The organism is Proteus sp. PR00208, assembly GCF_016238545.1.
In the GTDB taxonomy this organism is placed as follows: domain Bacteria; phylum Pseudomonadota; class Gammaproteobacteria; order Enterobacterales; family Enterobacteriaceae; genus Proteus.
Genome location: NZ_JAEHQE010000014.1, coordinates 57,672 through 109,009, shown reverse-complemented (window position 1 = coordinate 109,009; position 51,338 = coordinate 57,672). Strand labels below are relative to the sequence as shown.

Here is a 51,338-nt window from a genome sequence, read left to right as displayed (position 1 = left end):
TATCTATTACTGCTTCGCGATTATCTTATTGTCATCTAAATCTAAGATAATCTCTTTGCCCGGTAATAATTTGCCAGACAAAATATCTTGAGCTAATGGATTTTCAACCTCTTGCTGGATAGCCCGTTTTAATGGACGAGCACCATAAATTGGATCGAATCCAACTTCACTCAATTTCTCTAATGCAGCCCCAGTGATAGTAACGTGATAACCACGCTCTTCTAAACGCTGGTATAAACGACGCAATTGAATTTGTGCAATCGCTGCAATGTTTTCTTTACCTAATGGGTGGAATACCACAACTTCATCAATACGGTTGATAAACTCTGGTCTGAAATGATGGCCAACAACATCCATCACAATGTTTTTCATTTCAGGATAATCAATTGTCCCGAAGCGTTCTTGAATTAAATCAGACCCCAAGTTCGATGTCATAATCACAACTGTATTACGAAAATCTACTGTTCTGCCTTGTCCATCCGTTAAACGACCATCATCCAATACTTGTAATAAAATATTGAATACGTCTGGATGCGCTTTTTCAACTTCATCTAATAAAATGACTGAATAAGGGCGACGGCGAACGGCTTCTGTTAAATATCCACCTTCTTCGTAACCAACATATCCTGGAGGTGCACCCACTAAACGAGAAACGGAGTGTTTTTCCATAAATTCAGACATATCGATACGAACCATTGCATCATCACTATCAAACAAGAAGTTCGCTAATGCTTTACACAACTCAGTCTTACCTACCCCAGTAGGTCCTAAGAATAAGAATGAACCAATTGGACGATTAGGATCAGATAATCCAGCACGGCTACGACGAATAGCATTAGATACTGCACTCACAGCCTCAGCTTGACCAATAACACGTCTATGTAGCTCTTGTTCCATTCTTAGCAGTTTTTCACGTTCCCCTTCTAGCATTCTAGATACAGGAATACCTGTCCAACGAGCCAAGATTTCAGCAATTTCAGCATCAGTGACTTTATTACGTAACAGCTTCATATGTTTATCTTCAGCTTTATTAGCTTCAGCAAGCTGTTTTTCTAACGTCGGGATTTGTCCATATTGGATCTCTGACATTTTCGCCAAATCACCGCTACGGCGAGCTTGTTCTAATGCAATACGAGCCTGCTCTAATTCAGATTTAATATGTTGAGTGCCAGTAAGTTCTGCTTTTTCTGCTTTCCACTCTTCTTCTAAAGCAGAATACTCTTTCTCTTTTTCAGCAAGTTCTTCATTTAGCATCTCTAAACGTTTTTTACTTGCATCATCAGACTCTTTTTGCAGTGCTTGTTGTTCAAGTTTCAGCTGAATAATACGTCTATCAAGTCTATCTAATGCTTCTGGTTTTGAATCCATCTGCATACGTAGGCTTGCGCCCGCTTCATCAATTAAGTCAATCGCTTTATCTGGTAACATACGGTCAGAGATATAACGATGAGATAAAGTCGCAGCCGCAACAATCGCAGGATCTGTAATTTGAACATGATGATGAAGTTCATAACGTTCTTTCAGACCACGTAAAATAGCAATAGTATCTTCTACAGTTGGCTCAGCCACATACACTTTTTGGAAACGACGCTCTAATGCCGCATCTTTTTCAATATATTGACGATATTCATCAAGTGTTGTTGCACCCACACAGTGTAATTCACCACGAGCTAATGCCGGCTTTAACATATTTCCCGCATCCATAGCACCGTCAGCTTTACCTGCGCCAACCATCGTATGTAATTCATCAATAAACAGAATGACACTGCCTTCCTGTTTAGATAAATCATTTAAAACCGCTTTTAAACGTTCTTCAAATTCACCACGGTATTTAGCACCTGCTAATAACGAGCCCATATCTAAAGAAAGTACACGCTTATTCTTTAAACCTTCAGGGACTTCACCATTAACAATACGTTGAGCCAAACCTTCAACAATGGCCGTTTTACCAACCCCTGGTTCACCAATAAGCACAGGGTTGTTTTTAGTACGGCGTTGTAGAACTTGAATAGTTCTTCTTATTTCTTCATCACGACCAATAACAGGATCGAGTTTGCCTTGTTCTGCTCTTTCCGTTAAATCCACAGTATATTTTTTCAATGCCTGACGTTGGTCTTCTGCATTTTGATCGTTCACTGTTTCTCCACCACGTATTTTTTCAATCGCTATCTCAAGACTTGCTTTATTCGCTCCGGCAGCTTTTAGCATATCAGCAACTTGCCCACCGGTTTCCATAGCAGCTAAAAGAAAGAGCTCTGACGAAATAAATTCGTCACCTTTTTTCTGTGCCAATTTATCGCACAAGTTAAGGTGCTTAATTAAATCATTTGAGGGATGAACCTCTCCACCAGCACCTTCGACTTTAGGTAATCGAGACAAAGCATCATTAATTCGCTCATTAAATTGCGATGCATTAACACCTACGGATGTTAATAGAGGGCGAATTGAGCCACCTTGTTGATTAAATAACGCACTCAGTAAATGTATGGGTTCTATAAATTGATTATCGTTCCCAAGTGCCAATGACTGGGCGTCTGCGAGAGCTTGCTGGAATTTGTTGGTTAATTTATCCAGACGCATAACACCTCCAAGTAAAATTTAAAGTAAAATTCGTAACTGGAGAATAGATGAGGTCATTTTGACAATATTCAAGCTCAAAATAAAAATTTTGAGCAAAAATATTCATCAATATTTGAGATAAGTGAGAAAAAACGTTGAGAGGAAGTTTATTTAATCCAGATTAATGATGCCATTCGCCCAGTTACATGCTCTCGTCTATAAGAAAAGAAGCGCGATGGATCAGTTACAGTACAAAAATCGCCACCATAAATCTGAGTTATTCCACTTTCCTGTAAGATTATTCTCGCTAACATATAAATATTAGCTAAATATTTACCATTATGGGGAATAAATGCAGATTCAAAGGCAATATTTTTCTCTATAAACGCCAAACGGACTTCTGCACCAACCTCAAAAGCAGTTGGTCCAATTGCTGGCCCTAACCATGCCATAATTTGATCTTTAGGTGCTTTAAACTGCGCAAGTGTATTCTGTAATACACCATGGCAAAGCCCTCGCCATCCACCATGAGCGGCGCCAACTTCTGTTCCATCAACAGTTGTAAAAAGGACTGGCAAACAATCTGCCGTCATAATTGCGCAAACTTTTTTCACGGTAGAGGTGTAAAGGGCATCACCTTGTATTTCATCATTTTTCTCAGTATTTAGCGTAACAACATGAGTACCATGAACTTGTTCAAGCCATAGTGGCATTTCAGGCAATTGAGCTTGCTGGCAAAGTCTGCGTCTATTTTCTTCAACATCAGACAATTTATCACCAACATGAGTACCTAAATTGAGGCTGTTATAAGGCGGTAGACTAATCCCACCTTCTCTCAAGGTACTGCAAGACCCAATATTTTCAGGTTGTGGCCAATCTGGAAAAATCAATGAAGTCATTTACCAATCCATTTCATCTTTAAACTGTTCAACGTCAGCTTTTAGCACATCGATAAGCTTAACCATATCATCAGGCAATGGTGCATGCCATTCCATTTCAATACCTGTTATTGGATGATAAAGACGTAGCATCGTTGCATGTAGCGCTTGTCTATCAAATAAGCGTAACGTTTCACGTAATTCATCTGAAGCCCCTTTTAAAGGACGAGGTCTTCCTGCATAAAGCTGATCACCGATTAAAGCATGGTGAATATGAGCCATATGAACACGAATTTGGTGAGTACGACCGGTTTCTAAACGTAAACGCAAACGTGTATGAGCACGGAAATGCTCCATAACACGATAATGTGTTACTGCTGGTTTACCCATTGGGTGCACAGCCATATGTGTCCGTTTAGTTGGATGTCGAGAAATAGGTTCATTCACTAATCCTCCCGCAGTCATTCTTCCTGTTGCAACCGCTTCATACTCACGCGTGATTTCACGACGTTGTAAAGCTTCAACTAAATGCGTTTGAGCAGGAACTGTTTTTGCAACAACCATTAAACCTGTTGTATCTTTATCCAATCGATGGACAATACCCGCACGAGGTACATTAGCAATCTCTGGATAGCGATAAAGTAATGCATTTAATACGGTGCCATCAGGATTACCCGCACCAGGATGAACAACGAGATCTCTTGGCTTATTGATAACTAAAATATCGTCATCTTCATAAACGATATTTAACGGAATATTCTGAGGCTCCCAGCGAACTTCCTCTTCAATTAAGGCATCGACTTCAATTTTTTCACCGCCAAGCATTTTTTCTTTTGGCTTATTGATGATTTTATCGTTAACCTGCACTCTATTGTCTAAGATCCACTCTTTTATACGAGATCTTGAATAATCAGGGAACATTTCGGCCAAAGCCTGATCTAAGCGTTGACCCAGCTGTGAATCTGCGACTGTAGCATTAAGTCGTATTTGTTGAGACATAAATAATTTTCTATTAATTAAGTTAGTGTTTTGACGGCACAGCCGTTTCATTTAAAATGAGTTATAGTGTAACCGATTTCAGGGGAGCTTCACGGAGAGACTCCCCAAACCTATTCAGAGGATAATCAATACGTGATGAGACGCATTAAATACCTGGTGGCAGCGGCCACTGTAAGCCTGTTACTTGCTGGCTGTTCGAGTTCAGACAAAGACGTTACTGCCGATATGTCGCCTTCTGAGCTTTACTCAACCAGTCAGGAAAAATTGCTAGATGGCAATTATGGAGCGGCTATCAAACAATTAGAGTCTCTCGATAATCGCTATCCTTTTGGCCCTTACTCGCAACAAGTTCAACTCGATCTGATTTATGCTTATTATAAATCAGCGGAACTACCAATGGCGATTTCTGCAATCGACCGTTTTATGCGATTAAACCCAACCCATCCTAATATCGACTATGTTCTTTATATGCGAGGCTTAACAGCTCAAGCATTAGATGATAGTGCATTACAAGGATTCTTTGGTATTGATCGTTCAGACCGTGATCCTCAACATGCCATCGTGGCATTTAAAGATTTTAGTCAATTAGTTCGTTACTATCCAGACAGCCTTTATGTCGCCGATGCAACCAAACGCCTAGTCTTTCTTAAAAACCGTTTAGCGAAGTATGAGCTTTCTGTTGCAAAATTCTATACTAAACGAGGGGCTTATGTCGCGGTTATTAATAGAGTAGAGCAAATGATGCGCGATTATCCTGACACACAAGCTACTCGTGACGCGCTTGTCTATATGGAAAACGCTTATAAAGAATTAGGTCTGACGCAAGAAGCAGAAAAAGTAGCTTCACTAATTGCAGCCAATCCAGCCTAACAAAAACATCACCATCAAAAACAGCAGCTTATCGCTGCTGTTTTTTTATTCTTTTCTAGCTAAATTGTCTTTGCTTTTCATCAGCCCAACCTTCCTAATATGACTGAATAAATGCAACTTAACAAGCGGTCTTTTTCAGCTATTTATCATTTGTCACGTTTCTATTACTAGTTACACATACATCTAACAAAAAGTGATTTTGATCATGTTTTAAATTGTGTATCACGATATTCTGAAGTTATCGAAGACGGAGTAATAAAGAGGTAACTATATGATTATAAATATTACTAGCAAACAAATGGAAATTACCCCAGCACTACGTGAACACATTGAAAGCCGTCTAACTAAACTCAATAAATGGCAGGTGAATTTAATCAATCCTCATATTATTCTTACGAAAGATCCTAAAGGTTTTAGTGTTGATGCCAGCATTCATACACCAAATGGGCAATTGGTCGCTAATGCACAACACACTGATATGTATGTTGCAATTAATGAATTACTCGCAAAACTTGAACGTCAATTAAACAAAGTTCAGCATAAAAACGAATCTCGTCGGGCTGATAACAGCCTGAAAGAAGAGAATTTACTTGTCGATGAAATGTAAATAGTAAAGCAAGATTAAAAATTAGAATAAATCACTGACTCAAAACGCCTCTGCGCATCCTCGTGATGCGCTTTTTATTGTATTTTTCTTGACTCTATTCACATCATCATGTTTGATAGCGATATGTTAAATAATTTACCAATCAATATAATGAAAAAACATTCACATTTGCCTTTCTTCTTTTTCTTTCTACTCTTTCATTAAGAGGCTTTGTCATTTCAGAAAGAAAAGTAAGAACGACAATAGCCTCCAAAATTGGAGGCTTTTTTATTTATGATGGCATGACATAACGGTATAGGGCTTAAACATGGAAAAACTCGATTTATCAGCAATCAGAGATAAAATCACAATGTTAGATTCAGAATTACTAACATTGTTAGCAAACAGACGTCAATTATCTGCTGATGTTGCTCAATTTAAATTGAATACACATCGCCCTATTAGAGATAAAAATCGTGAGCGTGAATTACTTGATTTATTGATTGAGAAAGGAAAAAACGTTGGGCTAGATGGTTTTTATATTAGTCGTATTTTTCAAATGATCATTGAAGACTCTGTCTTAACGCAACAAGCCATTCTACAACAACATCTTAATGCAACACCGAATGAATCAGCCAGAATTGCTTATTTAGGGCCTAAAGGCTCTTATTCACATATTGCTGCTCGTCAATATGCAGCCCGCCATTTTGATAGCTTCGTTGATTGCACTTGCCAGAAATTTGATGACATTTTTACACTTGTCGATACAGGCCAAGCTGATTACGGTTTACTACCTATTGAAAATACCAGTTCAGGGGCAATTAATGATGTTTACGATTTACTGCAAACAACATCAATCTCTATTGTTGGAGAAATTCGCATCCCTATTAATCATGCGCTTTTAACAAGTGTTGATAGCAGTACAGAAGAGTTGCAAACTATTTATAGTCATCCTCAACCCTTCCAACAATGCAGTCATTATTTAAATCAGTATCCAAACTGGAAAATTGAATATTGCGAAAGTACAGCTGCTGCAATGGAAAAAGTAGCTCTTGCACAATCACCACTTGTTGCGGCTATTGGTAGTGAAGCCGGTGGCTCTCTTTATGGTTTAAAACCTTTAGCTAATAATTTAGCAAACCAGCAAATAAACGTAACACGCTTTATTGTTATTGCACGAAAAGCCATTGATGTTTCAGAGCAAGTACCCGCTAAAACAACCTTCTTAATGGCTACTGGGCAACAAGCGGGTGCATTAGTCGATGCATTAATGATTTTAAAAAAATACGACATTATTATGACGAAACTCGAGTCTCGTCCTATTAATGGCACACCTTGGGAAGAGATGTTTTATATTGATGTTCAAGCAAATTTACGTGATATTAATATGCAAAAAGCCTTACACGATTTATCACAAACAACACGTTCATTAAAAGTATTAGGTTGTTATCCTTCCGAGAATGTCGTTCCTGTTGAAGTAAAATAATAAAACGATCCACTAATAAATAAGCCAGATAGTACATCACCTATCTGGCTTTTTTTATCTCATATTCTTACTTTGTCACTCATTATAAGAAGCCATACATCGCTGCAAATATCCAACCAAAGACACAGGAAACAGTTACACCAATTAATCCTGGTAGAATAAAGCTATGGTTAATAACAAATCGCCCTATTCGAGTTGTACCAGAACGGTCAAATTGAATAGCGGCTAAGTCACTAGGATAAGTAGGAAGAATATAGTAACCATAACAAGCAGGTGCAGATGCAATGATATAAGCAGGATCAACACCAATACCCAATGCTAAAGGAACAATGGCTGCTAAAGCCGCTGCTTGTGAATTAACAAACTTAGATACCAATAATAAGACAACTGCATAAGCCCAAGGATATTCTCGTACTAATTGTCCTAATGCAGCTTCTATTTCTTTCATATGTGCAGAGAACATTGTCTCTGCCATCCAAGCAATACCATACACGGCAACAATTGCTATCATCCCTGAACGAAATACTTCATTTTTAGAAATAAGAGAAGGGTTGGTTTTACAGATAATAATAATTGACGCGCCAGCTAATAACATAAACATCTGAATAACGAGCACCATAGATAATGGCTTGCCATTAAATACAGGACGTATTTCAGAGAAAGCACCTAATATTGCCACAACAGCAATTGCACCTAAGAAAATCCACATTGCTACCCAGTTTTTCATAGGGAGCTTTTTATCTAGAAGTGTTGCTGTATCACCATAAACATAATCATGGTTTTCAGGAACCGAAACAAATTCTTGGAAGCGTTGGTCTTTATCTAAATCTTTTCCTCTAAACCAGCTAAAGATACCAATGGCTAAAATACCAATAAAAGTAGAAGGAATAGTAATTGCTAATAAATCTAAAAATTCAAGGTGTTTACCATTAAAAGTCACATCACCGAGCATTGCGACTAATGTAACAACGGCAACGGAAACTGGACTGGCAATAATCCCCATTTGAGAGCCGATTGTACTTGCCGCCATTGGTCTTTCCGGACGAATATTATTTTTAATCGACACATCATAGATTATTGGCAATATGGTATAAACAACGTGCCCAGTACCACATAATATTGTAAGAGTACAAGTTACGAGTGGTGCAACAATAGAAATATATTTTGGATTTTTACGTAATAATTTTTCTGCTATTTGCAACATAACATCTAATCCACCAGATGCTTGTAATGTTGCTGATGCAGAAACAACGGCAATAATAACTAACATTACATCAACAGGTGGTTTTCCTGGAGGGAGGTTAAAAACAAAAACTAAAATAACCAAACCTACACCACCTAATAGACCTAGTGCAATTCCTCCCTTTCTAGCCCCATAAAATAGACACACTAATATAATGGCGAGTTGTATTAAAAAATCCATAAATTACCCCTTGAAAAACACGTCGGAATATAAACAAAAAATAATACAATGAAATTTTTAGCACTTATTGCAAAAAAAAAGAGCTTATAAAATATAATTTACGATAATTGTTATAGGCATTTTTTTGATCATTGTTATAATTTTAATAATACCTTTTAATTTCATTCATTTTTAAGATCTCATCAACAAATAACTTTTAATAAAAAGACAATCTTGAACATTAATTATTATTAAATTAAACTCTGAGATAACAATTAAATAACAATAAACACAAGATGTATTAATCTATTAATAAATATAGATATTTATCTTATTGTTTTTAAATGTATATTTATATTTCTCTACTTTTATTTTCTAAGTAAAAATATGTGATTCTTATCTATTATTAAATGGCGGGAAAGAATATGAACACTTTTATCATACTGATTTTAAGTCTATTTTTTACCAATAACGTAGATGAAATTAAATTAAAAGAGGGTTATCACACTTACTCACTAACGTCTCAAACGGATTTGAAACGTTGCACAGTAAGCCCATGTCCAGATCCTAAAGACTATTAACTTTTAAGCATTTTGTTTTAAAAGGAGTTATTATGAATAAATCATATATTTTAATATGCTCATTTTTATTCGCTAGTTATACGAGTGCTTATTTTGATGATAAGGCAGAAAAAAATATAACATCGAAAATTGAATATTCTCAAAATAATAGCAATATCTCTGCTTCTAGTCGTTGTGTTTGGCCACCTTGTGATGATGACTGGTGATAAGCTAAACATGAAATAATTAATAAAATAAAAAGGCCGAACAATTTATTTTATTGCTCGACCTTTTATATAACAAATAATTTAACTAGATTCGGCTATCGTTAGCCTTTTGTAATAATACACCACTCTCTTTCATAAATTGAGTAGCATAATCGCCAAACCAATCACTCACGTTATTAAATGAACGAACAAACTCACTCTTTGCATTTATATCTAATAAATCGATAGCTTGCCCCAAAGAATGATGATATCTACGAATTAGTTCAATATTCTCTTGTGATGATAAAATAATATCAGCATAGAGTTGAGGATCTTGAGCAAACAGTCGTCCTATCATTGCCAATTCTAAGCGATAAATAGGAGATGAGAGTCGCAGTAAACTGGCTAAGTCCACTTTTTCTTTTGCTAAATGCTGACCGTAAGCAAAGGTAGTAAAATGTCGAAGTGCTTGAATAAAACTCATGTTTTTATCATGCTCTTCTGGCGTAATCTCCTCAATTTTTGCTCCCCATACCATTAATTGCTCTAGCAACCATTCAAATTCTTGATGGTTTCGGCCTTCACAATAAGCCACAACCTGTTTTGCCAAACTGGGCACATCAGGGCCAAACATTGGATGAAGACCTAAAACGGGCCCACTATGTGCCTTTAACATCGCCTCTAAAGGGGCTTTTTTGATAGAAGCTAAATCGACTAATAAGCAATCTTTAGGCAATGGCGGTAATTGTTCAATAACCTCAACGGTTAAATGGATAGGTACACTAATTATTACCATTCCTGCATTATCAAAAATAGCAGGCGACTTAGTTTGCCATTCATCAGCTTCTAAACTTTCAACTTGATAGCCAGAGAGTGTAAACAAACGAGAAAATAGTTTACCCATTTTCCCATTTCCTCCCACAATAACGATTTTACCAAGTTGAGGCTTAAGAGTTTTAAATCCCTTGTCATTCTCTTTAGTATAGGATTCTCGCATTACTCGGCGTAACACATCTTCAATCAAATCTGGGGAAATTCCCATCATTTGTGCGTCATTACGACGAGAAGCAAGCATAGCGGCTTCTCTATCAGGCGCATAAATCGGTAAGCCATGACGGTTTTTAACTTCTCCCACTTCAGCTACCAACTGCATTCTTTTTGCGAGTAAAGAAAGCAGTGATTTATCTACCTGATCAATTTGCTCACGCAAACCTTGTAATTCTTCAGCCATCTATGCTTGCCTCTTTTTTCTTTATGATTAACTAACTTTTTTTAACTGAGCTTCACGCTGAACCAAAATCGGGGAAAGTTGAGCATGTAAATTTCTTAATACTGACTCCGTTGTTTCCCAACTAATACACGCATCTGTTACTGAGACACCGTATTTCATTTCACTACGAGATTGCTCTGACGATTGATTGCCTTCATTAATATGGCTTTCTAACATAATGCCAGTGATTGATTCATTACCTTTAGTAATTTGCTCAATCACAGAATCAACCACCGCTGTTTGACGACGGAAATCTTTATTAGAATTACCATGGCTGCAATCAATCATTAATGATGGTTTTAATCCTGCTTTTACCATTTGAGCTTCACACTGAGCAACATCTTCTTCATGGTAGTTTGGTGTTTTTCCACCACGTAAAATAACATGACCATCAGGGTTACCTTGTGTTTGTAATAAACAAACCTGCCCTGATTGATTAATTCCCATAAACCGGTGTGGCATAGAAGCCGCTTTCATCGCGTTAATCGCAGTATCTAAATTACCATCTGTTCCGTTTTTAAATCCAACTGGCATTGAAAGCCCTGATGCCATTTCACGGTGAGTCTGAGATTCTGTTGTTCTGGCTCCAATTGCAGACCAACTAAATAAATCACCTAAGTATTGTGGATTGTTAGGATCTAACGCTTCAGTCGCTAGAGGCAAACCTAATTGTACAAGCTCAGTCAATAGCTTACGGGCAATATGTAACCCTTTTTCCATCTCAAAGCTACCATCCATAAATGGATCGCTGATTAAACCTTTCCACCCAACAGTTGTACGAGGTTTTTCAAAGTAGACACGCATCACAATATACAGACTATCACTTAATTCAGACGCTAAGACTTTCAGGCGTTTTGCGTAATCTAACGCAACATCGACATCATGAATGGAACAAGGCCCACATACCACGAGTAAGCGAGGATCACGACGTTGGACAATTTCAGAAATTGTTTGACGTGACTGAGCAATGGCATGCAGATCATTGCGACTCAATGGGTATTTTTGTTTTAACTCTTCTGGAGTAATTAAAACCAGCTCTTCGCTGATATTCACATTATTGAGTGCGTCTTTTTGCATGATCATAATCTTTACCTTTTTTATATCTGTCATTGTGATTTTTGTGTGTCTGAAAGATAAGATAACACGCAATGTAAAGAAATCAATCCATATTTTTAATAATTTTGACAGCAATGTAATCATATCTTTACGATTAATGTTTTTGATACAAATAAACAATAAATAACAATTAGTTACAATAAAAAGAGAGAGCATAAATAATGTGATGAAGATTGAATTAAAATACCATTTTGTAAAAATATATTTACAGCTTATCTTTTAATGAATCTCGACATATGAAGAATAGATAAGATAGGGATATAGAGGTAAAAGAGGTAAAAACTAACAAGCAGTATTTTCAACATGGGGTGATATAAAAAAGGTCAGCAAATGCTGACCTTTTAACAATAACTTTCGGATGTGCGAAAGCGTATTATTTAGCGTTAAGACGCTCTTTAATACGAGCAGCCTTACCTGAACGCTCACGCAGGTAGTACAGTTTAGCTTGACGAACCGCACCACGACGTTTCACAGTGATGCTATCTACGACTGGAGAGTGAGTTTGGAATACACGCTCAACACCTTCGCCATTAGAAATTTTACGAACAGTGAATGCAGAGTGCAGACCGCGGTTACGAATAGCGATAACCACGCCCTCGAATGCCTGCAGACGTTTTTTAGAACCTTCAACAACCCATACTTTAACTTCTAAAGTGTCACCAGGACGGAATGAAGGAACATCTTGCTTCATCTGTTCTTGTTCGATTTGTTTAATAATATTGCTCATAATAACTCTCTTACCCTAGGTAAACTGATATTAATGACATCTTGTGTCAGACTTACTCTGCTGTTCCTGACAGATATTCCTGTTGGAACTCTGTTAACAGCACTCTTTGCTCGTCAGTCAGAGCTAGGCTTTCCAGAAGCTCAGGTCTTCTTAGCCAGGTTCGACCCAGTGATTGCTTCATGCGCCAGCGATTAATATGAGCATGGTTGCCTGACAGTAAAACTGCCGGAACTTCCATACCATCTAAAACCTCTGGGCGAGTATAGTGAGGATGATCCAGTAAACCTTCAGCAAAAGAATCTTCTTTCGCAGAGGCTGCATGTCCGAGAACACCCGGTACAAAGCGCGCTACTGCATCTATCATTATCATGGCAGGTAATTCCCCACCACTTAATACGTAATCACCTACAGACCACTCTTCATCGATTTCAGTCTGAATGACACGCTCATCTATACCTTCATACCGACCACAAACCAGAATTAACTTCTCATTTGTTGCCAGTTCACAAACTCCTTGTTGATCGAGTTTGCGTCCCTGAGGTGATAAATAAATCACCTTTGCTCCATCACCTGCCGCAGCTTTCGCTTGATGAATGGCTTCCCTTAAAGGTTGTACCATCATCAACATACCAGGACCACCGCCATAAGGACGATCATCAACGGTATTGTGTCTGTCGTATGTAAAATCTCGGGGATTCCAACATTCTACATTGAGCAGACCATGCTTCACTGCCCGACCAGTCACCCCGTACTCGGTTATAGAGCGGAACATTTCTGGAAATAGGCTAATTACCCCAATCCACATTTTTGTGTCCCACTATTGAGAACCGTTAACCGGAATAATCTAAAAACCAGGATCCCAATCAACGATAATTTTTTTCGCTGAGAGATCGACTTTCTTGATAACCTGCCCATCAAGAAACGGGATTAGCCGTTCCCCGGCACCGAACGCATCTTTCAGATTAGCTTTAATGACCATGACATCATTTGAGCCCGTTTCCATCATGTCAGTAACGACACCCAGATCGTAGCCTTTGTCAGTTTCTACATGGCAACCCATCAGATCTTTCCAGTAATATTCACCTTCAAGCTCTGGAAGTTGCGAAGCATTCACAACAATTTCAAAATTAGTCAGGATATTAGCCGCATCTCTGTCATCAATACCTTTTAGCTTGACGATAATATCTTGGTTGTGATGTTTCCAACTTTCAATTTCAATAGTTTCCCACTGTCCATGACGTTGAATAAACCACGGTTGATATTCAAAAATGTTTTCGGCGTGTTCGGTGGAGGAAAAAACTCTGAGCCAACCACGGATCCCGTAAGGTGAACCCAATTTACCCATTACAATAGGTTCTATAGGTTCTTTTAAGGTTTTTTGTTCGCTCATTGTTACCACCGCGACAGATTAAGCGCTTTTCTTCGCTGATTTGATCAGGCCAGCAACACGTTCTGAAACTGTTGCGCCTTGAGCAACCCAGTGTTCAACACGGTCTACGTCTAAACGTAATTCTTCTGCATTACCGGTTGCCAGTGGGTTATAAAAGCCTACACGCTCAATGAAACGACCATCACGTGCATTGCGGCTATCGGTTACTACTACTTGGTAAAACGGACGCTTTTTTGCGCCGCCACGAGCTAAACGAATTGTTACCATAACATCCTCATTAGTTAATAAAACAACCAGACGCCATCGAGGAACGGAGTCCGGTTGTCATATAAAAAGCCCGAAAAGTTTACTCACTTTGGCGAAAAAAGCAATCCAAAGCACGTTTTTTTTCAGGCTTTTTGATTTTATCGGCCTGGGAATCCAGGTGGCATCATACCTTTCATGCTACGCATCATCTTAGCCATGCCACCTTTTTTCATTTTTTTCATCATACGTTGCATATCATCGAACTGTTTTAATAAACGGTTGACGTCTTGCACTTGTGTTCCTGAACCCGCTGCAATACGGCGTTTTCTAGAACCTTTGATGATTTCTGGTTTTTGGCGTTCTTTTTTAGTCATGGAATTAATAATCGCTTCCATTTTCACTAAAATTGAATCATCCATTTGTGATTTTACTGCATCTGGCACCTGAGACATACCCGGCATTTTGCTTAACATACTCGCCATGCCGCCCATGTTTTTCATCTGCTTTAATTGATCTAAAAAATCATTTAGATCAAAGCCATCACCTTTTTTAAGCTTTGTCGCTAGCTTTTCAGCTTGTGCTCTATCAACTTTGCTTTCAATGTCTTCAATTAAAGACAGAACATCACCCATGCCTAAAATACGAGAGGCAATACGATCTGGGTGGAAAGGTTCTAAGGCTTCTGTTTTTTCCCCAACACCGAGGAATTTAATTGGCTTACCCGTGATATGGCGAATGGATAATGCTGCACCACCACGCGCATCACCATCAACTTTGGTTAATACAACCCCTGTTAATGGCAATGCTTCATTGAATGCTTTTGCTGTATTTGCCGCATCTTGACCCGTCATGGCGTCAACAACAAACAGGGTTTCAACTGGATTAATGGCTTTATGGAGAAGTTGGATCTCTTCCATCATGCCTTCATCTACGTGTAAACGACCTGCCGTATCCACCAGCAATACATCATAGAATTGAAGTTGTGCATGTTTTAATGCATTACTTGCAATTGTGACTGGATTTTCTTGAACAGTTGAAGGGAAGAAATCAATGCCAACCGTTTCGGCTAACGTTTCAAGCTGTTTAATCGCTGCTGGGCGATAAACGTCAGCAGAAACAACAAGAACTTTTTTCTTCTTTTTCTCTTTTAAGAATTTACCTAGTTTTGCGACACTGGTTGTTTTACCGGCACCTTGCAAACCTGCCATTAACACAACAGCTGGCGGTTGCGCTGATAGATCAAGGTCAGTATTCACTTCCCCCATCGCATTGACGAGTTCATTTTGAACAATCTTCACAAACTCCTGACCCGGTGTCAGGCTTTTGTTAACTTCATGCCCTACTGCGCTCTCTTTGACGCGCGCAATAAAATCACGAACCACAGGTAAGGCAACGTCAGCTTCTAATAAAGCCATACGTACTTCACGCAGTGTCTCTTTGATGTTTTCTTCGGTCAGTCTTCCTCGACCGCTTATATTGCGCAATGTGCGCGATAGTCTGTCACTTAAATTCTCAAACATTATCTTAGCTCAGTGTTAAAGTTGGGCTTATCGGTCATGTATGCCACCGATTATATCACGATGACTCGCGGATCTCTGCATAGAGATTTAAGCTTAATGACTTCAATAGTTGGAGCCGTATGCTCCTAGCGCTATACTAGGAAGTTATTCAAACAATATATGTAAGCGAAACTATGCCCGTTATATCAATCTCTATCGTCGCTGTCTGCGCTTATTTACTCAGTCTGGTGCTGTTTTTGCCCGGTCTGTTACGAAAAGAGCAGAATGGATACCGCGGATTAGCTCTACTATTTGCGGTAATTGCACTTATTGCACATGCCATTTCATTAAAATTTTTAATTTTCCGCCCCCACAGCGGACAAAATCTTTCACTCACCAATCTAGGTGCAATTGTGAGCCTGATGGTCTGCGTTATCATGACGATTGTGGCTTCTCGTGGCCGTGCATGGTTCTTGCTGCCTATTGTTTATTGTTTCGCAATAGTCAATCTTGTTATTGCAGCGCTGATGCCGGGTGAATTTGTTACACATCTTGAAAGTAGCACATCACTCTTTATTCATATTGGGCTGGCTTTATTAAGCTATGCCACACTGTTAATTGCCGCTCTATATGCTTTACAACTTAGTTGGCTCGACTATCAACTAAAAAATAAGAAACTAAAATTCTCACCTCAAATGCCACCATTAATGTCAATTGAGCGTAAAATGTTTCATATCACACAAGTAGGTGTCGTATTGCTGACACTGACCTTATGTACAGGTTTGGTGTATATGGATAATATTTTTGGTAAAGAAAATATCCATAAATCTATTTTCTCTATCATTGCTTGGTTTGTTTACATCATTTTATTATGGGGACATTTCCGAGAAGGATGGAGAGGAAAGAAAGTCATTATCTTTAATTTGATTGGCGCTATTATTTTGACATTAGCTTTTTTCGGTAATCGTTTATTACAAGAGTTAGTGCTTAATTAATTTTCTATTTTAGGGTAGCAAAAGGATCTCAATTTTGGAGCATGTGTCGACAACTACGCTCATTATCATACTTGTATGTATGATTATTGCCTCAGCTTATTTTTCTGGGACTGAAACCAGTATGATGACGATTAATCGCTATCGTCTTCGTCATGCTGCAAAACAAGGAAATCGCTCTGCAAAACGTGTGGAAAAATTATTACAACGTCCTGACAGATTGATTAGTTTAGTATTGATTGGCAATAATCTGATTAATATTGTTGCGTCTGCACTAGCTACCATTGTTGGTATGCGTTTATATGGTGATGCAGGTGTAGCAATAGCCACGGGTGTGCTGACCTTTATTATCCTTATTTTTGCTGAAGTGCTTCCAAAATCAATCGCGGCACTTTATCCAGAGCGCGTTGCTTATCCAAGTAGTGTTATTCTTTCTCCTTTGCAAAAAATGATGCTGCCTATTGTTTGGTTTTTTAATAAAATCACATTAATACTCATGCGTATTTTTGGTATCAAATCCCCAATAATACAGGGAAATGCAGTCTCAAAAGAAGAATTGAGAACTATCGTTAATGAATCTAAATCAAAGCTTTCGCAAAGAAATCAGAACATGTTGCTGTCGATTTTAGATTTAGAAAAAGTGACGATTGGCGATATTATGGTACCAAGAAATGAGATTTTTGGTATCGACGTCAATGACGAATGGAAATCTATCGTAAGACAATTAACTCATTCTCCACACGGTCGAATTGTGCTTTATCGTGACACTCTCGACGATGCAATTGGTATGTTACGAGTACGAGAAGCTTATCGCTTAATGACAGAGAAAAAAGAATTTACTAAGCAAATTCTGATGAAAGCGGCCGATAAAATCTACTTTATTCCAGAAAGCACACCATTAAACCTACAACTCGTCAACTTCCAGCGTAATAATGAAAAAGCGGGTGTTGTGGTTGATGAATATGGTGAGATTCAAGGTTTAGTCACTGTTGAAGATATTCTTGAAGAGATTGTTGGTGACTTTACTACCTCGATGTCCCCATCTTTAGCTGAAGAAGTTATTCCTCAAAAAGACGGTTCATTATTAGTCGATGGTACAACAAACATTCGAGATATCAATAAAGCTTTTGGTTGGCATTTACCTGAAGATGAAGCTCGAACGATCAACGGCGTCATTATTGAAGAGTTGGGAGACTTACCTGTTGTAGGTAATAAAATAAAAGTGAGTGACTACGAATTTGAAATACTTGAAGTTCAAGATAACGTCATTAAAAAGGCATTAATTCGCCACCTTTCAATCCCACATCATTAATGCATACAAAATAAGCGCCTTCTAAGGCGCTTATTTCCTACTGTTTATCCTAGCTCAAATCGTAATTTGCTATTACGAAAATCAAACTCTCTGGCGGGTTTCATATAGAAAGGTTCTATCGCTTGCTCTTGTATTAATTTTGCAGGTTTTAATTGTTGATAATCAGAATAGAAACCATGATTTTTGACCCACATAACTAAGTTTAATGCAGGCTGATAAGAATAATCAGCACCATACTCTTCACGCCGACAAATAAAACACGCAGTTTCTCCTTTATTCAAAGTAAGAGAAAGGGACTTGCGTGGAAAATTAGTAATAAGCGCCTCCTCACCGTTTATCGCTTCAATATTAAAATGATGAGGTGCTAAGCTACAAATATTTTCATATTTTAACTGTGAATTATCGCCACTATAACTGTTTGTTTTAATTTTATCTTGTTGAAAATACCAATGATATTGCTCTTCTTCTTTTTCTTTATAAAGATAATCACCACTTATTTTTATTATGGTATTTGTTTGTGGTTTAATGATTTTGGCAAATAATTCAGTATTGAGTTCAGACGATAGCAATAATAAATCAGGCTTGATAATAAGCTCTGGTTCACACTGAGAGCGTTTAACATACTTTTTGTGGACTCGTTCAAAGTAACGATATTCAAGTGCTTTAGAACGTCCTTGATAGAAAAAGGCATCTTTAGGAAATTGGGTACGCAATGTGCCTTTACCTACAAAATAAAATTCTCGAACAAAAAACTCTAACACTAATTTAGGTGATGAGAATTTGCGATTTTCCATAACAAAAGTGTACTCCGTGTATTAAGCATAAATTTAATCCATTACTGTGCTAACAATATAAGAAGATAAGAAAATAAAACAATGGAGTAGAGAAAAGAAAAATAATAAAGGAGATAAAAATAAAAAAGAGACAATAAATCAGGATGCGAATTTCTTGATCTATTGTCCCCTAATTTTATGAAGTGGCAGTGACTTAAATATGTAGCTCTTTTAAAGTCTCTTCAGGTAGTGCTAATTCATCGTTATGATTAATGCCAATACTATGAGATAAAATATCTCGTGCAATATCTTGTGCTTCTGTCAGTGAGTGCATTTCATAGGTACCACATTGGTACACATTCAGTTCTGGGATATGGTTTTGATCTTTTACTTTCAAAACATCTTCCATTGCCGCTTTCCATGCATTAGCTACACGTTGCTCTTCAGGTTGTCCAATTAAGCTCATGTAGAAGCCTGTACGGCATCCCATTGGGGAAATATCAATTATCTCAACACCATCACCATTAAGATGGTTACGCATAAATCCAGCGAACAGATGCTCTAGAGTATGAATTCCTTTCTCAGGCATGGCTTTTTTATTTGGCACAGTAAAACGTAAATCAAATACCGTGATGGTATCACCTGATGGCGTTTTCATTGTTTTAGCAACGCGTACAGCAGGTGCTGACATACGTGTATGGTCAACAGTAAAGCTATCCAATAAAGGCATAAAAAACCTCCTAAGAAAAATTTAAATATTTTTAAGAAAAAATGAAACTTTCTGCAAGTAGCCTGGTCTTAGTAATGAATACGCGCAAATTGTTATCATCCCTATTTCTCTATAGAATTTTTTAGCCACACAAATCTTAGTGTGGCTTTTTTCTATCTAAGTTTAGGAAGCCACGTTATCGGTGTTTGTCCCCGCATGGATCTTCAAATACTCATCAAAAGAAATGGTATCACTCTTTTCTAACTCTTCTTGACGTTTTATGGATGAAATTCTCTCATGATCAAAAGCTTCATCGGTTAACGTTTCATAAGGTGTTTTAATTAATTCTTGGTAATATTCTTCAGCTAAAGACAAGCCGAAACCACCAATGCCTTGCGTTTTAATTTTATCTAAAAGTCTGCCAGAGAAAGTTAATTCAGGATTATCAAACATTTCTTCTAACTTAACGCAAACTTCCATATATTTAGTGCCTGAACAGCAATCAAGAACATTAGCAACACGTTCTAAATCAGCAAATAAGGCTTTACCCACTTGCGCTAATGGCTCTTTTCTTTCACCACAACCCATTCCAATAACTTGACCTGGCTTACGTCCTTCTAGAATAACGTTATTCCAATTTGAACGGCAGCACGCTAATTCAGAGGCGCTCATCTCTGGAGCATCAGCTAATACACACCAGATCAGGAATAAATCAAGGAAGCGAATTTGAGTTTCGTCAACGCCAATTGGCGTAAATGGATTGATATCAAGTGAACGAACTTCGATATATTCAATACCACCACGTAATAACGCATCAGAAGGTGATTCATCCCCTTTAACCACGCGTTTAGGACGAATAGGCGCATAGAGTTCATTTTCAATCTGCAACACATTGGTGTTTAACTGAATATATTCACCGTTTTTCTTAACACCTAATTTAGCAAACTCTTCAGAAGGCTTATGAATCGCTTTTTTCAGCCCTTTGACATACGTTTCAAGATGATTAAAGGTGATATCTAAATCGCTTTGAGATTTATTGGTATACCCTAAATCACTTAAACGTAATGAAGTTGCATAAGGTAAATACTTCGCCCCTTTAGGAGTGCTTTCAAATGGTAGATTTGTTTCTCTTCCTTTTAAGAAAGATCCACAAATTGCCGGTGATGCACCAAAGAAGAATGGAATGATCCAGCCAAAGCGATAATAGTTACGAATAAGACGTAAGTAACCATCAGAAATCGCCTCTTTCCCACTCTCTTCATCTTTTACATTTGCCCATGCTTGCCAAAATTCGATAGGCAGTGAGAAGTTGTAATGCACACCTGAAATAGTTTGCATTAACGCGCCATAACGATTTTTAAGCCCTTCACGATAGAGTGTTTTAAAACGCCCAACATTAGAGGTACCAAATTGAGCCAAGGTAATCTTATCTTCGGCTTCAATAAAGCAAGGCATACTCATAGGCCACATACGTTCATTATCTAAGTGACGAGCTGTATAGCGGTGTAAATCACCTAAAAAATGCAAGGTATGTGCAATGTTGTCATCAACAGGTGTAATAAACTCTAATAGAGACTCAGCAAAATCAGTTGTGATCCATTTATGAGTTAATGATTTACCTAATGAAATAGGATGCTCTGTTGATGCTAAATTGCCTTCTGGCGTAACTCTTAAAGTTTCACGCTCTATACCACGGTGGATGCCACATAAAACTTTAGGGTGTGCTTCCAACCAAGAAAGCGCTTTTGATACGTCCGGGATCAAAGGTGACCTCCCGCGTTGATTGATGTTAGTAAATAGATAGGAGTTACTTTATCGCAAAGTCACTAAATTGTCGCTGATTAGATGATGTTAGCATTGTTAGTTGGTGCTAAACAAAGACGTTATATTATGAAAAATAATAGAATGGTAGAAAGCAAAAAGCCCCGCAATAAGCGAGGCTTTTAAGATGGTGCATCCTGGAGGATTCGAACCTCCGACCGCTCGGTTCGTAGCCGAGTACTCTATCCAGCTGAGCTAAGGATGCGGGTCTGACGTTTTTGCTAGAAATAATAAACTAAAGAGATCTAATAAAAGATGGTGCATCCTGGAGGATTCGAACCTCCGACCGCTCGGTTCGTAGCCGAGTACTCTATCCAGCTGAGCTAAGGATGCATCGTAGTTACTTTTCTAGCTGCTCATATTGCAATTAGCAATCTGAGTAATGAGATGGTGCATCCTGGAGGATTCGAACCTCCGACCGCTCGGTTCGTAGCCGAGTACTCTATCCAGCTGAGCTAAGGATGCGCCGTTTTAATACTTTACGCTTTTAATGCAAATTATTCACCATTTGCACCAAAATAAAAACCCCATACATTAATCATGGGGTTGGAATATGGTGCATCCTGGAGGATTCGAACCTCCGACCGCTCGGTTCGTAGCCGAGTACTCTATCCAGCTGAGCTAAGGATGCAAATCTAAATGGCGGTGAGAGAGGGATTCGAACCCTCGATGCAGCTTTTGACCGCATACTCCCTTAGCAGGGGAGCGCCTTCAGCCTCTCGGCCATCTCACCATATTTAGAACCACTCGAAGAAGTTCTTACTGAACATCTCGTCTCTGTGTGGCGCACATATTACTTTCTCAGCCTAAGAAGTCAAACAATTTTTCTCAACTTTTTACGAATATACGTTTGTTTGAACACTTCACAAACAAACTGATGCGTTTATCATCAAGATTGGCTAAAAAAGTTCTAAACACAATGATATCGCTGATGAAAAATCATTCAAGTATTTTATTCTCTTAGTAAATAAATTCATTCACACATCAAATAATTGTGAAGCGAATGATTAGAGGTAAAAAGACTTTCAATTCTGTCAATCAGAATAAACGGATAGTGCAATAATAAATACAGTTCAAGGAGAGCGAAGATAGGAACAAAGAAAGGAATCAAAAGTCTTATAAAGAGAAAAGCGCCCAAACCCGGCAAAAGTGTGGACGCTTACGAATGAATTGTAACTGACTAAAAAATGGGAATTGATTTAGTAGTTATCAGTAGGCTGAGTTTTCTCGGCCTGAATTCGTTGATAGATCTCTTCACGATGGACTGATACTTCTTTGGGTGCGTTTACGCCAATCCGTACCTGATTACCTTTAACCCCTAAAACGGTTACGGTCACATCATCGCCTATCATAAGCGTTTCACCAACTCGACGAGTTAGAATAAGCATTCTTTGCTCCTTGAAAATTTACAAGAGTCGGGTCTCTAGAATTTCCCGGCCATTATCCATCATACATTGTCAATTCGTATAATCATTATTTATCACAAGTAACTCATACTTCATAACAAAATATAAATTTAGTGATTGATTATTTAACGGATTATCAATATCTCTATAAGGCGTTATCCCGATACAAACAGGGATAGCGCCTTTTTTCAGGTTGCTATCGCTTACAGATGCGATTCAACCCACTCGTCAACACTTGCCAAAGCAGCAGGTAAGGCTTCAACGTCAGTACCACCAGCTTGAGCCATATCAGGGCGACCGCCACCTTTACCGCCAATTTGCTGTGCTACAAAACTAATTAGCTCACCCGCTTTAACTTTAGCAGTTAAATCTTTAGTGACCCCAACAATTAAGCTCACTTTACCATCAGAAATAGTAGAAAGCACAATAATTGCAGAACCTAATTGATTTTTTAAATCATCAACCATTGTTCTTAACATTTTCGGCTCAACACCATTAAGCTCACGAACTAAAAGTTTGATACCTTTCACGTTTTTAGCTTGGCTACCTAAAGAGGAACTCTCTTGGGCAGCTTGCTGATCTTTTAGTTGTTGGAGTTCTTTTTCTAATAAACGATGTTTTTCTTGGACTGTTTTGATTCTTTCGACCAAGTTTGTACCATCACTTTTTAGAACTTGTGCAACAAGAGAGATGAGATCTGATTGTTCATGAATACTCTCAATTGCTGCAATACCCGTAATCGCCTCAATACGACGAATACCAGCCGCAGTACCTGACTCACTGACAATGCGGAATAAACCAATATCACCCGTTCTAGAAGCGTGAGTACCACCGCAAAGCTCAGTAGAGAAGTCACCCATAGTTAAAACACGAACTCGTTCGTCGTATTTTTCACCAAAGAGTGCCATCGCACCTTTTTCTTTCGCATCTTCAAGATCCATTAACTCAGTGACAACTGGTGAGTTAAGACGGATTTGCGCATTTACAATATCTTCAACTTCCCGTAATTGTTCTGGTTTAACAGCTTCAAAATGAGAAAAGTCAAAACGCAGATATTTATCGTTAACTAAAGAACCTTTTTGCGTAACATGCGTACCCAGAACTTGACGCAATGCTGCGTGTAATAAGTGCGTCGCAGAGTGATTTAAACGAATAGCATCACGGCGAGCAGTATCAATGGCTGCATTGATTTTATGGTTAACAATAAATGACCCTACGTTAACTTTACCAATATGACCAATAGCTTTACCGTATTTTTGCGTATCTGTGACTTCAAACAGGCTATCTTTACCTGTTAGAACACCTTTATCACCAACTTGACCACCAGACTCTGCATAAAATGCGGTTTTATTTAAGAAGATAATACCTTCTTCACCTGCTTTTAATTCAGTGACTGATTGTCCGTTATGGAAAATAGCGGTAATTGTGCCCTGCTGTTCATCATGCTCATAACCAGAGAACTCACTGCGACTATCCACTTTGATTAAACTATTATAGTCAGTACCGAAACCGCTGGATTCACGAGCGCGTTTACGTTGCTCTTCCATCGCGACTTCAAAGCCTTTTTCATCAACTTTGATATTTCTTTCACGACAAACATCGGCAGTTAAATCAAGAGGGAAACCATAAGTATCATAAAGACGGAAAGCGGTTTCACCTGGAAGAACGTCATCTGTTAATTGAGCAAGCTCTTCATCTAATAATTGCAGACCACGTTCTAACGTGCGAGCAAACTGCTCTTCTTCCGTTTTTAATACTTTTTCAACGATATCTTGTTGGCGTTTTAATTCTTCACCCGCTTCTGCCATAACTTCAATTAATGGAGCTACTAACTTATAGAAGAAGGTATCTTTAGCGCCAAGCATATAACCATGACGTACTGCACGACGAATAATACGACGCAGAACATAGCCTCGGCCTTCATTAGAAGGGATAACGCCATCGCAAATAAGGAATGAACAAGAACGAATATGGTCGGCAATAACACGTAATGATTTATTTTCTAAATCTGTTGCATTAGTCACTTGTGCAACTGATTTAATTAAAGAACGGAATAAATCAATGTCATAGTTAGAGTTTACATGCTGTAAAACAGCGGTAATACGCTCTAATCCCATTCCTGTATCAACCGATGGTTTTGGCAATGGATCCATTGTGCCATCTGATTGACGGTTAAATTGCATGAAAACGATGTTCCAGATCTCAATATAGCGATCGCCGTCTTCTTCTGGTGAGCCTGGAGGTCCGCCCCAAATGTGGTCACCATGGTCATAAAATATTTCAGTACAAGGTCCACAAGGGCCTGTGTCACCCATTTGCCAGAAGTTATCTGATGCAAATGGTGCCCCTTTGTTATCACCAATACGGATTATTCTTTCTGCTGGAATACCAATTTCTTTATTCCAAATATCATAAGCTTCATCATCTGTGGCATATACCGTTACCCAAAGTCTTTCTTTAGGTAAGTTGAACCACTCTTTGCTTGTTAATAATTCCCAAGCAAAATTGATTGCATCATGTTTGAAATAGTCACCAAAACTGAAATTACCTAGCATTTCAAAAAAGGTATGGTGACGAGCGGTATAACCCACATTTTCTAAATCGTTATGTTTACCACCAGCGCGCACACAGCGTTGCGCGGTTGTCGCTCGGGAATAAGGTCTATTATCCAATCCAAGAAATACATCTTTGAATTGGTTCATCCCTGCGTTTGTAAACAGCAATGTTGGATCGTTATTTGGAACCAAAGAACTGCTAGGTACTATTTGATGTCCTTTAGTATGAAAAAAGTCGAGAAACGCCTGACGGATCTCAGCGGTGCTTTTGCTCATAATTATCCCGAAATCAAGCTGGAAAAACAGAAATTAGAAATCTAGTTAGAGGAGGTTTATTGTTACCTCTACTTAGCCAACGAATACATAAGTAGGGATAAGATAGAATTTCTTCTGTCAGAAGTAAAACCCCCGATAAACTTATTCGTATTGACATTGTAAATCGTCTAGTTTTTTTCTGAAAGTGGGATTGTTATCTGAGAATGGGACTTTTCTCTATTTAAGAGCAATTATCTTGGGAAATGTTAATAACTTAAAGTATTTTCATTTTGTAATTATTAAAAAGTATTTGCTATTACTGCTTTTTTGTGGAGTTACTCTTTATACGTTTATTTTCTCTGGATAATCTCTTTTTCTTATCGCAATTAGTAATAAACACATAGATATTATTACTTAAATAAAATATTGAGAGCGCGATAACTTACTAAAATAAAAGCACTTATCCGTATAAAATTCATCTTACATCTCAACAAACCTTTAAATGCAATTTAAATTAGATCCAAATATATTGAAGATATTTATCTTTATATGTCAATTATTTATTATCTGGTGCAACCAGATTATCGTAATGATTCTTATTTAGATTATTTATTAACAAGGATATATCACCAAAATTTCACTATATAAAACTTCATACAACTATAGAAAATAGGTTAGTAAAAAATATCGTTATATTAAGTAAAGTAGTGTTAAAGGCTATTTTTTAGAAAAAGAAAACAAAATAAGACTAACTTTAGCTCTCTTTTGAATAAAAAATACGACATATAGCAAAAAGGAAGCCATTTTATAGCTTCCTTTTCTAAGTGAGTTAAATCACATTAATTGACTAGTGATTTACAACTACGATAATCGTAATATGTTTTAATACACGTTCAATTTAGTCATTTAGACATTGGCAGAAAAATTATTCTTCTGTCTCTTCAATGTCTGCAGCATTATCACTATCGTTAGTAAAATCGGCTGCGCTAGTAAATTCGCCCGCATGATTTAATAACATTTCACGTAGTTTAGTGTTTAGCTCATCATACATTTCAGGGTGTTCTTTCAGGTAAGTTGTTGCATTGGCTTTACCTTGACCAATTTTCTCACCATTGTAGCTGTACCATGCGCCAGCTTTCTCTACCAATTTATGTTTAACACCTAAATCAATCAATTCGCCAAAGGTATTGATACCTTCACCATACATAATTTGGAATTCAGCTTGTTTAAATGGCGCTGCAATTTTGTTTTTCACCACTTTAACGCGTGTTTCACTACCAACAACTTCATCACCGTTTTTAACAGAACCGATACGACGAATATCTAAGCGAACAGATGCGTAGAATTTAAGTGCATTACCACCTGTTGTAGTTTCTGGGTTACCAAACATAACACCGATTTTCATACGAATTTGGTTGATGAAAATAAGCAATGTGTTGGAGTTTTTCAGGTTACCCGCTAATTTACGCATGGCTTGGCTCATCATACGAGCAGCTAAACCAACGTGCGAATCACCGATTTCACCTTCAATTTCTGCTTTTGGCGTTAAGGCAGCAACGGAGTCAACAACGATAACATCAACAGCACCAGAACGAGATAACGCATCACAAATTTCTAAGGCTTGTTCACCTGTATCAGGCTGAGAACATAGCAGGTTATCAATATCTACACCTAGTTTTTTAGCGTAGATAGGATCTAAAGCGTGTTCAGCATCGATGAATGCACAAATTTTTCCTTCACGTTGAGCAGCAGCGATAACTTGTAGAGTTAACGTTGTTTTACCAGAAGATTCTGGGCCATAGATTTCAACAATACGGCCGCGTGGTAAACCACCAGCACCTAAAGCAACGTCTAATGATAAAGAACCTGTAGAGATGGTTTCAACGTTCATGGAACGATCTTCGCCCAGACGCATGATAGACCCTTTACCAAATTGCTTTTCAATTTGACCAAGTGCTGCGGCCAATGCTTTTTGTTTGTTTTCATCAATAGCCATGTTATCTCCCTCTGGGCAGTGAAGCATAAATATGGGTCACTACCATTAAAACGTATATGATTTTGCTTGTTGAAATTCATTATACTGTATAATCATACAGTATCAAGTTAATTATTAATAATTTCTTTAAGGATTGATTTTAAAGAAAAAATAACAGATGCCGCTCTTACCTGCTCTCGTGAACCACTGAATATACAGTGTTTTGCCGTAGTTTGAATACCTGTTGGTGTTTTCATTGCAAAGCCAAACCAAACTAAACCAACGGGTTTTTCTTCGCTACCACCACCAGGGCCAGCAATACCGCTAACAGACACTGCAAAATCTGCATTAGCGGCTATCAGTGCTCCTTTAGCCATTTGAAGAACGACTTCCTCACTCACCGCGCCGTATTTAAGCAAAGTTTGTTCATCAACGCCTATCATTTCATGCTTTGCTTCATTGCTATATGTTACAAAGCCACGGTGATAATATTCAGAACTTCCTGCAATATCAGTGATAACTTTCGCAATCCATCCGCCAGTGCAAGATTCAGCGGTTGTTATCGTGCTCTTCTTTTCAAGTAATGCTTTACCCACCTCAATACTTAGGCGGGTCATTTCATCGTAATTTATCATTAAGGTTCATCTAACCTCTATTCTAAATCTCACTGTTTAAGATTTCTTTCTGGTGCAATCCCATAACCATAGACCACCAATTGCTATGGCAAAAATAGCACCAAACCCAATTCCGATAGCAACGACAGAGACACCAATGCTCGTCACCAGTGAGAATAATCCAAGCATTAATAGCATTGCCGTATTTTCACCTAAGTTTTGTACAGCAATAGCATTACCAGCACCTACACTGTGCTTTCCTTTGTCTTGTAATAGCGCATTCAATGGCACGACAAAGAAACCGCCAAAAATACCGATAATGATAAGAATTAGGTAAGATGGAATAATTGAGGTTTGCAATGAGAAGTAAACAACACCAAGACCAATTAAAATACCGGCAGGCATACAGCGGCGTACTGTTTTCAGTGTTACAAATTTAGCGGCAAGCCCCGCACCGACTACAATACCAATGGCAACCATCGCATTTAATATAGTCGGTGTCGTATTATCAGTCATACCTAGAGCAATAGGTACCCACTGAACAAGTAAAAAACGCAATGTAACCCCTGCGCCCCAAAACATGCTGGTTCCCACTAAAGAAAAACGGCTTTCTTTATCAGTCCATAAGGTACGCGTTGCCTCAAGAAATTGAGTCAACATTCTTTTAATGTTCCAACCTCGCCCGATTTGAGCCGCTGATAATTTTGGTATACCAAAGTTAACAAATACCGCTAAAGCATACATTGCAGCGCAAACACCTAATGCAAAAACAATGCTCCAATCTGAGAGCAAACCACCAATCACTGAACCTAATAAAATAGCAGCAATCGTTGATGCTTCCATTAAACCATTAGCTTTTACTAAGCGTTCACCATCGGTAAGTTCGCCTAAAATGCCATATTTAGCAGGAGAATAAACAGCAGCACCAATTCCCACTAAGGCATAACCAAGGAAAGGATCTGAGCCAACACAGATAAGAAATGCGCCTACGAATTTTAAAAGGTTCCCACTGAGCATTACCCTACCCTTAGGATTACGATCAGCAAACTGCCCAACAAAAGGTGCTAAAAGAATAAAAGCCAGCACAAATACCATTTGTAAAACAGGTTGGCTCCACTCAGGGTAAAGCGCCGATTTAAACTGAGCGAGGATCGCAAACAATAATGCATTGTCAGCAAAAGCAGAAAGAAATTGCGATATCAATACCGCTTTCATTCCTCTACTCATTAAGGGGGGCTGACTAATATTCTCTGACATTAGTTATTTTCCTGTTCAGCAAGTTTTTTCAATGAGACAAAATCCGTTTTCCCACTTCCTAAAACAGGAATTTCTTTGATAAAACGAATATCCTTTGGTACAGCAATTTCAGCAACACCTTCCGATTTTGCCAATGCTGATAGCGTACTACGATCTAATTGCTTATCGGTTGTGAACAGAACTAATGATTCGCCTCTACGTTTATCACTTATTGTCACAACAGCGTGTTCACCTTTAGAGGCTTTACGTGCAAGTTGCTCAACACCTTCAAGAGAAACCATTTCACCCGCAATTTTTGCAAAACGTTTTACACGCCCTTTAATAGTACAAAAACCTTCACTATCAATAGCAACAATATCACCAGTGTCGTACCAACCTTCTTCGTCAATACCGTCAGCATTGGTTGCGACAGGGACTTCCAATTTTTCAGGTGATTCTACACGTAAGTATCCCATCATTACGTTAGGACCACGAAGTTGTAATCTACCGCCTTCGGTAATACCACTCATTGGAATTAAACGCCCTTCCATACCCGGCAATAAGCGCCCTACTGTATGAGCTTTGGCACTCATAGGTACGTTGATTGACACAACAGGTGCGCATTCTGTTACGCCATAACCTTCTAAAATACGAATACCGAATTTCTCTTGCCATAAAACACGCGTTGATTCAGAGAGCTTTTCAGCCCCAGCAACCACATATCTAACTCTGGCAAAATCATAAGGATGGGCAAACTTTCCGTAGTTTCCTAAAAAGGTTGATGTACCAAATAACACCGTACAGTTTTGGTCATAGACTAATTCAGGTACAACTCGATAGTGTAACGGACTTGGATAAAGAAAAACACGTGCGCCCAAGCAAATTGGAGTTAGCAAGCAAGCAGTTAAACCAAATGCATGGAATAACGGCAATGCTGACATAAATTTGTCTTTCGGGGAAAAATCAGCAATAGCACGAATTTGATCAACGTTAGCCAATAAACTTGAATGGCTGTGAACAACACCTTTAGGCGTACCTTCAGAGCCTGATGTAAATAGAATAACGGCTGCATCATGTGCATCTTGCGGTAACATCGCTTTTTTAGGCGTAATAAGATGTTTAATTACCCAACGTTTATCTTCGCTGGTGACAGTATCTTTTAGATCCTCAAGATAAATCCAATTAGCTTCAGGGGTTTGCTCAGGAATATGTAATAAATTCCCTTTTTCTAGAAACTGGCGTGATGTAAAGATGGTTTTGATTGATGCGGCTTTCATCGCATTTTGTACACCTAAACTACCTGCCGTGTAGTTTAGCATTGCCACAACACGTTGACGCATTGTTGCACCTAATAGTGCAGCCGCAGTTACTGTTGTATTTGGAAGCAATAAGCCTATACGCTCTTTAGGTTCAGTGTAGCGCTCAATCAATCGACTGATCCCTAACGTTTTTTTCAGTAATCCTTGATAAGAATCTTCTTTTAGGTTGATATCAGAAATTAGCGGGCTAAATCGACCATATTGAGACATTGCCTGTAAAAATGCTTCATACAGCGTGATATTAGGACGTGTTTGCATGATGGCTTCCATCATGATGTCACGCATGGCTTCACCCGCTAATCGGCGACGCTCAGAAGATTTTTCAGCTTTTGGCATCGGCAAATCAACAGCAGGAAGCACCTTGATGGTGATTTTAGGAAAGAATTGAGACTTTACTCGTAAGCTTTTACGTACTCGTGAAAAATAGCTGAATTCAGCCCCTTCAATTCTAACAGGAACAACTTTAGCGCCTGATTTTGCGGCAATAAAAGCAGCACCTTCATAAATTTTCATTAAACCATTTGTTACAGTGATCCTTCCTTCTGGGAAAATCACAACTGGGCGGCCTTTATCCACTTCTTTAACTAACTGACGCACGGCCATTGGGTTAGCGGGATCTAAAGGTACGATATCGGCATAACGACCTAACCATCTTGTCGTTTTTGCAGAAGCAACAGAGGTATAAACAGCAAATACAGGATTAATAGGCAGAAATAAACGTAATAATATACCGTCAATAAAAGAAGTGTGATTTGGTGTAATTATACATTTTTCATATTGTGAAAACTGATTAACAAGTCCTTCAATTCTTATTCTAAATAAGAATTTAAATAGTGTTTTAAAAAACGCTATCAACATCATATCCATATCTCATTTTGCTATAATTAGCCTTACTATAAATAGGATGTGATGAAAATAAAATAGATGTTCCCTGTTTTATCCTTTATATCAGACGACTTCTTAATTATTTCGTGAGTTTTGCGAGAATTGCCTCAATAATCTCATTTATAGGTAATCCCGCATCAACAATGATATCAGCACATTGCAAATATAAAGGTTCACGTTTAGCCAAAACGTCATTCATTTCTGAAACTAACGTTTTACCTGTCAAACTTGGTCTTTGTGCTTCATTTGGATCTTGGGACAAACGCTTAACTAAAGTTTCAAGAGATGCCCGTAAATAAATAGTAACACCTGAAGATTTCATATAAGCACGATTTTGATCTGCTAAAATCATACCACCACCCGTTGAGATAACTTGGTTAGGCTGACTAACTTGGACTAATGCTTCTGATTCAGTTTGACGAAAAAAATCCCAACCTTTCTCTTGAACCATTGAAGATATAGTTTGTTGATATTTTTGAGTTATCCAATCATCCGTATCAATAAATCTATAATCTAAAGTGAGGGAAAGTGCTTTACCTACTGTTGTTTTTCCTGCACCTCTAGGTCCGATAAGGTAAATTGTACTATCCATAAAATGCACTATCTCCATAGTGTGTTCCCTTTTAGGGGTGTAATTAAAAATTTACATACTGTAAAGTATGAAATATCATACCTGATGTAACAAAAAAATAAAGCCACACTTTAGAAAAGTATGGCTTATTTAATCATCTTAACACTTAGCTACGAATTGTATTATCACCGTAACCAATCCATTTATAGGTCGTTAAGGCATCTAATCCCATTGGCCCTCTAGCATGTAATTTCTGTGTACTAACAGCAACCTCGGCACCTAAACCGAATTGTCCACCATCAGTAAAACGTGTACTTGCATTAACATACACAGCAGCAGAATCAACTTGGCGAACAAAGCGATCAGCATTAGAGATAGATTGCGTTAAAATAGCATCAGAGTGTGCAGTACCATAACGGCGAATATGGCTAATAGCCTCAGTTAACCCACTCACTACTTCTACATTTAAATCAAGTGATAACCATTCATCGCAATAATCAGCATCTTTCACATCAACAACAGTAGCTCCGCCTTTTTTTAACCCTGCTAATGCCTTCTCACTTGAATGCAAAGTCACCTTTTGAGCTGCCATAGCATCACTTAGCTGTGGTAAAAATAGATCTGCAATCTTTTCGTGTACTAAGAGCGTTTCTAAAGAGTTACACGCGCTTGGACGTTGTACTTTCGCATTTACGATAACTGTTAATGCTTTTCCTAAATCCGCACTTTCATCAACAAAAGTATGGCAAACGCCGATACCACCAGTAATAACTGGAATGGTTGATTGTTCACGGCAAAGTTTATGCAACCCTGCACCACCTCGTGGAATAAGCATATCAATATACTCATCCATTTTTAGCATTTTAGCGACTAACTCACGATCAGGCTTATCAATCGCCTGAATAGCACCAGCAGGAATACCACATTTTTCTAATGCTTGCTGAATAACAGCAACAACCGCTTGGTTAGTATGATGAGTTTCTTTTCCACCACGAAGAATAGCCGCATTACCTGTTTTCAAACATAAAGAGGCGACATCAATTGTGACATTAGGGCGAGCTTCATAAATAACACCTACAACCCCCAACGGCACACGGCGACGCTCTAAACGTAAACCGCTATCTAGCATACGGCCATCAATAACTTGACCCACAGGATCTTCTAAGCGACACACTTGTCGTACATCATCTGCAATGGCTTTTAAACGTGCAGAATTTAGTAATAAACGATCAAGCATAGCGGCATTAATATTGGCTTCACGAGCCGCTTGCATATCTTTTTCATTTGCTGCAAGAATTGAAGCTTCTTGTTGTTCTAATAAATCAGCCATAACTAGTAATGCCTGATTTTTTTGCTCTGTTGATAGTTGAGCTAAATGCCAAGATGCCTCTCTTGCCGATTTACCCATTTGTTCTAACATCAGAAGGCTCCTTAGCTAACAATCATATCATCACGATGTACGGCAACACTGCCATACTCGTAACCTAAAATTTGACTAATTTCTTGTGAATGGTGTCCTGCAATTAGACGCAGTGCATCACTATTATAGTGTGCAACACCATGAGCGAGATCTTTACCTTGTAAACTTTGAATGCGGATAACACATCCACGAGAGAAATCGCCTTTAATTTCTTTGATACCTTTTGGTAAAAGGGAGCTACCTTTTTCTTTAATTGCGTTTTCAGCTCCTTCATCAACCACTATCACACCAGCTATTGGCGCACCAAAGATCCACCGCTTACGCGCTTCTAATGGACTTTGTAAGCCATGAAATAACGTTCCAACAGGTTCATTATTGATAACTTTAGCGATAACTTCAGGTTGTACGCCTGCCGCGATGACAACATCAATACCCGCACGCCCTGCAACGGTTGCTGCTTGTAGTTTTGTTGCCATACCACCCGTACCTAAACCTGATACGCTATCACCTGCCATTTGGCGTAACTCATCATTGATATCAAAAACTTCAGGGATCAATTTAGCATCTGGATTACTACGAGGATCAGCGGTGTAAAGCCCTTCAATATCCGTTAGTAATAACAGTTTATCTGCACCGCCTAAAATAGCCGCTAATGCCGATAAATTATCGTTATCACCCACTTTAATTTCCGCGGTAGCAACAGCATCATTTTCATTGATAACGGGGATAATATGGTTATCTAACAGTGCATGTAAGGTATCGCGTGCATTTAAGAATCGTTCTCTATCTTCAATATCAGCACGCGTTAATAGCATTTGACCAATATGAATACCATAGATGGCAAATAACTGTTTCCATACTTGAATTAAAGCACTTTGCCCCACAGCGGCAAGCAACTGTTTTGAAGCAATAGTTGCAGGCAAATCAGGATAATTCAAATATTCACGCCCTGCTGCAATTGCACCTGAAGTGACAATTATAATCCGATGCCCTTTTTCGTGTTGTTTAGCACATTGGCGAACCAGCTCAACAATATGAGACTGATCCAGACGTCGTGAACCACCAGTAAGTACACTTGTCCCTAATTTAACAACCAGCGTTTGGCTGCTACTCATAACATTTACCATTCTTGTTGATTATTTAAAAAGATAATACACAGTTTTATCAGGAGAGAAGCGTTATGCCAACTGACATAACGCAAAATCTATGAAAAGTTGCCCTAACACAAAATTAGGGCTGAATGGGAAGCGGAAATTTGTTCATTTTTTCATCTGGAATGAGTGTCATCTCTAATTCACTCACCGCGAGTTGAAGAAATTCATGAAAACGAATAAGTGTTTCATTAATTGACTCAACAACATCATTCTTACTGATGTTCTGATGGAGCCAATCACCATTTTTATCGAATAGCCCAATTTGATAATGATAAATGAGCTGTTCATTATTGCGTTCTAATTCCATCCACCAGCCCCAAAACTCTCGTTTTTCCGGCGCGACTTTTTTATTTACACAAACAGCTAAACAGTCAAAAAAGAACTGGCTCTCTTGGCATTGTTGCTCTCGGATATATGGGCCGATTTGAGCAAAACGCTTTAATAACTTACCTCGGGTAGGGTTCAAAGATGAAGTCATAAATTCAGTCTCCTTAGAAACTCTACTGTTATATAATCTAATATAATTAGCAAGTTATTGTTCAAAATTAATTATATTAATTTATCATAGATCCAATCTGCGCTTTTTTGTAACGCGAGCTCTAAACCTTCGTAAAGCGGCTTATCATTAATAGCAAGAATGTCACCATCCATAGAAGAGCGTGCAATTAATTGCGAATCCTCTTTAGGGCTCATTTCATCACCTTTCCAATAAACCCCCATCATAGGAACAGGCATACGCCGCCCAATCAGGCCTTGGTTTTTCAGGGAGTAACTGCTCAATGATAATCGAAGATTATTCTCATCAATATTCCATAACCCTAAACGACTTGCTAACACATCAAGATACATCACAGGAATTTTTTTCTGCAATTCAGCTTGGGTAAAGAAAGCGTGGATCAAAGGGCCTAAGGCAACAACACCTTTAATCAATTTTGGGTAGATATAAGCTAAGCGCACGGCAATATTACCGCCAAAGCGAAAGCCCATCACACCAACACGAGTATGATCAATCCAAGGTACTTCAGAAAGTTGTTTTAGAACTTCACCTTGTAATTGGCATGTATCTTCCGTTAGTTTTTGTTTTACTGAATAACCAATTGCGGGCATATCCAGTGTTAGCATTGCAATACCTTTAGGGGAAAGGTAATTACGGAAAAAGCTGACATAATCGCTTTGTAAACCGTCTAATCCGCCACAAAATAACACGGTAGGATAAGGGCCTCTACAATCTTTGGGTAAATGCAGAAAACCCGTTGTCGTCCCTTTTCCCTCTAATTTAAATGTCAGTTTTTTGACTTCAAAAGAGGAGAATTTTGTCGCATTCTCAAAAGCTTTCATCGACAAAATAACTGCTTGATCCGCTAAAAAATCACCATTAATAAAGGGATATGCAGCAATACTATAAAGATGTGCGGCTTGTAACCAACAATCTGCTGCGGCATCACCAGACTCTTCACATAATGCTTTTTGTTGCCAGATCATCGCTTGATGTGACCATTCAAATGACCAGCCACCTTTACGATACCCAACAACAGTATCGATAAATTTTTCATCACTACGAGGTGCATCAGGCACCGCAATTCGGCTTAATACCTCTTCTATTTCAATAGGAGAAATACCTCGCCAAATCCATTGTAAACGTTGAATTGTTCGATACCAATTTAGCTGGCTTGTTCCATTTAATACAGAGTTTGTCGCTATATTTGATTTTGGATGTGTGTACTGTATTAATGTTGACGTTTCTGCGTGTTTTGCACGAGGCTTAAACAGTGTTTCAGAAAGGTTTTTGTTCTCTGTCATATCGCTCTTCAAATCAGTGGATATCGTGTAAAGGGGCTTAAAAGTCTGGCTTTATCATAGCATGAAATCGACGGGAACAATGTGTATCACGACAAGCAATCGCACGAAGACATCATAAAGAGGAAGAGAAAAGAGAAAAGAGCTTAAAAACAAAAATCCCCGCCTAAGCGAGGATCTCAATTAAAACAGCAAAGCGAATGCTATCAACTTATTTTTGATCGCAAACAGGTGGAATAAAGGCAACACCCATATCCCAAGGCTGTTCAATCCATGTATTTTGCGGAATATCAACCACAAAATCATCCACTAAAGGACGCCCTTCTGGTTTTGCAAAGATAGTGACAAAATGCGCTTTTGGATACATCTCACGGATAACTTTAGCAGTACCACCAGTATCGACTAAATCGTCAACAACGATAAAGCCTTCACCATCACCTTCTGCTTTTTTTAAGATTTTGAGGTCACGCTGATGATCGTGGTCATAGCTAGAAATACAGACTGTATCCACATGACGGATACCTAATTCACGAGCAAGTAATGCAGCAGGGACTAATCCCCCACGGCTGACAGCAATAATGCCTGTCCATTGTTCGACTGGTAGTAAACGTTGCGCCAATTGACGGGCATGTATTTGCAACATATCCCACGTTACAACATATTTTTCGCTCATAATATTGTGATCCTAGCTACTGAAATTTCGAGAGAAGCTTTTTTGCGGAAAAAAAGGTTGCGCGAGATTATAGTGATTTGAGCACCTAAAAACCAGAAAAAACGTGAAAACAGGTGAGATTATCCTAATTTTTTTCTGTAATGTCTTTTTTCGATTAAAAAATGAACCATATAAAAAATGAATGCAAAATAGAGATCTAATTTCTTAGATAGAGATGTGAATAGAATGACGCATTCATCAGAAGAAAGTGATATTCTCAACTATATTGGCGTATAACGCTCAGAATAATAAAGCTAACCCTTAAAAAAGCGGTAGGCTATCAATAACACAGATGCTGTTAGAGGAGATCCATCGTGTCTGAACTATCTACTCTATCCCCACAACCACTATGGGATATTTTTGCAAAAATTTGTTCGATTCCACATCCATCACATCATGAAGAAGCCTTAGCTTCCCACATTCTTTCTTGGGCAAGTGAAAAAGGACTTTTTGCAGAGCGCGATGCCGTTGGCAATATTTTAATTCGTAAACCAGCAACCAAAGGCATGGAAGATCGTAAAACTGTTGTTTTACAAGCACACTTAGATATGGTGCCACAAAAAAACAACGACACCGTTCACGACTTCACTAAAGATCCAATTCAACCTTACATTGATGGCGAATGGATCAAAGCGAAAGGCACCACATTAGGTGCAGATAATGGTGTTGGTATGGCATCTGCATTAGCTGTTTTAGCTGATGACACTGTTAAACACGGCCCATTAGAAGTGCTGTTAACCATGACTGAAGAAACAGGTATGGACGGTGCTTTTGGTTTACAACCGGGTTGGTTACAAGCTGATATTCTTATCAACACAGACTCAGAAGAAGAAGGTGAAATCTACATGGGTTGTGCGGGTGGTATTGATGTTAAAACCACAGTAAGCCTTTCTTACGATGCAATCCCAGCAGGTCACGTTGTTAAACAACTGGTTCTAAAAGGATTAAATGGCGGCCATTCTGGTGGTGATATCCATTTAGGCTTAGGTAACGCAAATAAATTATTGGCACGTTTTTTAGCGGGTCATGCAGAAGAATTATCACTGAAATTAATTGATTTCCACGGTGGTACACTGCGTAATGCGATTCCTCGTGAAGCAAACATTGTTTTTGCAATTCCAGCGGATAAAGTCAAAGAATTAGAAGCATTAAAAGTACGCTTTGAAGAATTGCTAAAAAGCGAATTAGCGATCGCAGAGAAGAATCTAAAAGTTGAATTAATTGATACAACAACAGATAAAAAAGCGTTCACCGCAGATTGCCAATCTCGTGTCATTAACTTACTTAATGCAATGCCAAACGGCGTTATTCGTATGAGTGACGATGTTGAAGGTGTTGTTGAAACTTCACTAAACGTCGGTGTTGTTAGCATTGTTGATGATAAAGTAGAAATTCTGTGCTTAATTCGTTCTCTAATCGATAGTGGTAAAACCTATGTTGTTAGCATGCTGACAGCATTAGCAAAACTGGCTAAAGCCGATATTGAAACGAAAGGCGGTTACCCTGGTTGGAAACCAGATGCAGACTCTCCTGTTATGCATTTAGTTCGTGACACTTACCAACAACTGTTTGATAAAGTACCAAATATCATGGTTATCCACGCAGGTCTTGAGTGTGGTCTGTTCAAAAAACCTTACCCAGATATGGATATGGTTTCTATTGGGCCAACAATCCGTGGTGCTCACTCACCAGACGAACGCGTTCACATTAAGAGCGTCGGTCAATACTGGCAATTATTAACCGCGATTTTAAAAGCAATCCCTGCTAAATAATCTCGCTTTAACGTTAATAATGAAACCCGCTTATTGGCGGGTTTTTTGTTACTGAAGTCTCTGCAAAAAAATCATTTCTCTCTCATTCTCAATGAATTTCCCTTAAATATCATAATTTATAGAATGCTAATTATTATCATTAGCATTAATGTTTAATGAGTGATATTTTCACTGCTCCGCAGTTAAAGTTAAAAATAAAAAATTCAAAGGGATCGATTGTGTCTAATAAAAATTATGCTGTTAGCGTCTTACTCGCCTTACCGCTAAGTCTGTTATCTGTTCAAATTCATGCAGCAGTTAATCAAAATACGCCTGAAAAAATAGTTGTGACAGCAACTTCATCACAAGATCCACAAGCGCCTGTTTCAGGTTTTGTGGCAACAAAAACATTATCAACAAATAAAACACTGACTGAAATTGAAAAAACACCACAATCCATTAGCGTGATCACCCGTGATCAAATGGACGCTCAAGATGTCAGCTCAGTTTCTCAGGCGTTACGTTATACACCTGGAGTTTTCACAGAATATCGTGGAAGTTCTAATCGTAATGATGAGGTTTTTATTCGTGGATACAGTTATGCACCACGCTTTCTTGATGGATTAAGTTATGGAATGGGAGCTTCATCGTCAACTGGCGCAATTGATCCATGGTTATTAGAGCGTGTTGAAGTTGTTAGAGGACCTGCATCTGTTCTTTATGGCCAAGTAAACCCAGGTGGCCTTGTTGCAATGACAAGTAAAAGACCAACTGCATCCCCTATTCGTCACATTCAAGTACGTGCAGGTAATGATAAATTAGCAGAAACCGCTTTTGATTTTTCGGGTACATTGAGTGATGATAATCGAGTTCTTTATCGCCTAAATGGTATTGCTAAAACACAACATACCCAAATAAAAAATTATAAAGAAGAGCGTTTTGCGCTCGCTCCTGCCATTACCTTTTTACCGAATGAACAAACACGTTTAACATTATTAAGCTTTATTCAGCAAGAGCCTGAAGCCGGTTATCGTAATTTTTTACCCGCTTACGGTACAGTAAAAAGTACGCCAGAAGGTACTATTCCCTTTGATTTTGATGTCAACAATCCCGATTACCATAAATCATGGCGCCAGCAATATGGTATAGGTTATGAATTCGAACACGAATTTAATGACACACTAAAAATTGTACAAAATGCTCGATACAGCCATATTAATCAAAAATATAAATATCTTGTTTTTGGTTCTTTAAGAAAAGATAACCCTTATATTCTTGAGCGCCGAGCTCAACAAGAGCAGCGAGAAACAGATACTTTAGGAATAGATACTCGCTTACAAGCTGACTTTGCTACTGCAAAACTTAATCATACTGTGATTGCTGGTATTGATTATCAGTGGAGTAAAGATCAAGATAATTTACTTCGTGCAATGGGCCCCGAGTACGATCTTGATTGGCGTGATCCTAATTATCACTATCCAATTGATATGAGCTTACAAAAACCCGCAACCGATCAGCGACAAAAACGTGATCAAATCGGGTTGTATCTACAAGATCAGATCCAATGGAAAAATTGGATCTTACTTGCAGGCTTACGCCAAGATTGGGCTCAAGTTCGGACTCATGATTTCTTAGCTAAAAGCTATGTTCAACAAGATGATCATAAGTTAACGGGTCGCGCAGGGCTTTTATATTCTTTTGATAATGGTATTTCTCCTTATATTAGTTATAGCACCTCGTTTGAACCTAATTTACAAACTCGCCGCGCACCAGGAAGTGCCCCTTTTGAGCCTAGCGAAGGTCGTCAATTAGAAGCTGGAATTAAATACCTCACACCAAATGAACAAACATTGGCAACACTCTCTGTTTATCAATTACAGCAACGCAATGTAACCAACTACAATGCTGAAAAAGCGTATTTTGAACCAGTGGGTGAAATTAGAAGTCGTGGTGTTGAAGCGCAAATTAATAGCCAATTAACTGAAAATATTTCATTTATCAGCAGTTATGCTTATACCGATACTGAAGTAAGAAAAACCATTATTGCGGGAACACAGGGAAAAGAACTCCCTAGAGTTCCTAAGCACATGGCATCATTTTGGGGTCAATATGATGAAACATCAGGGCTATTTAATGGCTCTAAAGCAGGCTTTGGCGTGCGATATGTTGGCGTATCTCAAGGTGATACCAAAAATACAGTCAGTGTGCCCGCAGTTACGCTTTATGATGCCATGATTGGCTATTCATTAGGTGAGCTATCACCTTCTTTAAAAGGTGCTGAAATTCAGCTTAATATGAATAATATTGCGAATAAACACTATGTTGCATCTTGTGCTGGTGATACTGCATGTTTTTATGGGATCGGCAGAACAATGACAGCAACAATGAATTATCGCTGGTAAGACTATATAGATTAACTACATAAATTAACTACGTTAGCCATAGCCTGTCTGTTGATCGGCTATGGTTTTTTTAATTCTTACAGTGCTAAAAGAAGTTGTCGTTCTATTTGCGGATCTTGTAAGGTGACATGAAATCCGATTAATCGCACACCTCTGCCATTTCGGCGCTCATGCCATGCTTGGTAGGCAATATTTATTAAATCGGCTTTTTCTAAAATAGGATGAGTATGCTCTTGTGTCGTTAATTGAAAATCATCAAATTTTAGTTTAACGCCTTGCCTTGCTATCCTTAAATCGGGTTTCACTTTTGTTAGTCGCCGTTCTAATTCGCTATATAATCCGTCAAGTAATGCCAAGCAATCATCCCAAGAATTAATATCTGAAGCAAAAGTACGTTCAACTCCGACTGATTTTCTAAGTCTATCAGGGTTAATTTCACGCTCATCGATGCCATGACTGCGTTCCCATAAATTTTGACCAAATTTCCCAAATACTTTTACTAAAGAAATGACATCAGTACGGCGAATATCAGCACACGTTTCTAAGCCCATTTCTTGCAAGCGAGCAAATGTCACCTTACCTACACCTGGTATTTTGTTAAGCGGTAATTTTAAAATAAAATCATCGACTTGCTCTGGTGTTATAACAAATTGCCCATTTGGTTTGTTGATATCAGAGGCAATTTTGGCGAGAAATTTAATCGGTGCAATGCCTGCGGATGCAGTAAGATTTAACTCATCAAAAATTTGTTGGCGAATTTCTTGAGCGATCAACGTTGCAGAACCATGACAATGCTTACTGTCAGATACATCAAGATAAGCTTCATCGAGTGAAAGAGGTTCAATAAGGTGGGTATAACGAGAAAAAATTTGGCGGATCTTTGCTGATGTCTCTTTATAAAGAGGCATTCTGCCGGGTAAAACTTTTAAGTGAGGACATAACTTCAACGCTGTCGCCGTTGACATAGCACTACGGACGCCAAAACGACGAGCAGGATAATTCGCCGTGCAGATCACACCTCGGCTAGAAGCATTGCCTCCAACCGCAATTGGGATCTCTTTTAGTGCTGGATTATCTCGCATTTCAATCGCAGCATAAAAACAATCCATATCAACATGAATAATTTTACGCATACAATCACCTCGCCTCATTTACTGTTTAAATATACAGTAAATAAATATTAACTACAATTTTTATTCCTTCTCATCTCCCTCTATTGAGGTGTATTTCTCATAAAAATCTGAATTAGTCTGTTTATTTATAGAATTGTCACAAAGTGGTGATAGATTGTTTTAGCTCGCTGATTAATTACATTAATTTTAAATATTGTTTTGTAACTATATATAAAACAAGGAAATAATTTTTCATGATCAAATTATTTATCGCTATTTCTCTCTTTTTTTATTCTGTAATTCTTATGGCATCTCCTAAAATTATCGCACATCGTGGTGGCACAGCTGATGCCCCTGAAAATACTGAAATTGCTATAAAAACAGCCCTCTCTAATCAAGCTGATGCAATTTGGATCACTATTCAATTATCGAAAGATAATATTCCTGTCCTTTATCGTCCTAGTGATTTAAAAAGCTTAACAAATGGGCAAGGTAGTGTTTCTGACTTTACGGCACAGCAACTTAAACAATGGGATGCTGGCTATAAATTTGGTGAAGCACAACAATTTCCTTATCGAAATAAAGGTGTCACCATTCCGACATTGGATGAGATATTAACTCAATTCCCTACAACACAGTTTTATCTTGATTTAAAATCACCAGATGCTGATCCTGCAATCCAAGCTGAAGCATTAACCACCGTACTTCATAATCATAACGCACTGGATAGAACTCGCGTTTATTCTACAAATACTGCATTTCTTGACGCCTTATCAACTAATGTACAACGTTTTGAAAGTCGTGATATTACTCGTGATATTTTAGCCAATATCACAATGAGCCATATTTGCCTACTACCTGAAAATTTAGATATTACTCGTTGGTATGGGCTTGAGCTTCACCGCAAAGTAGAAGTTGTTGAGAAATACACATTAGGTGAAGCACGCTCAGCATCGGTTCTAAGTTGGGATAAAGACGCTATGTCTTGTTTTCGTGCTGGTGGCAATGCTCATATTGTTCTTTTTGGGATCAATACAGAGAAAGATTTTATTCAAGCCACAGAATTAGGTGCTGATGCAGTTATGGTCGATTCACCCGCAAAGATGAAAGCATTTAGAAAAGAGTAAGCCCCTAGCTTTTAGCTTCGCTTCTTCAGAAAGAAGAAAATAAAAAAGAGTGATGTAAATATATACACCACTCTTTTTTTATTTTTATATCTTACTTAAAGAATTCTATTTTTATTAAGCAATTCTTCTCTTGCTGCATCTTTTGCCATACGTTTTTTACGTGCATCACAAGGTTCGGGGCAATCACACTCTTTTTCTATGCCCATAGCACCTAAACCGCCACAGCTACCTTGAAGGCTTTTACGTTTTACAATATAGCCTAACGCCATACCAAAGAAAGCAATCAAGAATAAGATGAAGGCAAATAGAAATATTTTTAACATAACCTTCTCTCCTTAAATTCTACTTTTTCAAGAACGGGGCGAATGCTTTACTATAACGCTCTTCAAACCCATTTTCAGTTTTCACTATCATAAAGACAGGAATATTTAGCTCGTTTGCTACTGCTAACCCTTTTTCAGGCCCTAAAACATTCAATCCTGTCGAAAGACCATCTGCGCTCATGCAAGTTGGCACAATCACAGTAATAGAAACAAGGTTATGTTTAATAGGATGACCTGTGGTTGGGTCAATAGTATGAGAAAAACGGACACCATTCTCTTCAAAATAGTTACGATAATCACCAGAAGTGGCTATTGAGTTATCACCTGGTTCAATAATTAACTGAACACTCTGTTTTGTGCCGTCATTTGCTGGTTTTTCAATCGCTATACGCCAAAGCTTGTCATTACCATTCACGCCTTGGGTTCTTACTTCACCACCAATATCAACCATATAGTTAGTAATATTCTGTGAAATTAAATATTCAGCCACAGCATCAACGCCATAGCCTTTAGCAATCGAAGATAGATCGACATAAAGCTCAGGGATCTTCTTAATTAATGTATTACCTTCAACAGCAAGGTAATCAATTCCAATCCACTGTTTACGTTTTTCTAATTCATCTTCAGAAGGTTGATGCGTAAATCGGCCTTCTGGGCCAAATCCCCATAAATTAACTAACGGTCCAACGGTCACATCTAAAGCACCATCTGTTATTTTATTAATACGGATAGCTTCACTGACTACTTTAGCTGTCGCGGGTGAAACAGGAAATGGGGTATTAATTTCACGGCTTTGATTGAAACGACTGAGTTCAGAATGAGGACGATATGTTGACATTTGATCGTTAACTTCTTCAAGGATACGATCAATCTCTGTTTGTAAGACGTTTTGTGGAGGTGAATTACTGTCAGGAACATATTTAATCGAGTAATAAGTTCCCATGGTTTCACCTTCTAATACCTGCTGCTTTTCACCACATGCAGATAATAGAACTAATGCAGACAGCATCACTATCCAATTTATCATCTTTCTTTTTAACATAACTCTCTCTTCTGATCATGAGCGCCCACATAAGTGGGCGCTTGTCATTTCATTCATTTATGCTTTATCGGAAGTTAGGATCAACCCCCAAAGTCATCCAGCATAATGTTTTCATCTTCAACGCCTAAGTCTTTGAGCATTTTAATAACTGCTGCATTCATCACTGGCGGTCCACACATATAGAATTCACAGTCTTCTGGTGCTGGATGATTTTTGAGGTAGTTTTCAAACAACACATTGTGAATAAATCCAGTATAGCCAGTCCAATTATCTTCAGGCAATGCATCTGAAAGCGCGACATTCCATGTGAAGTTTTCGTTCTCTCTCGCGAGCATGTCGAAATCTTCTGTGTAGAACATTTCACGAACAGAACGCGCACCATACCAGAAGCTGATTTTACGTTTAGAATGTAAGCGTTTTAATTGATCAAAAATGTGTGAGCGCATTGGTGCCATACCTGCACCACCACCAATAAAGATCATTTCAGCATCAGTTTTCTTAGCAAAGAATTCACCAAATGGCCCTGAAATCGTCACCTTATCACCTGGTTTTAATGACCAAATATATGATGACATAATTCCTGGTGGCACATCAGGATTACGTGGCGGAGGTGTTGCAATACGCACGTTTAACATGATGATGCCATGCTCTTCTGGATAGTTCGCCATTGAATAAGCACGTACAGTGGTTTCTTTAACATCAGAAACATAGCGGAACAAATTAAATTTATCCCAATCTTCACGATACTCTTCTGGTACATCAAAATCTTCATAACGTACCGTATGAGGAGGACATTCGATTTGAATAAATCCACCTGCACGGAAAGGTACAACCTCACCTTCAGGGATTTTTAACACTAATTCTTTAATAAAAGTGGCTTTATTATCATTTGAGATAACTTCACATTCCCACTTTTTAACACCAAAGATTTCTTCCGGTAATTCTAATTTCAGGTTGTTTTTTACGTTTACCTGACACGCTAAACGACAACCTTCTTTAGCTTCACGCTTATTAATATGTGAAAGTTCTGTCGGTAAAATATCACCGCCACCTTCCAGCACTTTAACGCGGCACTGACCACAAGAGCCACCGCCACCGCAAGCTGATGAAATAAAAATACCTTCGTTTGATAGTACGTTAAGTAATTTATCACCTGCTGGTGCATCAAAACTTTTGTCTGGGTCTCCATTGACCTCAACTGAAATATCCCCTGTATTGACCAGTTTTGATTTTGCGAACAAAATCAACGCTGTTAATACCAATACAATCAGGGTAAACATCACGACACCTAGAATAATTATATCCATGAGTTCTTCTCACCCTTTATAGCTGAACACCAGAGAAGGACATGAAACCTAATGCCATCAACCCTGTGGTGACAAAAGTAACGCCTAACCCTTTCATACCTGCCGGTACATCCGCGTACTTCATTTTCTCACGGATAGAAGCCAGTAATACGATGGCTAACATCCAACCAATCCCAGAGCCGAAACCATAAACAATAGATTCACTGAAGTTATAGTCACGTTGTGCCATAAATGACACGCCACCGAAAATGGCACAGTTAACGGTAATAAGTGGCAAGAAGATCCCTAGTGCGTTATACAGCGCAGGGAAATAACGGTCTAAAATCATTTCTAGGATTTGTACCAGTGCCGCAATCACACCAATGAAAGTGATAAAGTTTAAGAAACTTAAATCAACACCTTCCATTAATGCATTATCACGTAACACATAGTTGTAAACCAAGTTATTCAACGGTACAGAAAGACCTAGAACAACGGTAACAGCGATACCTAATCCAAAAGCTGTTTTTACGTTTTTAGAAACGGCGAGGAATGTACACATCCCTAAGAAGAATGCGAGCGCCATATTCTCAATAAAAACAGCACGAACAAACAGGCTTATATAATGTTCCATGGCGATTAGTCCTCTTCAACCTGTGCAGGTTTTAATGTACGTAATCCCCAAATTAGCAAGCCAATAATAAAGAACGCACTTGGTGCTAACAGGAATAAACCGTTTGGCTGATACCAGCCACCATTTTGGACAGACTCCATCACTGTAATGCCGAATAATTTACCAGAACCAAAAAGTTCACGTAAAAAACCAACAAGGATCAAGATAACGCCGTATCCTAAGCCGTTACCAATACCATCCATAAAGCTTTCAACAGGAGGTGCTTTCATCGCATAAGCTTCAGCACGTCCCATTACAATACAGTTAGTAATGATAAGACCAACGAAAACAGAAAGTTGCTTAGAAATTTCATACGCATAAGCTTGTAGTATTTGGTCAACAACGATAACTAATGAAGCAATAATCGCCATTTGAACAATAATACGAACACTACTTGGTATGTAATTACGAATGAGTGAAATAAAGAAGCTTGAAAATGCAGTAACCAAAGTTACCGCAATTGTCATCACTAATGCGGTTTCAAGTTTTGTTGTTACAGCCAATGCAGAACACACACCTAATACCTGTAAGGCAATCGGGTTGTTATCTAACAATGGCCCAAGTAAAACTCGTTTAATTTCTTTTGTATCAGCCATTGATCTCTCCTTCACGAACTTTTTTCAGGAATGGGCCGAAACCTTTTTCACCTAACCAGAAATCGAACATATGCTGGATACCATTTGAGGTCAGTGTCGCGCCAGAAAGTCCATCAATACCATAAGGGCTATCAGTTGTACCACTACGTACTATCTTAATTGCAGGAGTACCTTGTTCGTTAATTAAGCGCTTACCCTTCCATTGTGCTTTCCATTGTGGATTGTCTACTTCACCACCTAAGCCTGGTGTTTCACCATGAGCATAATAGGTAATGCCTTTAGAAGTCACACCATCAATATCAACCGCAACGAAAGCATACATCACAGACCATAAGCCAGAACCATAAACAGGTAGAACAACTTCTGTGGTTTTGCCTTGTTCATCAAGCACAAAGTAGACTTCTGCTGTATTAGCACGACGGCGAATTTTGGCGATATCTTCTTGTGGCGATAATGCAATTGAAGTGTCATCACTGCGTAAAGCCGCACTTAAATCAAAACTGCCTTTACTATCAGTCAGTTCACCTGTCTGGAAATTAACAATTTTTGCTTTAATACGAGTGTCATACACCTTCAGTACATCTGTCGCACTCATTTTAGGTACGAGCAGACCCGCAACATCAAGAATATTACGTTGTTTATCAAGAAGTTTTTGTTCTTCTTGTTTAGACTTCAGTCCAACAGCGGCTCCTGCTACTACCACGGAACACACCAGACATAGAATAAATACAACGAGGAACGTTCTTGCGACGCTATCTTTGTTTTTCTCTTTAGCCACGAGCTTGTCTCCGCTTAATATTCGCCTGAACAACCACGTAATCAAACAGTGGTGCAAATAAGTTTGCGAATAAGATTGCCAGCATCATACCTTCTGGGTAAGCCGGATTGACGACACGAATAAGCACAGCCATTACGCCAATCAAAATACCGTAAGCCCATTTACCTTTATCGGTAAACGATGCGGATACTGGATCTGTTGCCATAAACATCATACCGAAAGCAAAACCACCTAATACTAAGTGCCAGTGCCAAGGCATTGAGAAGAGAGGATTAGTATCTGAACCGATAAAATTAAACAGGTATGACATTGCAATCATGCCCACCATTACCCCAGCAACAATACGCCATGAAGCAATGCGAGCAAAAAGAATGACAGCTCCGCCGATTAAAATCATCAGTGTTGAAACTTCACCGATCGACCCTGGAATATATCCAAGGAAAGCATCCATCCAAGAGATTGGTTGTTGAGTGACGGTATTTAATAATGCACTTTCACCCGATACAGACCATTGCGATAATGGTGTCGCACCAGAGAAGCCATCAGCCGCAGTCCAAACCAGATCACCTGAGATTTGAGCAGGATAGGCAAAGAACAGGAATGCGCGACCTGCTAATGCAGGGTTTAAGAAGTTACGCCCTGTACCACCAAAGATTTCTTTCGCGATAACAACACCAAACGTAATACCTAATGCAGCCTGCCAAAGTGGTAATGTTGGCGGTACGATCAAGGCAAATAAGATTGATGTAACAAAGAAGCCTTCGTTAATTTCATGACCACGAATAAAGGCAAAAAGAACTTCCCAAAATCCACCAACCGCAAAAACAACAAGATAAATAGGTAAAAAGTAAGTTGCACCAAGTAGCATCTTACTTGCCCATCCAGCATCTGTTGTTAATGATGCGCCGAGAAATTCAGCGAGGCGATAGTGCCAATCTGAAGCAATAATTTGCTGTAATTCAGCACCGCTATATAACTGATTAAGTGCTGGGATCGCTTGATGACCGACGTTATACATTCCCCAAAACATTGCTGGGAAAACAGCCAACCAAACTAAGATCATCATGCGTTTTAGGTCAATAGTGTCACGAACATGCCCACCATTACGCGTGACAGTACCTGGCGTATAAAATACCGTGGTAACGGCTTCATAAAGTACGTACCATTTTGCTAATTTGCCACCGGGCTCAAAATGGTGCTCTACTTTTTCAAATAAATTTTTCAAACCCATGAGTTACCCTTCCTGCTCAATTTTGGTCAATACTTGGCGCAGTGCTGGGCCATACTCATATTTGCTTGGGCAAACATAAGTACATAATCCCAAATCTTCTTCATCCAATTCCAAACAACCTAATGCTTGAGAACTGTCAGTATCACCTACAACTAAATCACGTAATAAATGCGTTGCCATAATGTCTAACGGCATCACACGCTCATAGTTACCAATTGGTACCATTGAACGTTCGCCACCATTCATTGTGGTTGTAAATGCAAAGCGTTTATTTTTTAAGAAGTGACCGATAGTTGTACGAGTGATAGAAAATTTATCGCTACCCGGCATACCCCAACCAAATAACTCTTTATCACGGCCTTCGCGTAATACAGAAACTTGGTTATGGAAACGACCTAAATAGTGATGAGCCTCATCAGATTTCCATCCCCATAATACAGAGCCAGAAATAATGCGGTTTTCACCATCAACTAATTGATCTTTAGTTAACTCATAGAGATCAGCCCCTAAACGAGTACGCACTAAACGAGGTGCTTTTACTTGAGGGCCAGCTAATGCAACAACACGCTCTGTATATAAAGAACCTGTTGTAAACAAATAACCAATAGCAATGACATCTTGGTAATTTAAATGCCAAACCATTTTCTTAGCACTCACAGGTTCTAAGAAATGGATATGCGTACCAACTAATCCTGCTGGATGTGGGCCTGCAAATTGGTTATAGCTAATTTGTCCATCATTTAATTTTGTAGGTGATTTTTCACCATGACAAACATAGACTTTGCCTTCGGTTAAACGAGTTAAAACAACAAGACCATCATTAAATGCCTTCTCATTTTGTTCAATAATAACCATAGGATCTGCTGCAAGCGGATTTGTATCCATTGCAGAGACAAAAATGGCGACAGGTGTTGTGCCTAAACGCGGAGTACGGCTATAAGGACGAGTCCTTAATGTAGTCCACATTCCCGAATTAACGAGGTTAGTTTCAACTTGTTCACGGGTCAGGTCTGAGAGCGTTGAGCTATCATAACGGTTAAAGGTGATTTCTTCGTCGCCATCAATTTCGATAACGATAGATTGGAACACACGACGTTCGCCGCGGTTAATTGCAACGACTTTACCACAAGCTGGGCTGGTGAAAATGACACCGGCATTCTTTTTATCTTCAAAAAGAATTTGCCCTTTTTTTACATGCTCACCTTCCGAAACCATCATAGAAGGACGCATACCGACATATTCTTCACCTAGCAATGCTACGCGTCGAATCGCGGGTCCGTCTTCTATCACTTGGGCAGGTGCTCCTGCAATTGGGAGGTCGAGTCCTTTTTTAATTTTAATCATAAGATTTGCACAAGTTTATCAGTTAAACCCTAAGCTACAAATTCACCCCGAAAATGTAGCGACTCTGTAATAAAAACATCTTAAGGTGTTTTTGAACCCTAAGTTATTTATCTCCGATAATTGTTAACTATTTCTCTTATTCTGCCGAACTGAATTTTATCATCTCAGCCTAAACCTGTCTGACTATTCGAGTGATTTAGCTCAAGCAAATGGGAATATTATTTTGACTGAAACGTTAATAACTCGTATAAACCGAATTAAAATATCATCTTTTTCGACGAGCGCTTAAATTTCATACAGAATATTTTGTAAAAGAAAAGAAACCATATCAGATTTTAATTTACAAATTTATTGCTTCATAGCAATCTACGAT

General features: G+C 38.6%; 45 protein-coding genes, 5 tRNA genes and 1 other annotated feature. Of the genes, 10 read left to right on the top strand and 40 right to left on the bottom strand.

Annotation, left to right across the window (positions count from 1 at the left end; all coding sequences use genetic code 11):
• Positions 1-6 precede the first annotated feature (6 nt).
• The 3 genes from clpB to rluD form a co-directional block, all read right to left on the bottom strand.
• On the bottom strand, positions 7-2,580 hold the full coding sequence (gene clpB, locus JEP36_RS11260) for an ATP-dependent chaperone ClpB (protein ID WP_196534248.1): 2,574 nt from the start codon (positions 2,578-2,580) through the stop codon (positions 7-9).
• Positions 2,581-2,726: 146 nt separating this feature from the next.
• The gene (gene yfiH, locus JEP36_RS11255; protein WP_198630203.1) at positions 2,727-3,458 is read right to left on the bottom strand and encodes a purine nucleoside phosphorylase YfiH; all 732 of its coding nucleotides are present in this window, start codon (positions 3,456-3,458) and stop codon (positions 2,727-2,729) included.
• The gene (gene rluD, locus JEP36_RS11250) at positions 3,459-4,436 is read right to left on the bottom strand and encodes a 23S rRNA pseudouridine(1911/1915/1917) synthase RluD (RefSeq protein ID WP_075672439.1); all 978 of its coding nucleotides are present in this window, start codon (positions 4,434-4,436) and stop codon (positions 3,459-3,461) included. It lies immediately after the preceding gene.
• Positions 4,437-4,571: 135 nt separating this feature from the next.
• Here rluD and bamD point away from each other — a divergent pair, with 135 nt between their 5' ends.
• The 3 genes from bamD to pheA all read left to right on the top strand — a co-directional run bounded on the left by bamD (position 4,572) and on the right by pheA (position 7,378).
• Positions 4,572-5,306, top strand: coding sequence for an outer membrane protein assembly factor BamD (bamD, locus tag JEP36_RS11245; RefSeq protein ID WP_198620999.1), 735 nt, complete (start codon positions 4,572-4,574; stop codon positions 5,304-5,306).
• A gap of 271 nt (positions 5,307-5,577) precedes the next feature.
• The gene (raiA, locus tag JEP36_RS11240; protein ID WP_109374392.1) at positions 5,578-5,913 is read left to right on the top strand and encodes a ribosome-associated translation inhibitor RaiA; all 336 of its coding nucleotides are present in this window, start codon (positions 5,578-5,580) and stop codon (positions 5,911-5,913) included.
• A 154-nt stretch (positions 5,914-6,067) separates the two neighbouring features.
• Positions 6,068-6,185: a sequence feature (Phe leader region), on the top strand.
• 35 nt (positions 6,186-6,220) lie between these two features.
• Positions 6,221-7,378 (top strand): bifunctional chorismate mutase/prephenate dehydratase, encoded by a 1,158-nt coding sequence (gene pheA / locus JEP36_RS11235; protein ID WP_196534250.1) that lies wholly within the window; start codon positions 6,221-6,223, stop codon positions 7,376-7,378.
• 82 nt (positions 7,379-7,460) lie between these two features.
• Here the strand turns inward: pheA and JEP36_RS11230 are convergent, their stop codons facing one another.
• A complete protein-coding gene (locus JEP36_RS11230) occupies positions 7,461-8,801 on the bottom strand; it encodes an anaerobic C4-dicarboxylate transporter (protein ID WP_196534251.1) in 1,341 nt (446 codons plus the stop codon).
• A 404-nt stretch (positions 8,802-9,205) separates the two neighbouring features.
• On the opposite strand from JEP36_RS11230, the gene JEP36_RS11225 reads away from it, so the two are divergent.
• A complete protein-coding gene (locus JEP36_RS11225; protein WP_198620968.1) occupies positions 9,206-9,361 on the top strand; it encodes a hypothetical protein in 156 nt (51 codons plus the stop codon).
• 32 nt (positions 9,362-9,393) lie between these two features.
• Positions 9,394-9,567, top strand: a complete 174-nt coding sequence (locus tag JEP36_RS11220; protein ID WP_198620969.1) for a hypothetical protein — start codon at positions 9,394-9,396, stop codon at positions 9,565-9,567.
• Between the two features lie 85 nt (positions 9,568-9,652).
• Here JEP36_RS11220 and tyrA read toward each other — a convergent pair whose 3' ends face one another.
• From tyrA to ffh, 7 genes are all read right to left on the bottom strand, one after another.
• Positions 9,653-10,777, bottom strand: a complete 1,125-nt coding sequence (gene tyrA, locus JEP36_RS11215; protein WP_198630202.1) for a bifunctional chorismate mutase/prephenate dehydrogenase — start codon at positions 10,775-10,777, stop codon at positions 9,653-9,655.
• A 27-nt stretch (positions 10,778-10,804) separates the two neighbouring features.
• Positions 10,805-11,899, bottom strand: coding sequence for a 3-deoxy-7-phosphoheptulonate synthase (locus JEP36_RS11210; RefSeq protein ID WP_100158633.1), 1,095 nt, complete (start codon positions 11,897-11,899; stop codon positions 10,805-10,807).
• A 406-nt stretch (positions 11,900-12,305) separates the two neighbouring features.
• A complete protein-coding gene (gene rplS / locus JEP36_RS11205; protein ID WP_023580978.1) occupies positions 12,306-12,659 on the bottom strand; it encodes a 50S ribosomal protein L19 in 354 nt (117 codons plus the stop codon).
• A gap of 52 nt (positions 12,660-12,711) precedes the next feature.
• Entirely contained in the window at positions 12,712-13,464 is a 753-nt protein-coding gene (gene trmD, locus JEP36_RS11200) for a tRNA (guanosine(37)-N1)-methyltransferase TrmD (RefSeq protein WP_198630201.1), read from the bottom strand.
• A 39-nt stretch (positions 13,465-13,503) separates the two neighbouring features.
• Positions 13,504-14,049 carry a ribosome maturation factor RimM gene (gene rimM / locus JEP36_RS11195; protein ID WP_109374398.1) on the bottom strand — a complete coding sequence of 182 codons (546 nt, stop codon included), beginning with the start codon at positions 14,047-14,049 and terminating at the stop codon, positions 13,504-13,506.
• A gap of 18 nt (positions 14,050-14,067) precedes the next feature.
• Positions 14,068-14,316, bottom strand: a complete 249-nt coding sequence (gene rpsP / locus JEP36_RS11190; protein ID WP_004244772.1) for a 30S ribosomal protein S16 — start codon at positions 14,314-14,316, stop codon at positions 14,068-14,070.
• A 137-nt stretch (positions 14,317-14,453) separates the two neighbouring features.
• Positions 14,454-15,815 (bottom strand): signal recognition particle protein, encoded by a 1,362-nt coding sequence (gene ffh / locus JEP36_RS11185; protein ID WP_023580979.1) that lies wholly within the window; start codon positions 15,813-15,815, stop codon positions 14,454-14,456.
• Between the two features lie 173 nt (positions 15,816-15,988).
• Between ffh and JEP36_RS11180 the strand changes: the two genes are divergently transcribed.
• Both JEP36_RS11180 and JEP36_RS11175 read left to right on the top strand, forming a co-directional pair.
• Positions 15,989-16,789 carry a cytochrome C assembly family protein gene (locus JEP36_RS11180; protein ID WP_069367097.1) on the top strand — a complete coding sequence of 267 codons (801 nt, stop codon included), beginning with the start codon at positions 15,989-15,991 and terminating at the stop codon, positions 16,787-16,789.
• Between the two features lie 34 nt (positions 16,790-16,823).
• A complete protein-coding gene (locus JEP36_RS11175; RefSeq protein WP_196534253.1) occupies positions 16,824-18,098 on the top strand; it encodes an HlyC/CorC family transporter in 1,275 nt (424 codons plus the stop codon).
• 44 nt (positions 18,099-18,142) lie between these two features.
• On the opposite strand, the gene JEP36_RS11170 is transcribed toward JEP36_RS11175, so the two are convergent.
• From JEP36_RS11170 to gpt, 20 genes are all read right to left on the bottom strand, one after another.
• A complete protein-coding gene (locus JEP36_RS11170; RefSeq protein WP_198626086.1) occupies positions 18,143-18,892 on the bottom strand; it encodes a hypothetical protein in 750 nt (249 codons plus the stop codon).
• A 193-nt stretch (positions 18,893-19,085) separates the two neighbouring features.
• Positions 19,086-19,601 (bottom strand): S-ribosylhomocysteine lyase, encoded by a 516-nt coding sequence (gene luxS / locus JEP36_RS11165; protein WP_109374402.1) that lies wholly within the window; start codon positions 19,599-19,601, stop codon positions 19,086-19,088.
• Between the two features lie 162 nt (positions 19,602-19,763).
• Complete coding sequence (gene gshA / locus JEP36_RS11160) at positions 19,764-21,344, bottom strand: glutamate--cysteine ligase (protein WP_109374403.1); 1,581 nt, start codon at positions 21,342-21,344, stop codon at positions 19,764-19,766.
• Positions 21,345-21,529: 185 nt separating this feature from the next.
• Positions 21,530-21,606 (bottom strand) — tRNA-Arg (locus JEP36_RS11155).
• Between the two features lie 51 nt (positions 21,607-21,657).
• Positions 21,658-21,734: transfer RNA gene (locus JEP36_RS11150), tRNA-Arg, on the bottom strand.
• 55 nt (positions 21,735-21,789) lie between these two features.
• Positions 21,790-21,866 (bottom strand) — tRNA-Arg (locus JEP36_RS11145).
• Positions 21,867-21,955: 89 nt separating this feature from the next.
• Positions 21,956-22,032 (bottom strand) — tRNA-Arg (locus JEP36_RS11140).
• 9 nt (positions 22,033-22,041) lie between these two features.
• Positions 22,042-22,134, bottom strand: a tRNA-Ser gene (locus JEP36_RS11135).
• 466 nt (positions 22,135-22,600) lie between these two features.
• Positions 22,601-22,789, bottom strand: a complete 189-nt coding sequence (gene csrA, locus JEP36_RS11130; RefSeq protein WP_004244778.1) for a carbon storage regulator CsrA — start codon at positions 22,787-22,789, stop codon at positions 22,601-22,603.
• Positions 22,790-23,010: 221 nt separating this feature from the next.
• A complete protein-coding gene (gene alaS / locus JEP36_RS11125) occupies positions 23,011-25,638 on the bottom strand; it encodes an alanine--tRNA ligase (RefSeq protein WP_196534255.1) in 2,628 nt (875 codons plus the stop codon).
• A 904-nt stretch (positions 25,639-26,542) separates the two neighbouring features.
• The gene (gene recA / locus JEP36_RS11120) at positions 26,543-27,613 is read right to left on the bottom strand and encodes a recombinase RecA (protein ID WP_099075159.1); all 1,071 of its coding nucleotides are present in this window, start codon (positions 27,611-27,613) and stop codon (positions 26,543-26,545) included.
• A 107-nt stretch (positions 27,614-27,720) separates the two neighbouring features.
• Complete coding sequence (pncC, locus tag JEP36_RS11115; protein WP_198630200.1) at positions 27,721-28,227, bottom strand: nicotinamide-nucleotide amidase; 507 nt, start codon at positions 28,225-28,227, stop codon at positions 27,721-27,723.
• A gap of 36 nt (positions 28,228-28,263) precedes the next feature.
• The gene (lplT, locus tag JEP36_RS11110) at positions 28,264-29,463 is read right to left on the bottom strand and encodes a lysophospholipid transporter LplT (protein WP_198630199.1); all 1,200 of its coding nucleotides are present in this window, start codon (positions 29,461-29,463) and stop codon (positions 28,264-28,266) included.
• Positions 29,463-31,622: a bifunctional acyl-ACP--phospholipid O-acyltransferase/long-chain-fatty-acid--ACP ligase gene (aas, locus tag JEP36_RS11105; protein WP_198626084.1), complete on the bottom strand. Its 2,160-nt coding sequence runs from the start codon at positions 31,620-31,622 to the stop codon at positions 29,463-29,465. Before aas ends, lplT begins: the two co-directional genes overlap by 1 nt.
• Before the next feature lie 103 nt (positions 31,623-31,725).
• Complete coding sequence (gene aroL / locus JEP36_RS11100) at positions 31,726-32,238, bottom strand: shikimate kinase AroL (RefSeq protein ID WP_198620978.1); 513 nt, start codon at positions 32,236-32,238, stop codon at positions 31,726-31,728.
• Between the two features lie 145 nt (positions 32,239-32,383).
• On the bottom strand, positions 32,384-33,637 hold the full coding sequence (locus tag JEP36_RS11095) for a glutamate-5-semialdehyde dehydrogenase (RefSeq protein WP_196534260.1): 1,254 nt from the start codon (positions 33,635-33,637) through the stop codon (positions 32,384-32,386).
• Between the two features lie 11 nt (positions 33,638-33,648).
• Positions 33,649-34,752 carry a glutamate 5-kinase gene (proB, locus tag JEP36_RS11090; protein WP_109373927.1) on the bottom strand — a complete coding sequence of 368 codons (1,104 nt, stop codon included), beginning with the start codon at positions 34,750-34,752 and terminating at the stop codon, positions 33,649-33,651.
• 115 nt (positions 34,753-34,867) lie between these two features.
• Positions 34,868-35,269, bottom strand: a complete 402-nt coding sequence (gene crl, locus JEP36_RS11085; protein ID WP_075672399.1) for a sigma factor-binding protein Crl — start codon at positions 35,267-35,269, stop codon at positions 34,868-34,870.
• Positions 35,270-35,340: 71 nt separating this feature from the next.
• The gene (frsA, locus tag JEP36_RS11080) at positions 35,341-36,591 is read right to left on the bottom strand and encodes an esterase FrsA (protein WP_198620979.1); all 1,251 of its coding nucleotides are present in this window, start codon (positions 36,589-36,591) and stop codon (positions 35,341-35,343) included.
• A 208-nt stretch (positions 36,592-36,799) separates the two neighbouring features.
• Positions 36,800-37,261, bottom strand: coding sequence for a xanthine phosphoribosyltransferase (gene gpt / locus JEP36_RS11075; RefSeq protein WP_006534780.1), 462 nt, complete (start codon positions 37,259-37,261; stop codon positions 36,800-36,802).
• 353 nt (positions 37,262-37,614) lie between these two features.
• Here gpt and pepD point away from each other — a divergent pair, with 353 nt between their 5' ends.
• Together pepD and JEP36_RS11065 are read left to right on the top strand one after the other, a co-directional pair.
• The gene (gene pepD, locus JEP36_RS11070; protein WP_196534262.1) at positions 37,615-39,072 is read left to right on the top strand and encodes a beta-Ala-His dipeptidase; all 1,458 of its coding nucleotides are present in this window, start codon (positions 37,615-37,617) and stop codon (positions 39,070-39,072) included.
• Positions 39,073-39,290: 218 nt separating this feature from the next.
• The gene (locus JEP36_RS11065) at positions 39,291-41,453 is read left to right on the top strand and encodes a TonB-dependent siderophore receptor (RefSeq protein WP_198630198.1); all 2,163 of its coding nucleotides are present in this window, start codon (positions 39,291-39,293) and stop codon (positions 41,451-41,453) included.
• A 77-nt stretch (positions 41,454-41,530) separates the two neighbouring features.
• Here the strand turns inward: JEP36_RS11065 and dinB are convergent, their stop codons facing one another.
• A complete protein-coding gene (gene dinB / locus JEP36_RS11060; protein WP_160230048.1) occupies positions 41,531-42,586 on the bottom strand; it encodes a DNA polymerase IV in 1,056 nt (351 codons plus the stop codon).
• 233 nt (positions 42,587-42,819) lie between these two features.
• Here dinB and JEP36_RS11055 point away from each other — a divergent pair, with 233 nt between their 5' ends.
• Positions 42,820-43,692, top strand: a complete 873-nt coding sequence (locus JEP36_RS11055) for a glycerophosphodiester phosphodiesterase family protein (protein WP_198626082.1) — start codon at positions 42,820-42,822, stop codon at positions 43,690-43,692.
• Between the two features lie 95 nt (positions 43,693-43,787).
• Here the strand turns inward: JEP36_RS11055 and nqrM are convergent, their stop codons facing one another.
• From nqrM to JEP36_RS11015, 8 genes are all read right to left on the bottom strand, one after another.
• Positions 43,788-44,015: a (Na+)-NQR maturation NqrM gene (nqrM, locus tag JEP36_RS11050; RefSeq protein WP_023580998.1), complete on the bottom strand. Its 228-nt coding sequence runs from the start codon at positions 44,013-44,015 to the stop codon at positions 43,788-43,790.
• A 19-nt stretch (positions 44,016-44,034) separates the two neighbouring features.
• The gene (locus tag JEP36_RS11045; RefSeq protein WP_109373920.1) at positions 44,035-45,057 is read right to left on the bottom strand and encodes an FAD:protein FMN transferase; all 1,023 of its coding nucleotides are present in this window, start codon (positions 45,055-45,057) and stop codon (positions 44,035-44,037) included.
• Positions 45,058-45,137: 80 nt separating this feature from the next.
• Positions 45,138-46,364 carry an NADH:ubiquinone reductase (Na(+)-transporting) subunit F gene (gene nqrF, locus JEP36_RS11040; RefSeq protein ID WP_109373919.1) on the bottom strand — a complete coding sequence of 409 codons (1,227 nt, stop codon included), beginning with the start codon at positions 46,362-46,364 and terminating at the stop codon, positions 45,138-45,140.
• 16 nt (positions 46,365-46,380) lie between these two features.
• Positions 46,381-46,977: an NADH:ubiquinone reductase (Na(+)-transporting) subunit E gene (gene nqrE, locus JEP36_RS11035; protein ID WP_006534792.1), complete on the bottom strand. Its 597-nt coding sequence runs from the start codon at positions 46,975-46,977 to the stop codon at positions 46,381-46,383.
• A gap of 5 nt (positions 46,978-46,982) precedes the next feature.
• Complete coding sequence (locus tag JEP36_RS11030; protein ID WP_088493503.1) at positions 46,983-47,612, bottom strand: NADH:ubiquinone reductase (Na(+)-transporting) subunit D; 630 nt, start codon at positions 47,610-47,612, stop codon at positions 46,983-46,985.
• Positions 47,605-48,390: a Na(+)-translocating NADH-quinone reductase subunit C gene (locus tag JEP36_RS11025; protein ID WP_109373918.1), complete on the bottom strand. Its 786-nt coding sequence runs from the start codon at positions 48,388-48,390 to the stop codon at positions 47,605-47,607. Before JEP36_RS11025 ends, JEP36_RS11030 begins: the two co-directional genes overlap by 8 nt.
• Positions 48,383-49,621: an NADH:ubiquinone reductase (Na(+)-transporting) subunit B gene (locus JEP36_RS11020; RefSeq protein WP_023581003.1), complete on the bottom strand. Its 1,239-nt coding sequence runs from the start codon at positions 49,619-49,621 to the stop codon at positions 48,383-48,385. The genes JEP36_RS11025 and JEP36_RS11020 overlap by 8 nt, the downstream gene beginning before the upstream one ends.
• A 3-nt stretch (positions 49,622-49,624) precedes the next feature.
• Entirely contained in the window at positions 49,625-50,965 is a 1,341-nt protein-coding gene (locus tag JEP36_RS11015; protein ID WP_109373917.1) for a Na(+)-translocating NADH-quinone reductase subunit A, read from the bottom strand.
• Between the last annotated feature and the right edge of the window lie 373 nt (positions 50,966-51,338).

Coding starts and splice junctions, on each gene's coding strand:
- clpB (WP_196534248.1), bottom strand. CDS start 2,580: ATGCGTCTGGATAAATTAACCAACAAATTCCAGCAAGCTCTCGCAGAC.
- yfiH (WP_198630203.1), bottom strand. CDS start 3,458: ATGACTTCATTGATTTTTCCAGATTGGCCACAACCTGAAAATATTGGG.
- rluD (WP_075672439.1), bottom strand. CDS start 4,436: ATGTCTCAACAAATACGACTTAATGCTACAGTCGCAGATTCACAGCTG.
- bamD (WP_198620999.1), top strand. CDS start 4,572: ATGAGACGCATTAAATACCTGGTGGCAGCGGCCACTGTAAGCCTGTTA.
- raiA (WP_109374392.1), top strand. CDS start 5,578: ATGATTATAAATATTACTAGCAAACAAATGGAAATTACCCCAGCACTA.
- pheA (WP_196534250.1), top strand. CDS start 6,221: ATGGAAAAACTCGATTTATCAGCAATCAGAGATAAAATCACAATGTTA.
- JEP36_RS11230 (WP_196534251.1), bottom strand. CDS start 8,801: ATGGATTTTTTAATACAACTCGCCATTATATTAGTGTGTCTATTTTAT.
- JEP36_RS11225 (WP_198620968.1), top strand. CDS start 9,206: ATGAACACTTTTATCATACTGATTTTAAGTCTATTTTTTACCAATAAC.
- JEP36_RS11220 (WP_198620969.1), top strand. CDS start 9,394: ATGAATAAATCATATATTTTAATATGCTCATTTTTATTCGCTAGTTAT.
- tyrA (WP_198630202.1), bottom strand. CDS start 10,777: ATGGCTGAAGAATTACAAGGTTTGCGTGAGCAAATTGATCAGGTAGAT.
- JEP36_RS11210 (WP_100158633.1), bottom strand. CDS start 11,899: ATGATCATGCAAAAAGACGCACTCAATAATGTGAATATCAGCGAAGAG.
- rplS (WP_023580978.1), bottom strand. CDS start 12,659: ATGAGCAATATTATTAAACAAATCGAACAAGAACAGATGAAGCAAGAT.
- trmD (WP_198630201.1), bottom strand. CDS start 13,464: ATGTGGATTGGGGTAATTAGCCTATTTCCAGAAATGTTCCGCTCTATA.
- rimM (WP_109374398.1), bottom strand. CDS start 14,049: ATGAGCGAACAAAAAACCTTAAAAGAACCTATAGAACCTATTGTAATG.
- rpsP (WP_004244772.1), bottom strand. CDS start 14,316: ATGGTAACAATTCGTTTAGCTCGTGGCGGCGCAAAAAAGCGTCCGTTT.
- ffh (WP_023580979.1), bottom strand. CDS start 15,815: ATGTTTGAGAATTTAAGTGACAGACTATCGCGCACATTGCGCAATATA.
- JEP36_RS11180 (WP_069367097.1), top strand. CDS start 15,989: ATGCCCGTTATATCAATCTCTATCGTCGCTGTCTGCGCTTATTTACTC.
- JEP36_RS11170 (WP_198626086.1), bottom strand. CDS start 18,892: ATGGAAAATCGCAAATTCTCATCACCTAAATTAGTGTTAGAGTTTTTT.
- luxS (WP_109374402.1), bottom strand. CDS start 19,601: ATGCCTTTATTGGATAGCTTTACTGTTGACCATACACGTATGTCAGCA.
- csrA (WP_004244778.1), bottom strand. CDS start 22,789: ATGCTTATTCTAACTCGTCGAGTTGGTGAAACGCTTATGATAGGCGAT.
- alaS (WP_196534255.1), bottom strand. CDS start 25,638: ATGAGCAAAAGCACCGCTGAGATCCGTCAGGCGTTTCTCGACTTTTTT.
- recA (WP_099075159.1), bottom strand. CDS start 27,613: ATGGCTATTGATGAAAACAAACAAAAAGCATTGGCCGCAGCACTTGGT.
- pncC (WP_198630200.1), bottom strand. CDS start 28,227: ATGATAAATTACGATGAAATGACCCGCCTAAGTATTGAGGTGGGTAAA.
- lplT (WP_198630199.1), bottom strand. CDS start 29,463: ATGTCAGAGAATATTAGTCAGCCCCCCTTAATGAGTAGAGGAATGAAA.
- aas (WP_198626084.1), bottom strand. CDS start 31,622: ATGATGTTGATAGCGTTTTTTAAAACACTATTTAAATTCTTATTTAGA.
- aroL (WP_198620978.1), bottom strand. CDS start 32,238: ATGGATAGTACAATTTACCTTATCGGACCTAGAGGTGCAGGAAAAACA.
- JEP36_RS11095 (WP_196534260.1), bottom strand. CDS start 33,637: ATGTTAGAACAAATGGGTAAATCGGCAAGAGAGGCATCTTGGCATTTA.
- proB (WP_109373927.1), bottom strand. CDS start 34,752: ATGAGTAGCAGCCAAACGCTGGTTGTTAAATTAGGGACAAGTGTACTT.
- crl (WP_075672399.1), bottom strand. CDS start 35,269: ATGACTTCATCTTTGAACCCTACCCGAGGTAAGTTATTAAAGCGTTTT.
- frsA (WP_198620979.1), bottom strand. CDS start 36,591: ATGACAGAGAACAAAAACCTTTCTGAAACACTGTTTAAGCCTCGTGCA.
- gpt (WP_006534780.1), bottom strand. CDS start 37,261: ATGAGCGAAAAATATGTTGTAACGTGGGATATGTTGCAAATACATGCC.
- dinB (WP_160230048.1), bottom strand. CDS start 42,586: ATGCGTAAAATTATTCATGTTGATATGGATTGTTTTTATGCTGCGATT.
- JEP36_RS11055 (WP_198626082.1), top strand. CDS start 42,820: ATGATCAAATTATTTATCGCTATTTCTCTCTTTTTTTATTCTGTAATT.
- nqrM (WP_023580998.1), bottom strand. CDS start 44,015: ATGTTAAAAATATTTCTATTTGCCTTCATCTTATTCTTGATTGCTTTC.
- JEP36_RS11045 (WP_109373920.1), bottom strand. CDS start 45,057: ATGTTAAAAAGAAAGATGATAAATTGGATAGTGATGCTGTCTGCATTA.
- nqrF (WP_109373919.1), bottom strand. CDS start 46,364: ATGGATATAATTATTCTAGGTGTCGTGATGTTTACCCTGATTGTATTG.
- nqrE (WP_006534792.1), bottom strand. CDS start 46,977: ATGGAACATTATATAAGCCTGTTTGTTCGTGCTGTTTTTATTGAGAAT.
- JEP36_RS11030 (WP_088493503.1), bottom strand. CDS start 47,612: ATGGCTGATACAAAAGAAATTAAACGAGTTTTACTTGGGCCATTGTTA.
- JEP36_RS11020 (WP_023581003.1), bottom strand. CDS start 49,621: ATGGGTTTGAAAAATTTATTTGAAAAAGTAGAGCACCATTTTGAGCCC.
- JEP36_RS11015 (WP_109373917.1), bottom strand. CDS start 50,965: ATGATTAAAATTAAAAAAGGACTCGACCTCCCAATTGCAGGAGCACCT.